This window comes from Novosphingobium marinum (genome assembly GCF_013408095.1).
In the GTDB taxonomy this organism is placed as follows: Bacteria; Pseudomonadota; Alphaproteobacteria; order Sphingomonadales; family Sphingomonadaceae; genus Novosphingobium; species Novosphingobium marinum.
This window is the reverse complement of the sequence record NZ_JACBZF010000001.1, coordinates 1-55,422: the sequence shown is the minus strand read 5'-3', so window position 1 is coordinate 55,422 and position 55,422 is coordinate 1. Positions and strand designations below refer to the sequence as shown.

General features: G+C 63.0%; 58 protein-coding genes. 36 read left to right on the top strand and 22 right to left on the bottom strand.

The annotated features are described in order from the left end of the window. Nucleotides 1–69: 69 nt before the first annotated feature. Together FHS75_RS00290 and FHS75_RS00285 are read left to right on the top strand one after the other, a co-directional pair. Nucleotides 70–864 carry an SDR family NAD(P)-dependent oxidoreductase gene (locus tag FHS75_RS00290; protein WP_179405728.1) on the top strand — a complete coding sequence of 265 codons (795 nt, stop codon included), beginning with the start codon at nt 70–72 and terminating at the stop codon, nt 862–864. 10 nt (nt 865–874) lie between these two features. Next, on the top strand, nt 875–1,906 hold the full coding sequence (locus tag FHS75_RS00285) for an MDR family NADP-dependent oxidoreductase (RefSeq protein WP_229735441.1): 1,032 nt from the start codon (nt 875–877) through the stop codon (nt 1,904–1,906). A 39-nt stretch (nt 1,907–1,945) separates the two neighbouring features. Here the strand turns inward: FHS75_RS00285 and FHS75_RS00280 are convergent, their stop codons facing one another. From FHS75_RS00280 to FHS75_RS00270, 3 genes are read right to left on the bottom strand one after another with little or no spacing between them, the layout of a single operon-like run. Continuing rightward, nucleotides 1,946–2,725, bottom strand: a complete 780-nt coding sequence (locus tag FHS75_RS00280) for an SDR family NAD(P)-dependent oxidoreductase (RefSeq protein ID WP_179405727.1) — start codon at nt 2,723–2,725, stop codon at nt 1,946–1,948. Between the two features lie 9 nt (nt 2,726–2,734). Further along, nucleotides 2,735–3,538 (bottom strand): SDR family NAD(P)-dependent oxidoreductase, encoded by an 804-nt coding sequence (locus tag FHS75_RS00275; RefSeq protein ID WP_179405726.1) that lies wholly within the window; start codon nt 3,536–3,538, stop codon nt 2,735–2,737. Next, complete coding sequence (locus FHS75_RS00270; RefSeq protein WP_179405725.1) at nt 3,535–4,320, bottom strand: SDR family NAD(P)-dependent oxidoreductase; 786 nt, start codon at nt 4,318–4,320, stop codon at nt 3,535–3,537. The genes FHS75_RS00275 and FHS75_RS00270 overlap by 4 nt, the downstream gene beginning before the upstream one ends. Nucleotides 4,321–4,458: 138 nt before the next feature. Between FHS75_RS00270 and FHS75_RS00265 the strand changes: the two genes are divergently transcribed. Together FHS75_RS00265 and FHS75_RS00260 are read left to right on the top strand one after the other, a co-directional pair. Beyond that, on the top strand, nt 4,459–5,880 hold the full coding sequence (locus FHS75_RS00265; RefSeq protein WP_179405724.1) for an aromatic ring-hydroxylating oxygenase subunit alpha: 1,422 nt from the start codon (nt 4,459–4,461) through the stop codon (nt 5,878–5,880). Then, entirely contained in the window at nt 5,877–6,680 is an 804-nt protein-coding gene (locus FHS75_RS00260) for a ThuA domain-containing protein (protein WP_179405723.1), read from the top strand. The genes FHS75_RS00265 and FHS75_RS00260 overlap by 4 nt, the downstream gene beginning before the upstream one ends. A gap of 54 nt (nt 6,681–6,734) precedes the next feature. Here FHS75_RS00260 and FHS75_RS00255 read toward each other — a convergent pair whose 3' ends face one another. Next, entirely contained in the window at nt 6,735–7,889 is a 1,155-nt protein-coding gene (locus FHS75_RS00255) for an acyl-CoA dehydrogenase family protein (RefSeq protein WP_179405722.1), read from the bottom strand. 115 nt (nt 7,890–8,004) lie between these two features. Between FHS75_RS00255 and FHS75_RS00250 the strand changes: the two genes are divergently transcribed. From FHS75_RS00250 to FHS75_RS00235, 4 genes are read left to right on the top strand one after another with little or no spacing between them, the layout of a single operon-like run. Then, complete coding sequence (locus tag FHS75_RS00250; RefSeq protein WP_179405721.1) at nt 8,005–8,775, top strand: helix-turn-helix transcriptional regulator; 771 nt, start codon at nt 8,005–8,007, stop codon at nt 8,773–8,775. 10 nt (nt 8,776–8,785) lie between these two features. Further along, nucleotides 8,786–9,148 (top strand): hypothetical protein, encoded by a 363-nt coding sequence (locus tag FHS75_RS00245; protein WP_179405720.1) that lies wholly within the window; start codon nt 8,786–8,788, stop codon nt 9,146–9,148. Continuing rightward, nucleotides 9,148–10,230 carry an alpha/beta fold hydrolase gene (locus FHS75_RS00240; RefSeq protein WP_179405719.1) on the top strand — a complete coding sequence of 361 codons (1,083 nt, stop codon included), beginning with the start codon at nt 9,148–9,150 and terminating at the stop codon, nt 10,228–10,230. Before FHS75_RS00245 ends, FHS75_RS00240 begins: the two co-directional genes overlap by 1 nt. Then, entirely contained in the window at nt 10,230–10,829 is a 600-nt protein-coding gene (locus FHS75_RS00235; protein WP_179405718.1) for a GNAT family N-acetyltransferase, read from the top strand. The genes FHS75_RS00240 and FHS75_RS00235 overlap by 1 nt, the downstream gene beginning before the upstream one ends. On the opposite strand, the gene FHS75_RS00230 is transcribed toward FHS75_RS00235, so the two are convergent. Both FHS75_RS00230 and FHS75_RS00225 read right to left on the bottom strand, forming a co-directional pair. Then, nucleotides 10,826–11,602 carry an esterase/lipase family protein gene (locus tag FHS75_RS00230; RefSeq protein ID WP_179405717.1) on the bottom strand — a complete coding sequence of 259 codons (777 nt, stop codon included), beginning with the start codon at nt 11,600–11,602 and terminating at the stop codon, nt 10,826–10,828. The two genes, FHS75_RS00235 and FHS75_RS00230, sit on opposite strands and share 4 nt — an antisense overlap. Before the next feature lie 50 nt (nt 11,603–11,652). Next, entirely contained in the window at nt 11,653–13,272 is a 1,620-nt protein-coding gene (locus tag FHS75_RS00225) for a GMC family oxidoreductase (RefSeq protein WP_179405716.1), read from the bottom strand. 138 nt (nt 13,273–13,410) lie between these two features. Between FHS75_RS00225 and FHS75_RS00220 the strand changes: the two genes are divergently transcribed. The 8 genes from FHS75_RS00220 to FHS75_RS00185 all read left to right on the top strand — a co-directional run bounded on the left by FHS75_RS00220 (nt 13,411) and on the right by FHS75_RS00185 (nt 23,468). Further along, entirely contained in the window at nt 13,411–13,806 is a 396-nt protein-coding gene (locus tag FHS75_RS00220; protein WP_179405715.1) for a Zn-ribbon domain-containing OB-fold protein, read from the top strand. Then, on the top strand, nt 13,803–14,948 hold the full coding sequence (locus FHS75_RS00215) for a thiolase family protein (protein ID WP_179405714.1): 1,146 nt from the start codon (nt 13,803–13,805) through the stop codon (nt 14,946–14,948). The genes FHS75_RS00220 and FHS75_RS00215 overlap by 4 nt, the downstream gene beginning before the upstream one ends. 4 nt (nt 14,949–14,952) lie before the next feature. After that, entirely contained in the window at nt 14,953–16,161 is a 1,209-nt protein-coding gene (locus FHS75_RS00210; protein ID WP_179405713.1) for an acyl-CoA dehydrogenase family protein, read from the top strand. A gap of 23 nt (nt 16,162–16,184) precedes the next feature. Next, complete coding sequence (locus tag FHS75_RS00205) at nt 16,185–17,156, top strand: thiamine pyrophosphate-dependent dehydrogenase E1 component subunit alpha (protein ID WP_179405712.1); 972 nt, start codon at nt 16,185–16,187, stop codon at nt 17,154–17,156. Between the two features lie 17 nt (nt 17,157–17,173). Further along, nucleotides 17,174–18,190, top strand: coding sequence for an alpha-ketoacid dehydrogenase subunit beta (locus FHS75_RS00200; RefSeq protein ID WP_179405711.1), 1,017 nt, complete (start codon nt 17,174–17,176; stop codon nt 18,188–18,190). A 14-nt stretch (nt 18,191–18,204) separates the two neighbouring features. Then, the gene (locus tag FHS75_RS00195; protein ID WP_179405710.1) at nt 18,205–19,674 is read left to right on the top strand and encodes a 2-oxo acid dehydrogenase subunit E2; all 1,470 of its coding nucleotides are present in this window, start codon (nt 18,205–18,207) and stop codon (nt 19,672–19,674) included. 27 nt (nt 19,675–19,701) lie between these two features. Further along, complete coding sequence (locus tag FHS75_RS00190; protein WP_179405709.1) at nt 19,702–20,238, top strand: VOC family protein; 537 nt, start codon at nt 19,702–19,704, stop codon at nt 20,236–20,238. A 194-nt stretch (nt 20,239–20,432) separates the two neighbouring features. Then, nucleotides 20,433–23,468, top strand: coding sequence for a TonB-dependent receptor plug domain-containing protein (locus FHS75_RS00185; protein ID WP_179405708.1), 3,036 nt, complete (start codon nt 20,433–20,435; stop codon nt 23,466–23,468). 54 nt (nt 23,469–23,522) lie between these two features. Here FHS75_RS00185 and FHS75_RS00180 read toward each other — a convergent pair whose 3' ends face one another. From FHS75_RS00180 to FHS75_RS00160, 5 genes are all read right to left on the bottom strand, one after another. Next, entirely contained in the window at nt 23,523–24,317 is a 795-nt protein-coding gene (locus FHS75_RS00180) for an enoyl-CoA hydratase/isomerase family protein (protein ID WP_179405707.1), read from the bottom strand. Continuing rightward, nucleotides 24,308–25,372, bottom strand: coding sequence for a phosphotransferase (locus FHS75_RS00175; RefSeq protein WP_179405706.1), 1,065 nt, complete (start codon nt 25,370–25,372; stop codon nt 24,308–24,310). The genes FHS75_RS00180 and FHS75_RS00175 overlap by 10 nt, the downstream gene beginning before the upstream one ends. Before the next feature lie 152 nt (nt 25,373–25,524). Continuing rightward, the gene (gene fghA / locus FHS75_RS00170) at nt 25,525–26,364 is read right to left on the bottom strand and encodes an S-formylglutathione hydrolase (RefSeq protein WP_179405705.1); all 840 of its coding nucleotides are present in this window, start codon (nt 26,362–26,364) and stop codon (nt 25,525–25,527) included. Between the two features lie 6 nt (nt 26,365–26,370). Beyond that, a complete protein-coding gene (locus FHS75_RS00165; RefSeq protein WP_179405704.1) occupies nt 26,371–26,757 on the bottom strand; it encodes a VOC family protein in 387 nt (128 codons plus the stop codon). A gap of 13 nt (nt 26,758–26,770) precedes the next feature. Next, nucleotides 26,771–27,877, bottom strand: coding sequence for an S-(hydroxymethyl)glutathione dehydrogenase/class III alcohol dehydrogenase (locus FHS75_RS00160; RefSeq protein WP_179405703.1), 1,107 nt, complete (start codon nt 27,875–27,877; stop codon nt 26,771–26,773). A gap of 173 nt (nt 27,878–28,050) precedes the next feature. Between FHS75_RS00160 and FHS75_RS00155 the strand changes: the two genes are divergently transcribed. Continuing rightward, complete coding sequence (locus tag FHS75_RS00155; RefSeq protein WP_179405702.1) at nt 28,051–29,034, top strand: DUF7064 domain-containing protein; 984 nt, start codon at nt 28,051–28,053, stop codon at nt 29,032–29,034. Next, a complete protein-coding gene (locus FHS75_RS00150; RefSeq protein WP_179405701.1) occupies nt 29,031–30,302 on the top strand; it encodes a phosphotransferase family protein in 1,272 nt (423 codons plus the stop codon). The genes FHS75_RS00155 and FHS75_RS00150 overlap by 4 nt, the downstream gene beginning before the upstream one ends. Here the strand turns inward: FHS75_RS00150 and FHS75_RS00145 are convergent. After that, complete coding sequence (locus tag FHS75_RS00145; protein WP_179405700.1) at nt 30,285–31,133, bottom strand: sugar phosphate isomerase/epimerase family protein; 849 nt, start codon at nt 31,131–31,133, stop codon at nt 30,285–30,287. The two genes, FHS75_RS00150 and FHS75_RS00145, sit on opposite strands and share 18 nt — an antisense overlap. A gap of 108 nt (nt 31,134–31,241) precedes the next feature. Between FHS75_RS00145 and FHS75_RS00140 the strand changes: the two genes are divergently transcribed. The 7 genes from FHS75_RS00140 (at nt 31,242) to FHS75_RS00110 (ending at nt 36,197) form a co-directional block, all read left to right on the top strand. Continuing rightward, on the top strand, nt 31,242–31,826 hold the full coding sequence (locus FHS75_RS00140) for a TetR/AcrR family transcriptional regulator (RefSeq protein WP_179405699.1): 585 nt from the start codon (nt 31,242–31,244) through the stop codon (nt 31,824–31,826). 105 nt (nt 31,827–31,931) lie between these two features. Then, nucleotides 31,932–32,570: a Dabb family protein gene (locus FHS75_RS00135; RefSeq protein ID WP_179405698.1), complete on the top strand. Its 639-nt coding sequence runs from the start codon at nt 31,932–31,934 to the stop codon at nt 32,568–32,570. Between the two features lie 34 nt (nt 32,571–32,604). Beyond that, complete coding sequence (locus tag FHS75_RS00130; RefSeq protein WP_179405697.1) at nt 32,605–33,786, top strand: aromatic ring-hydroxylating oxygenase subunit alpha; 1,182 nt, start codon at nt 32,605–32,607, stop codon at nt 33,784–33,786. Between the two features lie 20 nt (nt 33,787–33,806). Continuing rightward, on the top strand, nt 33,807–34,106 hold the full coding sequence (locus tag FHS75_RS00125; RefSeq protein ID WP_179405696.1) for a putative quinol monooxygenase: 300 nt from the start codon (nt 33,807–33,809) through the stop codon (nt 34,104–34,106). 50 nt (nt 34,107–34,156) lie between these two features. Beyond that, nucleotides 34,157–34,639, top strand: coding sequence for a nuclear transport factor 2 family protein (locus tag FHS75_RS00120; RefSeq protein WP_179405695.1), 483 nt, complete (start codon nt 34,157–34,159; stop codon nt 34,637–34,639). A gap of 35 nt (nt 34,640–34,674) precedes the next feature. Continuing rightward, the gene (locus FHS75_RS00115) at nt 34,675–35,703 is read left to right on the top strand and encodes an NADP-dependent oxidoreductase (RefSeq protein WP_179405694.1); all 1,029 of its coding nucleotides are present in this window, start codon (nt 34,675–34,677) and stop codon (nt 35,701–35,703) included. After that, nucleotides 35,700–36,197, top strand: coding sequence for a nuclear transport factor 2 family protein (locus tag FHS75_RS00110; RefSeq protein WP_179405693.1), 498 nt, complete (start codon nt 35,700–35,702; stop codon nt 36,195–36,197). The genes FHS75_RS00115 and FHS75_RS00110 overlap by 4 nt, the downstream gene beginning before the upstream one ends. Before the next feature lie 76 nt (nt 36,198–36,273). On the opposite strand, the gene FHS75_RS00105 is transcribed toward FHS75_RS00110, so the two are convergent. From FHS75_RS00105 to FHS75_RS00085, 5 genes are all read right to left on the bottom strand, one after another. Further along, complete coding sequence (locus FHS75_RS00105) at nt 36,274–38,481, bottom strand: TonB-dependent receptor (RefSeq protein WP_179405692.1); 2,208 nt, start codon at nt 38,479–38,481, stop codon at nt 36,274–36,276. A 129-nt stretch (nt 38,482–38,610) separates the two neighbouring features. After that, a complete protein-coding gene (locus tag FHS75_RS00100) occupies nt 38,611–39,438 on the bottom strand; it encodes an SDR family NAD(P)-dependent oxidoreductase (protein WP_179405691.1) in 828 nt (275 codons plus the stop codon). A gap of 25 nt (nt 39,439–39,463) precedes the next feature. Next, nucleotides 39,464–39,958, bottom strand: a complete 495-nt coding sequence (locus tag FHS75_RS00095) for a VOC family protein (RefSeq protein ID WP_179405690.1) — start codon at nt 39,956–39,958, stop codon at nt 39,464–39,466. Beyond that, a complete protein-coding gene (locus FHS75_RS00090; RefSeq protein WP_229735440.1) occupies nt 39,955–41,328 on the bottom strand; it encodes an aromatic ring-hydroxylating oxygenase subunit alpha in 1,374 nt (457 codons plus the stop codon). The genes FHS75_RS00095 and FHS75_RS00090 overlap by 4 nt, the downstream gene beginning before the upstream one ends. A gap of 95 nt (nt 41,329–41,423) precedes the next feature. Beyond that, nucleotides 41,424–42,065: a TetR/AcrR family transcriptional regulator gene (locus tag FHS75_RS00085; protein WP_229735439.1), complete on the bottom strand. Its 642-nt coding sequence runs from the start codon at nt 42,063–42,065 to the stop codon at nt 41,424–41,426. A gap of 103 nt (nt 42,066–42,168) precedes the next feature. On the opposite strand from FHS75_RS00085, the gene FHS75_RS00080 reads away from it, so the two are divergent. The 4 genes from FHS75_RS00080 (at nt 42,169) to ribB (ending at nt 45,946) form a co-directional block, all read left to right on the top strand. Continuing rightward, nucleotides 42,169–43,122, top strand: coding sequence for an SMP-30/gluconolactonase/LRE family protein (locus FHS75_RS00080; RefSeq protein WP_229735438.1), 954 nt, complete (start codon nt 42,169–42,171; stop codon nt 43,120–43,122). Then, nucleotides 43,119–43,910 carry an enoyl-CoA hydratase/isomerase family protein gene (locus tag FHS75_RS00075; protein ID WP_179405689.1) on the top strand — a complete coding sequence of 264 codons (792 nt, stop codon included), beginning with the start codon at nt 43,119–43,121 and terminating at the stop codon, nt 43,908–43,910. The genes FHS75_RS00080 and FHS75_RS00075 overlap by 4 nt, the downstream gene beginning before the upstream one ends. A 142-nt stretch (nt 43,911–44,052) precedes the next feature. Then, nucleotides 44,053–44,586 (top strand): flavin reductase family protein, encoded by a 534-nt coding sequence (locus FHS75_RS00070; protein ID WP_179405688.1) that lies wholly within the window; start codon nt 44,053–44,055, stop codon nt 44,584–44,586. A gap of 82 nt (nt 44,587–44,668) precedes the next feature. Continuing rightward, nucleotides 44,669–45,946: a 3,4-dihydroxy-2-butanone-4-phosphate synthase gene (gene ribB / locus FHS75_RS00065; protein ID WP_179405687.1), complete on the top strand. Its 1,278-nt coding sequence runs from the start codon at nt 44,669–44,671 to the stop codon at nt 45,944–45,946. A 31-nt stretch (nt 45,947–45,977) separates the two neighbouring features. On the opposite strand, the gene FHS75_RS00060 is transcribed toward ribB, so the two are convergent. Then, nucleotides 45,978–46,883, bottom strand: coding sequence for a hydrogen peroxide-inducible genes activator (locus FHS75_RS00060; RefSeq protein WP_179405686.1), 906 nt, complete (start codon nt 46,881–46,883; stop codon nt 45,978–45,980). 100 nt (nt 46,884–46,983) lie between these two features. Between FHS75_RS00060 and FHS75_RS00055 the strand changes: the two genes are divergently transcribed. The 7 genes from FHS75_RS00055 (at nt 46,984) to FHS75_RS00025 (ending at nt 52,457) form a co-directional block, all read left to right on the top strand. Next, nucleotides 46,984–47,190: an HP1242/YdcH family protein gene (locus tag FHS75_RS00055; protein WP_179405685.1), complete on the top strand. Its 207-nt coding sequence runs from the start codon at nt 46,984–46,986 to the stop codon at nt 47,188–47,190. Nucleotides 47,191–47,263: 73 nt separating this feature from the next. Continuing rightward, nucleotides 47,264–48,487, top strand: a complete 1,224-nt coding sequence (nhaA, locus tag FHS75_RS00050; protein WP_179405684.1) for a Na+/H+ antiporter NhaA — start codon at nt 47,264–47,266, stop codon at nt 48,485–48,487. 72 nt (nt 48,488–48,559) lie between these two features. After that, complete coding sequence (locus FHS75_RS00045) at nt 48,560–49,255, top strand: carbonic anhydrase (protein WP_179405683.1); 696 nt, start codon at nt 48,560–48,562, stop codon at nt 49,253–49,255. A gap of 14 nt (nt 49,256–49,269) precedes the next feature. Next, nucleotides 49,270–49,908 (top strand): DUF2490 domain-containing protein, encoded by a 639-nt coding sequence (locus tag FHS75_RS00040; protein ID WP_179405682.1) that lies wholly within the window; start codon nt 49,270–49,272, stop codon nt 49,906–49,908. Nucleotides 49,909–49,910: 2 nt separating this feature from the next. Further along, nucleotides 49,911–50,873 carry a sodium-dependent bicarbonate transport family permease gene (locus FHS75_RS00035; RefSeq protein WP_179405681.1) on the top strand — a complete coding sequence of 321 codons (963 nt, stop codon included), beginning with the start codon at nt 49,911–49,913 and terminating at the stop codon, nt 50,871–50,873. Further along, on the top strand, nt 50,870–51,181 hold the full coding sequence (locus FHS75_RS00030) for a P-II family nitrogen regulator (protein ID WP_179405680.1): 312 nt from the start codon (nt 50,870–50,872) through the stop codon (nt 51,179–51,181). Before FHS75_RS00035 ends, FHS75_RS00030 begins: the two co-directional genes overlap by 4 nt. Before the next feature lie 91 nt (nt 51,182–51,272). Continuing rightward, the gene (locus tag FHS75_RS00025) at nt 51,273–52,457 is read left to right on the top strand and encodes a BaiN/RdsA family NAD(P)/FAD-dependent oxidoreductase (RefSeq protein WP_179405679.1); all 1,185 of its coding nucleotides are present in this window, start codon (nt 51,273–51,275) and stop codon (nt 52,455–52,457) included. Nucleotides 52,458–52,476: 19 nt separating this feature from the next. On the opposite strand, the gene FHS75_RS00020 is transcribed toward FHS75_RS00025, so the two are convergent. The 4 genes from FHS75_RS00020 to FHS75_RS00005 form a co-directional block, all read right to left on the bottom strand. After that, entirely contained in the window at nt 52,477–53,253 is a 777-nt protein-coding gene (locus FHS75_RS00020; RefSeq protein ID WP_179405678.1) for a glucose 1-dehydrogenase, read from the bottom strand. A gap of 35 nt (nt 53,254–53,288) precedes the next feature. Continuing rightward, nucleotides 53,289–54,284, bottom strand: a complete 996-nt coding sequence (locus tag FHS75_RS00015; protein WP_179405677.1) for a HupE/UreJ family protein — start codon at nt 54,282–54,284, stop codon at nt 53,289–53,291. Beyond that, nucleotides 54,281–55,159: a peptidyl-prolyl cis-trans isomerase gene (locus FHS75_RS00010; RefSeq protein WP_179405676.1), complete on the bottom strand. Its 879-nt coding sequence runs from the start codon at nt 55,157–55,159 to the stop codon at nt 54,281–54,283. The genes FHS75_RS00015 and FHS75_RS00010 overlap by 4 nt, the downstream gene beginning before the upstream one ends. After that, a partial coding sequence (locus FHS75_RS00005; RefSeq protein ID WP_179405675.1) for a DUF3604 domain-containing protein occupies nt 55,156–55,422 on the bottom strand: 267 nt, incomplete at its 5' end. The genes FHS75_RS00010 and FHS75_RS00005, both read right to left, overlap by 4 nt.

Genomic DNA, 55,422 nt, shown 5'->3' with positions numbered 1-55,422 from the left:
CCCCGAGAGACTAGCACAATTGCATTCGGATAAAAGGCGCAGGCCTTGTCGACAACGCGGAGGATGCTCATGGAAAACCAGGTTCTGAAGGACAAGGTCGCAATCGTCACCGGGGCGGGCCGTGGCATCGGCCGCGCGATCGCCCATGCCTATGCAAAGGAAGGCGCGATGGTCGTGGTCGCCTCGCGTACGCCCTCGACCGTCGAGCGGGTCGCCAAGGAAATCACCGATGCGGGAGGGACCGCAATCGGCTTTGCCTGCGACGTCGGTCACAGGGACCAGGTGTTCGCCTGCGTCGAAAAGGCGGTCGAGGAATTCGGCGCCCTCCACATCGTGGTCAACAACGCCCAGGGCTTCGGAACCGAAGCCGACCCGCAGCCATCGACGGTGTTCGTCGCCTGCGAGGACACCGACGAGGACGAGTGGGAGTACACGTTCAGGACAGGCGCGACCGCGAGCCTGTGGTTCATGAAGGCGGCCTTTCCGCACCTGAAGAAGGCCGGGTTCGGACGGATCGTGAACTTCGCTTCCAGTTCCGGCCAGGTCGGCTTCGAGGGCAACACCTGCTACAATGCCACCAAGGAAGCCATTCGCGCGCTGACCCGCACGGCGGCGCGCGAATGGGGGCAGTACGGGATTACGGTGAATTGCATCAATCCGGCACTCGAGACACGGGCGTTCGACAAGTGGAAGACCGCGCGCCCCGAATTCGTGGAAGCGCTGAAGGAAAAGATTCCGGTCCGGCGTCTTGGAGATCCCGAAGTGGACGCCGGTCCGATCGCCGTATTCCTGGCGAGCGAGGGATCCGGCTACATGACCGGGGGCACCTTCATGCTCGAAGGCGGCATGCACACACTGCCCTGAGGAGCGGAACATGAGCGGCACCAAGAATCGCGTATGGCAGGTCGGACGTCCGAACGACGATACTGCGGGCGGCATGGCGCTCGTGCGCGGGCACTTTGAACGCGGTGAAACGCAGATGCCCGTGCCCGGCGAAGGGGAAGTCCTGGTTCGCGCCGAATACTTTTCGCCCGACTTCATGAACCACGCCTGGGTGCGGGGAATGCCGGGGAAGTTCGACGCGCTGCCACATGGTGCGGCGATGCGCGGCGGCGTGGCCGGCATCGTTGCCGAAAGCCGGAACGCGGCGTTCAAGGAAGGCGACCGGGTCACGGGCTTCCTGGACTGGGCCGACTACACGGTCTGCGACGGTACCGATCACATGGGGCTGGCACTCCAGCAAGTTCCCGAAGGCGTCGATACGGCCTCTGGCTTGGTGACCATCGGGATGAGCGGCGTTTGCGCCTGGCTCGGCCTTACCGAGTTCAGCCGCGTCAATCCGGGCGACACCGTGCTCGTATCCGGGGCGTCAGGCGGAATCGGATCGATCGTCGGACAACTCCTGCCGCTATTCGGCGCACGCGGTGTCGGATTGGCCGGAGGACCCGAAAAGTGCGCGGCGCTGCTGGACAACGGCTTCGATACTGCGGTCGACTACAAGTCGGACGACCTTATTGCCGAGATCGCCAAGGCATGCCCCGAAGGCGTCGACCTGTTCTTCGACAACGTCGGCGGAAACCTGCTGAGCGCGGCGCTGCCGAACATGCGCCGCGGCGGTCACATCCTGATCTGCGGCGGCACGGCCCACTACGGGGCCACGCCCGAACCGATCTACAATCACATCTACCTGGCGATGAGTTCGCTGACGATGCGCGGTTTCTTCTACTTCGACCATGTTGACCTGTTCGAACCGGCCCGCGAGCGACTGGCGCACTGGCTGCGAGAAGGCCGGATCAGCGAGTGGCTCGATATCGAGGAAGGGTTCGATCGCGTACCCGATGCGGCGCTCGCCGGATTCAGCGGCGGCGTGAAAGGGCGCAAGCTGGTGCGGGTCGACGACGCCTGACGCATCGTCGAAGCGGAAACTGCGGCTTTGCTCGCAAAGTCAGACTTGCGAGAAGCCCCCGTCCATCAGGAACTCGCTGCATGTCACGAAGCTTGCCGCCTCTGAGCACAAATAGACGACGCCGCCGGCCATTTCCTCCGGCTTGCCGAGCCGCCCGATCGGATGGCGCGCCGCCATCGCCTGCGTCGCTGCCTCGCGCGATTCCACAGCCCCCAGATCGACATAGCGATCCATGATCGAGCCGAGCATCGGCGTGTCTATCCCGCCCGGGTGAACGCTGTTGCAGCGGATGTTGTAGCCGAGAGCGGCGAATTCGGCTCCCATGCATTTGCTCAGCATCGTGGCGGCAGCCTTCGACGTGCAGTAGGCGGCATTGAAGGCCGCGCCGCGCAAGCCGCCCACGCTCGAGAAGTTGACGATCGAAGCCCCGCCCTTGCGGCGCTTCCCGCCTTCGCGAAGGAGCGGAAGCAGTTCCTGAACGCCTATCACGATGGAATCCACATTCACGGCGCTCACCCGCTGGAATTCCTCCAGCGGAGTGTCCTCGATCTTGCCGACGATAGAAACGGCGGCGACGTTCACGAGGGCATCGAGCCTGCCGTGGTCTTCCATGATATCGCCGGCAATCTCTTCCCAGTCGGAAGCCCTGCAGACATTGTGGCGATAGTAACGGTCGGCTCCGCCGTGATCGGCTTCCGGGCCTAGATCGCTGGCAATCACGGTCGCGCCTGCCGCCTTCATCGCCCTGACGACCTCGCGCCCGATACTTCCGTGCGCACCAGTGACCAGGGCGACGCAATCAGGCAGTGCAACCGTCATCGTCCAACCTCAACGCGTCAGGTAGCCGCCGTCGACGACGTACTCGGACCCTGTGACATAGCTTGCATCGTCGCAAGCAAGAAAGGCGATGACGGCGGCGACCTCTTCGGGACGGGCGAGCCGGTTCATCGGCGTCGAAGTCGCAACCAGGCCAACGAGATCCTCGGCCTTCTCCGCCACTCCGCGCTCGACCATGCGATCGAATCCTTCGGTGAGAAGCGGCGTTTCGACGAAGCCCGGATGGACCGAATTCACCCTGATCGGAACGTTTTCGGTCGCGAATTCGAGCGCCGCCGCCTTGGTGAAGAGCCGCACTCCGCCCTTGGACGTGCTGTAGGCGGAGCTTTCCGGGAACGAGACGAAGCCCATGACCGAGCTCACGTTGATGATCGAGGCACCGCCAGCGGTCTGCTCGCCTGCGCTTTTCAGCAGCGCGTAGGCGTATTTCGCCGACAGGAAGGCGGCATCGCAATTTACGGCCTGCACCTTGCGCCAGACGGCAAAATCCATCTCGTGAATCTTGCCCGTGCCGTCGATGCCCGCGTTGTTCACCAGCACGTCGAGGCGGCCGTAGCGTTCGGATATCGTGGCGACCGCGTCCTTCCAGCCCTGCTCCTCGGCGACGTTGAACGAGATGTAGCTGGCATTCTCGCCGAGCCTGCCGAGGACTTCGGCGACGGTCGGGTCGCTTTCCGGTGACAAGTCACTGACAACGACCTTCGCACCGTCCTGGGCCAGGCGCTCCGCAGTCGCGAGACCGATGCCCCTCAGGCCGCCCGTTACAAGAGCGACACGTCCTTCAAGCCTGCTCATACGCCCATCGTCCCCGCCGTTGCGGCGCCGTCGATCGAATAGTCGGCGCCGGAAATGAATGCTGCCTCATCCGAGGCGAGGAACGCGACGAGCGCGGCGACTTCCTCGACCTTCGCCATGCGCTTCATGGGATGCATGCCTTCGTACATGCCGCGCGCGGCCTCGGGATCGGGCTGGGCGTTCATGATGTTGAGGATCATGTCTGTTGCGACGACGCCGGGAAGGATCGAATTCACCCTGATCTTGTAGCCTGAAAGTCCGCAATGCATGGCGGAGGACTTCGCGAGCGCCAGCACCGCCGCCTTGGTCACCGAGTAGGCGACGAAATTGCCCATCGCGAGCTTGGCGTTCATCGAGCTGTTGACGATGATCGAGCCGGTCGCTCCCTCGGCATTGTCCTTCATGATCCTGATGGCGTTCTGGATGGTCAGCATGACGCCCGTCTGGTTTACCGAAATGATCCGGTTCCAGTTGTCGACGTCCACGTCCTCGACCGATCCGTCGCCTGCTTCCATGCCTGCGTTGGCGAAGGCGATGTCGAGCCGGCCGTATTCGCTGCGGATGCGGTCGGACAGTTTCTGCCAGCCTTCCACGTCCTGGACACGGTGCGATTCGAACGCAGCGCCGGTTTCGGCGCAAAGTGCCTCGGCGGGTTCCTTCTTGGACCCGGTGAAGATCACTTTCGCGCCATCCTCGGTCAGCCTGCGGACCGCCCCTGCACCAATTCCACTCGTCCCGCCGGTTACGAGCGCGACCTTGCCATCAAGCTTGCCTGCCACCATCTGCTCCCATGGTTATGGTTGCAGGAGGGATCGACCTATCGGGCCGATTGGGCAACCTATGATTTCGACAAGGTGACAGGTATGATGGTATACTCCAGTTTACCTGCAAACACCGTAATTGCGTGAGGATGCATCGACATGGCCGACAGGGATCCCGAAATCAAACTTGGCGAGGATCGCAGCGAGGGAATCAGCTGGAACGAGCTGATGGAGAAGGACTCCAAGACCGTTCCCGATATCCTCACCGAAGATGCCTACAACTATCGCGGTTCCGATCCGGTACCGGCGGAACGCTATACCAGCGAAGAATTCGCCAAGCTCGAGCGCGAGCGGATGTGGCCCTATGTGTGGCAGTTCGCCGCGCGTGAGGAAGACCTTCCCGAGGCCGGCGACTACATCGTTTACGAGAATGCCGGACGCAGCTTCATCATCAGCCGCCAGGAAGACGGATCGATCCGGGCATTTCACAACGTCTGCCTTCACCGCGGCCGCAAGCTTCGCACCGAAGACGGCAATGCCGACAAGTTCATCTGCCCCTTCCACGGCTTTGCGTGGAACAAGGATGCGAGCTTCAATTCGATGCCCTGTCGCTGGGACTTTCCGCATCTGGAAGAAGATAAGATGGACCTTCCCAAGGCCGAAGTCGGTCGCTGGGCGGGTTATGTATTCATTCGTGAAATCGGCGGCGGGCCGAGCCTCGAGGAATTCCTCGCTCCGCTTCCCGAGCACTTCAAGCGCTGGCGGCACGAGGAATGCGCGACGGTGCTACGCGTCGCCAAGGAAGTTCCGGCCAACTGGAAGGTGACGATGGAGGCCTTCATGGAGGCCTGGCACACGGTCGTCACTCACCCGCAGCTCCTCCCCTTCACCGGGGACTGCAACGCCGCCTACCGGAACTGGGGCGACAACGTGAACGCCAACTTCACTCCGTTCGGCGTGATGTCCCCGCACATCACCGAGGGCAAGGGCGAGCAGTGGATCGTCGACGAATTCATCAAGTACAACGGACGCTCCTCGGACAACTACGAGGCCGGTGCCGACCCGATGGCGATCACGGTTCCCGAGGACCGCACCGCGCGCGAGGCGCTCGCCGACAAGATGCGCGCGACCTACACCGAGCAGACCGGTTACGATCACTCGGACGCCACCGATTCCGAAGTGCTCGACGCGCTCGTCTACAACGTGTTCCCGAACTTCGGCCCGTGGGGCGGCTTCATGCCCAACATCGTCTATCGCTGGTTCCCCGGCGAGACGCCCGATACCTGCGTGATGGAAGTGCGCATTCTCGCCCGCGTGAAGAAGGGCGATCCGATGCCGCACGGCGCGCCGCTGAAGTTCCTCACCATCGACCAGAAGTGGACCGAGGCACCCGAACTCGGCGTGCTCGCGGACGTGTTCGAGCAGGACATGGACAACCTGCCCTTCGTCCAGGAAGGTCTCCATTGCTCGAAGAACGGCCTTGTGAATTACGGGAATTATCAGGAAATCCGCATTCGCCAGTTCCAGGACACCATGATGAAGTACATCGACGGTGAACTCGGGGGCTGGAAGGACAAATGAGCGAAACCGATCACGGGCCCGACCCGCTCGCCGAAGCTACCGCCGAAAATCACCCGCCCCGGATCGACTGCGTATTGATTGCGGGCGGCGTGTGGCACGACATCGACTTCGCACGCCTCGAACTGCTGAAGCTTCTCGGCGAGGATCATTCGGTGCGTACGCGCGTGTTCGAGGACTATGAAAACCTCGAGGCCATCAAGTCTGCCGACATCCTGATCACCTATACCTGCGACGTAACACCTTCGCTCAACGCGCAGGAAACGTTGAAGAAGTGGCTCGAGAAGGGCGGTCGCTGGTATGCGCTGCACGGGACGAATTCGATCCTGCGCATGCTCGACGACGGCCTGTGGCACGCACCGCGCCACGCGCCCCTGATGATGGACCTGCTCGGCAGCCAGTTCATCTCGCACCCGCCGATTGCACCCTACACCGTCACGGTCGCGGACAAGGAGCATGAGCTTACGCGCGGGGTGGAAGCATTCGAGACGACGGACGAGCTCTATCACCTCGAGCTTCATGGCGATCTGCACGTCCTGCTCGAGACCGAGTGCACCGAGGAAGGGACAGGCTTCGCCGAGGCGGCAGATGCACCCGGCAAGCATCCGGTGTTCTACATCAAGCAACACGGCAAGGGCGCCGTCCTCTACAACACCCTCGGGCACTGTCGCGGGCACTACGACCTGCAGCCGATGCTCGACTGGTGGCCCCAGCTCGATCGCTGCGCATGGGACCTGCCTGTCTTCTACGACCTGCTGCGGCGCGGCATTTCCTGGATCAAGGATCGCGAACCGAAAGCCTGAGCACGGCCAGGTAATGCAACAGGAAGGGGCGGGAAAACCCGCCCCTTTTTCGTGTCATCGAGTGCCGTTGGCCTTGGCTGCATGCCTTGGCGCCGGGTCGATCCCGGCATACCGGTCAAGCGAAGTCGCCGCATCGTCGGGATAGCGCGACAGCACGAGCAGGCGCTTGTGGCCATGCCCGATCGACAATTCGTCGGTGACGCCCATCCCGCCGTGGAACTGGATCATCTCGTGGCCGAGTTCCATCGATGCTTCCGAAATGAACGCGCGCGCGCCCTCGACGGTGCGGGCGAAGCTTTCGTCTCCCTCGCGAACGATGGCGAGTTCGAGCAGGGCGCGCGACTGTTCCAGCCGGGCGAACTGCGCCGCCATGCGGTGCTGGATCGCCTGGAATTTACCGAGCGGACTGCCGAACTGCTCGCGCGTGTTGAGGTATTCGATGGTGTCGGCGAAGAGCCGGTCCATGATGCCGACCGCTTCCGCACAACGGGCAAGAGTGGCAAGCTGGGCCGCCTTCGTCAGTTCGGCAGTGCCGCCGCCCAGCCAGGAGCCGACGCTTACCTTCACGTCGTCCAGCAACAGCGCCCCGCATACCGAGCCATCGGCCAGGCGCCAGGGCGTGACGTCAAGGCCCGATGCACCCGCTTCGACAAGCGCAAAGCCCCAGCCCTGCTCGTCTCCCGGTTCGCCGTCCAGTCGCGCGCTCACGATGTAGGCATCGGCAGACGCGCCCGCGATCGCGTAGGGTTTCCTGCCCGAAAGGACATAGTCGTCACCCTCTCGGCGCGCCCTCGTCTCGATCCAGGTCGAACCGTTGCGCACCCCTTGCTCTCCGTGAGCGAGCGCGACGCGCCGCTCGCCAGCAAGGATCGGGGGCATCCATTCCTCTGCGATCTCGCCAGACGCCAGTTCGTTCAGAAGGCGCGCCGCTAGCAGGGCATTCTCAGCCAGCGGTTCGACGACCAGACCCTTGCCGAGTGCCTCGTAGATCACGGCGATGCCGGTGCCGCCAAGGCCCAGACCGCCATCTTGCTCGTCGAACGGCGCGGCGATCACGCCCAGCTCGCCCAGAAGCTTCCAGTTTTCCTCGCTGAACCCGCCGGGTTCCTTCAGGTACTCCCGGCGACGCTCGATATCGTAGCGGTCCGATACGAAGCGCTCCGCCACCGCCTTCAGCATTTCCTGGTCTTCGGTAAGATCAAAATTCATGTTGCCACTCCCCGAGGCGGCCTAGCACTCTTTTCGCGCCTGAAAGGCTGCGCAAAATGTTAGGCCGTTGTGCAGATGCTGCCGCTCGGGTATGCCGTTCGACGGGAGGACACCAATGTCGAAAATCGTCGTCGACGATCTTGAAAAGGTTCGAGTTTCCGGGCCTGACAAAATTCGTGCGGCGGCCAGCGCGCTGAGTGCAATTGCACTCGATCGCGAGATGAGGGCAGCCCCTGCGCACGATATCGCGGACAAGCGAACGCCCGTCGACATCGATGGCGAAGTGCTCGCGCGCGAGGTGTTCGGTTGGGGCGACGACGAGAAGGTCTGGTGGCGCAATTCGCGGATCGCGCTGGAGTCGCCGATTACCTCTGCCTGCCGCTTCGAGGCCGAACCATTCTGGGTTAACGCGGACGGTTTCCGCACCATTACGCCCAATTCCTATCTCGATTCGATCGACATTAACAATTTCGAATCCCGCGCAATGACGCGGTCGGCCATCGTCGTCCCGGTGCACATGGCTTTCGGGCAGATCGGCGCAGTCAGCTTCAATCCGCTCGACGGAAAGAAGACCGACCTTTCCGAGGACTTCGCGCGCCATGGAGACTTGCTGGGCATCTATGCCCGCACCTTTATCACCAGCTACGTGAAGGTGATGGGCGCGACGCAGGCGCTTCCCCCCGGTTCGCGACTTTCGAAGCGTGAAGTCGAGTGCCTGCGCTGGGCCGCCATCGGCAAGACCGACATGGAGATCAGCATGATCATGTCGCGCAGCCGGGCAACCGTACGCTTCCATATTCACAACGCTTCGACCAAGCTGAACGCCGTGAATCGCAGCCAGACCGTTTTCAAGGCTGCGCAGCTTGGATACATTTCCCTGAACTGACGAGGTCCGGATGGCTGACAAGAGCAAGAAACCCGTAACGGATCCTGTCGCCGCCTGGCAGGGCCTCGTCCAGCAATGGGAGCAAGAGATCAACGCCTGGTCGGGAAAGATAACCGAGACGGAACAGTTCAGCGCGATGATGGGTCAGGCGACGAAGTACAGCCTCGTCGCGCAACAGGCCTTTGCTGAGCACATGGAAAAGGTCCTGACTTCGCTCAACGTCCCTACGAAGACGCAGATGGAGGAAATGAGTGAACGCCTGAGCGCGATCGAGGAGGCGCTCGAGCGACTGCGCCTGTCGATGGCGGACGGCCCGGAAGCAAAGTCCGCGCCTGAGCCGCGCCGTACGCGCAAACCGAAAAACCCGTCCTGATGGCGGACGCACCGCAGAACGATGGCCCCGACATCGGTGAACAGGTGCGTCGCGAAGTCGATCGCGCCCTTCAACGCAACATCAAGGGCCTCGATTTTCTGCTTGCGGGCCGGCAGCACGTCGGCACGATGGAGAAGGAAATCATCCATCGCGACGGGACGGCGATCCTCTACAGGTACAAGCCGGTCGAAGATGAGATTTTCCGGGTCCCGCTCCTGATAGTCTCTCCGCCCAGCAACCGCGGTTACATTTTCGATCTGGCACCCGATCAAAGTTTCGTGGAATACCTGCTGAAGCGCGGGTACGACGTCTACAATCTCGACTGGAATCCGCCACGCCGCGACGAAGCGAAACTTGCGATCGAAGACTACGTCGACAGGTTCATTCCGGACAGCATAGAGCGAATAAGCAAGATTTCCGGCGAGCAGGACGTTTCGCTGGCGGGCTATTGCGCCGGCGGCACGCTCGCCGTGATACACTCGGCCCTCTATGCCGGCGGGCCGGTCAAGAACATCCTTACGTTCGCTGCGCCGCTGGATTTCGATCACATGCCGCTGTTCAAGGCGTGGGGAGACCGCGAGCACTTCGACGTTGATTATCTCGTCGACGCCGTCGGGATCGTCCCTCCCGAAATCATGCTCGGCGCGTTCGACCTTGCACGCCCTGCCAACCGGCCGGCGGGCCGTGTCCACCTGTGGACGAACATGTGGAACGACGAATTCGTGAAGTCCTATCGCATGTTCGAACGCTGGGCCGCCGAAACCCTCTCGGTCCCCGGAGAATATTTCCGGCAGCTGATCAAGGACCTGCTCTGGGAAAACAGGCTGGCCCGGAACACGCTCGAAATCGGCGGACGTCCGGTCGACCTCACCAAGATCGACGTGCCGATCCTGAACGTCGTCGCCCAGCACGATCACGTTGTGGCGCATGCCGCCACTCAGCCGCTGATGACCCTCACCGCGTCGACGGATCGCGAGGAAATCGTGGCGAAAGGCGGCCACGTCAGCCTCGTCGCCGGACCGGCGGCACTCAAACGACTGTGGCCGCTCATCGATGAATGGCTCGAAAGGAGATCGACCTGATGAACGACAGCACTGGTTCGGACCGTCGCCTGACGATTGCCGGTTCCCCGGTCGAATTCCGCTCCATGCGACGGGGGGACGAAGACGCAATCCGCAGGTTCGCCGAGACCGTACCCTCCCACGATCTGCTGTTCCTGCAGCGCGACATTCGCAGCGCCAAGGTCGTCGACGCGTGGCTGGAACAGATCGAGCGCGGCTATATCCGCAGCACCATTGCCATCGGGGATGACGGGATCATCGGCTGCAATGCGCTGGTGCGAGACGATCTGAGCTGGTCTCCCCACGTGGCCGATATCAGGATCATTTCCGCGCCGGGCGCGCGTGGGGAGGGACTTGGTCGAGCCCTTGCCCAGGACTGCCTGCTCGGTGCGGCGGAAATGGACCTCGCCAAGCTCACCGTCCGCATGACGCCCGATCAGGACGCGGCCCTCAAGCTTTTCGAGGACATGGGCTTCGTACCCGAAGCTCTGCTTCGCGAACACGTGAAGGACGCCGACGGGCAAAGCCGCGACATCCTGATCCTGGCGCTGGACCTGGGCAAACAGGCGGCGCAGCAGCGGCTCTACGGGCTGGCCGAGAACCTCTCGCCTGCGGACTAGTTCCCGGTGAAGTAGAAGGACCGGAAGGGCCCGCCGTATTCGAACGGCGACCACTCCCCACGCGGAAGGGCGAGCCGGTCTGCAACGGCATAGAAGACCGCCGGGTTGGCGACGAAGCCGAAATGGCTCGACCAGACCTCGATGTTCTCGGTGATGTCGTCTGTCTCGCTGATGCAGTTTTCCCAGGCGGTGATGCCGTCTGTCTTGCTGTAGATCGCGGTCGAGGGAACCTTCAGCGGGTGGTGGCCCTTGGCATAACGCGTGTGCCCCTTCATCTCCGACACGACGTTGCCCGTCAGCAGCTCGTAAAGGTTGTTGAGGTTGGTCGCCTCGGGATTGCCGGTGAACGGGCTGCCCAGCGCAATGACCTGGCGGACATCGTTGGGATCCTGCCGGGCTGCCGCACGCGCGATGACGCCGCCGAGGCTCCAGCCGACCAGGCTGACCTTGCGCCCCCGGTCCGCCCGAATCTGGGCGATACGGTCGGCGAGATGCTCCCCGTTCTCGCCGATCGTGTGCTGGTCGAGGTTCCAGCCTAGGTCCCAGCCGTGAACCGAGTAGCCGAGATGGGTCAGGTACGTCCTCAGCAGGACAGTCATCTGGTCGTTGGTGGCAAAGCCCGGAAGGACGAGCACCGGATGACCGTCGCCGCGCGGAACGGTGCCCAGCATCGGATAGAGGGCGGCAAGGGCGCTCATCTCGAATGCCAGCCGTGCCGGTTCGAGAATTGTCCAGCCGAGAAACGGCCGGACGATGTCGGTACTGGAAGTCATCCGCACTCCTGTATCCGGCTCAAACGCTGTTGCATCCATGAATGTTCCTTTCATGGCCTGTCCTCCAGTATCAGTTTGGACGCCACCAGTCCCAGCGCCATGGCGGGCGCGTTGGTATTGCCCGTCACGTGGCCCGGCATGACCGAGCAGTCGACCACACGCACGCCCTCGACGCCGTTCACCTTCAGCTTCGGATCGGTGACGGCGCGGTTGTCGCTGCCCATCCGGCAGGTACCGATGGCATGCAGACCGCACGTCGCCAGCCGGCGGAAGCTGGCAAGAATCTCCTCGTCGGAATCCACATCCCGTCCGGGCAGGACTTCCTCGCCGAGCATCGAGCCGAGCGGTTCGGAATCCATGAATTCCCGCATCCTGCGCACCAGGGCGATCGCGCTCCTGCGATCATGCTCGGTGGTGAGGAAGTTCGGCGTGATGACGGGAGCATCGTCGAGCGAAGGCCCGGCAATCTGCAGGCTGCCCTCGCTCGTCAGGCGCAGGAGCTGGCCATATATCGTGACGCCGGGACGCCGGTCGATCTTGTCGAGCGGAACCGGATCGTTGTCGTCGCCGATCTCGAAGGTGTACGCTCCGAGGTAGAATTGGGCGTCCGTCCGGCCGTCCGGGTTGAAGACATTCAGGAACGCTCCGACCTCGAAAGGTCCCGTCGCCATGATCCCGCCGCCGGTGACGAGGTAGCGGGCCATCGCGCGCGCCAGTCCCAGTCCGTAGAAGTTCCTGTGCGTGCCCTTCCCCTTTTCGAGACGATAGGGAAACGACACGGCAAGGTGCTCGATCATCCGCTCGCCGACGTCGGGGGATTCGGCCACCAGTTCGACCCCTGCGGCCTTGAGCCGCTCGCCCGACCCGATGCCGGAACGCTGGAGAAGCAACGGACTTTCCATCGCGCCGGCGCAGACGATGACTTCGCCCCGACATTCGAAGGTCCTTTTCTGGCCGCGAACGCGCGCCTCGACGCCGATGGCCCGCTTGCCATCGAACACGATGCGTTCCGCCAGCGCATGGGTCACGACATCCAGATTCTCTCGCGAACGCGCCGGTTCGAGGAAAGTCACTGCCGCGCTCTGGCGTTTGCCGCGCTTGACGTTGTGGCTGTACAAGCCGACGCGCGGCCCGGTCGTGCCGTTGAGATCGTCGACGCGCCTGAGACCCATGGTCTCGCCGGCATCGATGATCCGTTCGGCGAGCGGGTAGCTGTAGATTGCCGGGTCGACGTAGACCGGCCCCCCGCTCCCGCGCATGTCCGACGCACCGGCTGCATGATCCTCGAGCTGTTTGAACGCCTCGGTCATCGTCGCGCCGTTCCAGCCGGTCGCGCCCTTGTCGCGCTCCCACGCGTCGTAATCCTCAGGCTCCCCGCGGCTCCAGATCATGCCGTTGACCGACGACGAACCGCCTAGTCCCTTGCCCCTGATCCAGAATTCGTTGGCCTCTGCGCCCTCTTCGCGCGGCTGCGTAACCTTGTAGAGCCACACCTTCTCGGGATTGCCGACGAGTTTCGCGACCCCCTTGGGCAACTGGTTCCAGAACCCGTTCTCGCCGCCGGCTTCCAGCAGCAGCACGCGCGAGCGACCATCGGCGCTGAGCCGTTCGGCGAGCACGCATCCAGAGGATCCTGCCCCGACGACTATATAGTCCCAATCCTGCGACATGCCCAATTCCCTCCACGATCACCTTGGCATGCCCCGCCGACTCTAACCCCTATCGTTTTGGGCAGCCTGCATCTGCTCGCCCTTTAGGCTTAAAGCGACGCGGAATTAGCACCGGCACAGCCCGGGGAGAGGAGAACAATGCGCCCGATCGCTGAAGGACTTTTCACGCAGGAAAACCCGCCCCGGCTTATCGGCGGACGCGATCGCGAAACCGGCCGGATTGTCTTTCCATGCCCCGAAAACGACAGGTTCGAGCCCGTCCCGCTCAAGCGAGACGGCACTCTGTGGAGCTACACGATCCAGCGGTTCAGGCCGAAGTCGCCTCCCTATGCCGGGCCCGAGGCTTTCAAGCCCTTCCCGGTAGCCTATGTCGAGCTTCCGGGCGAAACGATCGTCGAAGCGCGGCTCGCGAACGTCGATTTCGATTCGATCGAGATCGGAATGCCGCTCGAATTCGTGCCCGTCCCCCTCGACCCCGACGAGCCCAACGGCATCGTCATTCCCGGATTTCAGCCCACGGAGAAAATGGCATGAGCGACGTCTATATTGTCGGGATCGGAATCCATCCCTTCGGTCGGACCGATGGCGTGTCCGGCATCGACCAAGGCGTTTTCGCAGTGCGCCAGGCCCTTTCCGACGCCGGGATCGAGTGGCCCGACGTGCAATTCGCCTACGGCGCATCGGACGCCGCAGGCAATCCCGATACGATGGTCGATCGCCTCGGCCTTACGGGCGTACAGTTCATCAACGTGCGCAACGGCTGCGCTGCGGGCGGCTCGGCGCTTTTCTCCGCTCAGACGGCGATCAAGTCGGGCGAATGCGACATCGGCCTTGCCGTCGGTTTCGACAAGCACCCGCGCGGCGCGTTCAACGCCAAGCCTTCGGAATACAACCTCCCCGAGTGGTATGGCGATGCCGGCTACATGGTCACCACCCAGTTCTTCGCCAACAAAATCATGCGGTACATGCAAATGCACGATATCAGCCGCGAAACGCTGGGGCGCGTGGCGGAGAAGGCGTTTCGCAACGGCTCGAAGGCGCCGCATGCATGGCGCCGCCAGCCGGTACCGATCGACGAGATCATGGAAGCCCCTATGGTTTCCGATCCCTACTCCAAGTACATGTTCTGCTCGCCCGCCGAAGGCGGTGTCGCGCTCGTCCTCGCTTCCGAAAAGAAGGCCCGGGAGCTGGGCAAGCCGATGGTGCGCCTGAAGGCCGCCACCATGCGCACGCGCCCGCCGGGCAGCTTCGAGGTCTTCGCACCGTCGGTAGATGTCGAGCGCGGCGGTTCGGCCACGAACATCGCCAGTCGCGACGCCTTCGAAATTGCCGGGATCGGTCCCGGAGACATCGATGTAGCCCAGCTTCAGGACACCGAGGCCGGTGCCGAACTGATGCACATGGCCGAGAACGGTTTCTGCGCCGACGGCGATCAGGAGGAATGGCTCGCCGAGGGCTGGAGCGAGATCGGCGGCAAGCTTCCGGTCAACACCGATGGCGGATGCCTTGCCTGCGGCGAACCGATCGGCGCGTCCGGGCTGCGCCAGGTCTACGAAAACGTCGTGCAGTTGCGTGGCGAAGGCGGCGAACGCCAGGTCCCCGACAATCCCAGGACCGCCTACAGCCATGTCTACGGCGCACCCGGCGTCTCCGCCGTCACGATCCTGGAGCGCTGAGAAGATGGATATCGACCTTTCGGATGAGGAGATTGCGTTCCGCGGCGAGGTGCGCGCGTTTCTCGCCGAAAACCTGACAGATCGGATTCGAGATGGTGCTGCCAGCTCGCCGACTGTGTTCGTCGAGCCGGACATCGGGCAGGACTGGAATGCCGTTCTCAACGAGCGGGGTTGGCTCGCGTACCAGTGGCCGAAGGAAGCGGGCGGACCGGGCTGGACCCCGACGCAGCGCTATATCTTCGAGAAGGAATGCGCGCTCGCCGGGGCACCGAACCTGACCGTGCTGGGGCTCAAACTCGTTGCGCCGGTCATCTACACCTTCGGCAATGCCGACCAGAAGGCAGAGTACCTTCCCCGTATCCTTTCGGGCGAGGACTACTGGTGCCAGGGCTTTTCCGAGCCGAATGCGGGCTCGGACCTTGCCTCGCTGCAGACGCGCGCAGTCAAGGAAGGCGACAGGTACGTCCTCAACGGCTCCAAGATCTGGACTACGCACGCGCACTGGGCGAACAAGATGTTCGTCCTCGCCCGCACCGACGCAACCGGCAAGAAGCAGGCGGGCATCAGCTTTTTCCTGCTCGACATGGATCAGCCGGGCATTTCTGTCCGGCCGATCCTGACAATGGCCGGCGACCACGAGGTCAACCAGGTTTTCCTCGAAGATGCCGTGGCGGATGCGGACGGTCTCGTGGGCGAGGAGGGCCAGGGCTGGGCCATCGCGAAGTTCCTTCTCGAGAACGAGCGCGGCGGCTCCTGCCTTGCGCCGAAGCTCGCGTACGATCTCGACCAGATCGAGAAGGCGGCTCGGCAGGAAAGCGACGGGTACGGCGGCGCGCTTGCCGACGGTATCGAGTGGAAGCGTCGGGTCGCCAGGCTGCGCCTCGAAGTCGAATCGCTCGAGATGATCGAACTGAAGATCCTCTCGAACATCGCCAAGGGTCGCCCGCCGGGGCCGCAGACCTCGCTGGTCAAGCTCCTGGCCTCAAACATCAGGCAGGACGTGGACCTGCTTGCCGTTGACCTGTACGGTACGGGTGGCCTGCAACTGCCCACGGCGCGGCCGCTCTATGGAGAGAACGCGCCGGCACCGCTTCATTCGCCGGGTGCGCAAGTCGCCTCAGCACGGTACCTCAACAGCCGTGCATGGACCATTTTCGGTGGCACGAACGAGGTTCAGTCTACTATCATCGCCAAGACCGTCCTTGGTCTCTGAACAGATAATACCAGGAGAGACAGATGCAGCTTAGCCGCGACGACCTCCTGCAGGCCTATCGCCGGATGAAGATCATCCGCGAATTCGAAGAGCGCCTGCACGAGGAAATCCAGACCGGTGAGATCGCCGGCTTCACCCACCTCTATTGCGGTCAGGAGGCCGTCGCCGTCGGCGTCTGCGAGAATCTCACCGACGATGACAAGCTGGTCTCGACTCACCGCGGTCACGGCCATTGCCTTGCCAAGGGGTGCGACGTTTCCGGAATGATGAAGGAAATCTGGGGCAGCCGCGAAGGTCTGTGCAAGGGCAAGGGCGGCTCGATGCACATCGCAGATGTCGACAAGGGCATGCTTGGCGCGAACGGCATCGTCGGCGCCGGCGCTCCGATCATGGTCGGCGCTGCACTCGCTGCCAAGCTCAACGGCAAGGGCAACGTCGCCGTAAGCTTCTCCGGCGACGGTGCGTGCAACCAGGGCACGACGTTCGAGGCGATGAACATGGCGGTCGTGACGAAAGCGCCCGCGATCTTCGTGTTCGAGAACAACCACTACTCGGAACACACCGGCGTCGAATATGCAGTCGGCACCGAGAAGGACATCGCGAGCCGCGCGGAAGCATTCGGCATGAAGGTCGCGCGTGCGGACGGCACGGACTTTTTCGCGGTGCACGATACGATGCGCGAAATTCTGGAGTACGTGCGCGCGGGCAACGGCCCCGCCGCCATCGAATTCGACACCGAGCGGTTCTTCGGCCACTTCGAGGGCGATCCGCAGCGCTACCGCGGCAAGGGTGAGCTCGACCGCATCCGCGAAGAGCGCGACTGCCTGAAGAAGTTCCGCGAATCCGTCACGGGTGCGAAGCTGCTCGAAGGCGCCGACCTCGACAAGGTCGACGAGGAAGTCCTCGCCCAGATCGAACAGGCCGTCCAGGATGCGCGAAGCGCCGCGCGTCCGACTGCCGAAGACGTCCTCGAAGACGTCTACATCAGCTACTGAGGGGCGGGGAAGCAACAATGGCACGAGTAATGTACCGCGACGCCGTTCGCGACACGATTTTCAAGGAAATGCAGCGCGACGAGAACGTCGTGGTCCTCGGCGAAGACGTCGTCGGCGGCATGGGGACCGCAGGCGGTCCCGAAGCCATCGGCGGCATCTGGTCGACGAGCGGCGGTTTCTACGAGGCTTTCGGACCCGACCGCGTGATCGACACGCCGATCTCCGAGAGCGCCATCGTCGGCGCGGCGGGCGGCCTTGCGCTTTCGGGCAAGCGTCCGATCGCCGAGCTGATGTTCGCCGACTTCATCGGCGTCTGCCTCGACCAGATCTGGAACCAGATCGCCAAGTTCCGCTACATGTTCGGCGGCAAGACCAAGTGCCCGGCGATCATCCGCTGCATCTACGGCGCCGGCTACAACGCCGCCGCGCAGCACAGCCAGGCACCCACGGGCATCCTGACCAGCATGCCGGGCCTCAAGGTCGTCGTTCCCTCGACGCCCGCCGACGTCGCCGGCCTGCTGCGCCAGGCGATCCGCGACGACGATCCGGTCATCTTCATGGAGCACAAGGCGCTTTACGGCCTGAAGGGCGAAGTGCCCGACGATGACGATTACACGATCCCGTTCGGCCATGCGCGCCTGTGCCGTGCCGGCGAGGACGTGACGATCCTGGCGTCGGGCATGATGGTCGGCATGGCGGAAAAGGCCGCCGACAAGCTCGCCGAAGACGGTGTCGGAGCCGACGTCATCGACCTTCGCACAACCAGCCCGCTCGACGAGGAAGCGATCCTCGATTCGGTCGAGGTCACCGGACGCGTCGTCGTCGTGGACGAAGCGCCGCCGCGCTGCTCGCTGGCGACCGATCTTTGCGCGCTCGTCGCCGAGAAGGCATTCGCCAGCCTCAAGGCTCCGCCGGTGGCGGTGACGCCGCCGCACACGCCGGTGCCGTTCGCGCGCGAGCTGGAAGGGGCCTACCTCCCCAACCCGGACAAGATCGAGGCCGCCGTTCGCAAGGTTCTGGCCTACAACAGCTGAGGAGGCGCAGACACATGGGTAAGATACGCGCCTTCACGATGCCGAAGTGGGGCATCGAAATGACCGAGGGCACCATCGCGGAATGGAAGATCAAGGAGGGCGACAGCTTCTCCCGCGGCGATCTTCTGTGCCTGATCGAAACCGACAAGATCACCAACGAGGTCGAGGCCGAGTACGAGGCCAAGGTTCGCAAGATCGTCATTCCCGGTAGCGGGGAACCCGAACCCGTCGGCGCACTCCTTGCGGTCTTTGACGACGGCAGTGCGAGCGACGACGAGATCGAGAGCTTCGTTTCGAACTTCAAGCCTGCCGAGGGCGGTGTCGCCGAGGGCAAGCAGAAGAAGAAGGAAGCCAAGCCGGCCGAAAAGGGGATCGAGGGCGAGGACGACAAGCCCGCGCCCCGCAAGATCGAGACGAACCGCCCGATCAGTCCCGAAGCCCTGAAGCTGGCCGAGGCCGAGGGCGTCGACATTTCCGACATCAAGGGTTCGGGTCGCAACGGGCGGATCACGTACCAGGACATCGACCAGGCCCTGAAAGGTCCGGCCAGTCCTTCGCTGAAGGGGAAGGCGGAGTTGCAGGAGGAAGACAACATCTTCGCCTCGCCGCTCGCTCGCCGCATCGCTGCGCTGCACGGCGTCGATCTGTCGGGTCTCAAGGGCTCCGGACCTCGCGGACGCATCTCCAAGAAGGACGTGCTGGCCAAGGTTCCGGACAAGGGCGCCGATGCGGGCAAGGCTGCCCCGAAGGCGGCTCCTGCTCCCGCTCCCTCGTTCGGCGAGCCCTTCGAGCTGGTTGGCAACGAGCCCGAGACGATCAAGTTCGATCGTATCCGCAAGGTCGTCGCGCGTCGCCTTACCGAAGCGAAGCAGCAACTTCCGCATTTCTATCTGCGCACGTCGGCGCGGGTCGATGCGCTTCTCGCGCTGCGCAAGACGGTGAACCTCGTTCTCGGATGCAAGGCATCGGTCAACGATTTCGTCGTCATGGCCGCCGCCAAGGCGCTTGCCCAGCATCCGGACGTCAATGTCCAGGTGCACGGCGAGGAGATCCACCGCTTCAGGCATGCCGACGTTTCGATCGCGGTGGCCAGTCCGAAGGGCCTCGTCACGCCGATCGTGCGCCAGGCCGATCGCATGCGCATCGACCAGCTGGCCGGAGCTACCAAGGGGCTCATCGGCAAGGCGAACGATGGCAAGCTGGGCTACGAGGAAATGGATGGCGGCACCTTCACTGTCTCCAACCTCGGCATGTTCGGGATCGAGAACTTCGATGCGATCATAAACCCGCCGCAGGCAGCGATCCTTGCGGTGGGCGCATCGGAGAAACGCGCCATCGAGACCGACGACGGCGACATCGCGTTCGCCTCGATGATCTCGTTCACGCTTTCGGTCGATCACCGCGCCATCGACGGCGCTGCGGGCGCGCAGTTCCTGCAGACCTTCAAGGCGTTGATCGAGGACCCGGAACAGCTTTTCGCCTGACCGGGCGAGCACGAGAGGAGACAAGACATGCCCAAGGCAGGCTCGCTCGCCGATGTCGGCGAAATCATGCAGCTCGCGTTCCTTCCGAAGGATTTCGATGCCGCCGTGAAGTACTGGACCGAGACGATGGGGGTCGGCCCGTTCTACCTCCTCGAGAACATCCGGCTCGGCGACATGAAGTACAAGGGTGAGCCGACCGAGGCCGTATTCTCGGTGGCAATCGCCTACTGGAACGACATCCAGATCGAACTCGTCCGCCCGGAGAACGATGCCCTCGCCCACTACTCGGGCGAACACGCGGTGCATGACCGGGTGCAGCACGTCTGCATCACCGTCGACGATATCGCCGACGCCTACAAGGCATGCGAAGCCGCAGGCGCCGAGATTCTCGTCGAGGGCAAGGTCGGCAAGGCCGGCGCGGTCATCTATGCGGATCCGGGCTACGGGCCCGGCGGCGTGGTCGAGTTCGTGCAGCTCGACAAGGGCGGACCGGAATGGTTCGCGATGATCAAGGCCGAAGCGCTCGATTGGGATGGGACCGATCCGCTCCGAAAGGTCGGCTGACTACTGGCGCACGTCGCGCCTCATCCTGTTGTGACATATTTGCCACCCGTGATCTCAAAAGGTCACGGGTGGCTCTTTGCATGGAACGAAACCTTCACCGCGCTGCTATTATCGCATGACCGAGGCCGGACATGCGATCCGGCCCGCAGACAACAATGAATTCCGGGTCTTCGAACCGACAAGGGTAGAAGACTGTGAAGATTGAATTTTCGAAAGCCGCCGCTCGCGGCATTTCGTATGGTGCCCTCGCCGTCGCGACGGCATCGGGTGGCAGCGCGTACGCCCAGGCACCCGGTGTGCAGGATGCGCCCCCTCCCCCGACCGAGACCGCGCCGATCATCGTGACCGGATCGCGCATCGTCACGCCGGACCTCGATACGCCGAACCCGGTTGTCAGTATCTCTGAGGAAGCGATCGAACAGTCGGGCCTGACCAACGTCGCCTCGCTGCTCGCGCAGACCCCGGCGCTGTTCAACTCAGAAACCAATTACGACGCTGCGGGATCGCAGGCGCGTTTCGGCGGCGCGGGCGTGAATCTTCTCGACCTGCGCAATCTCGGCCCTCAGCGAACGCTCGTGCTCGTCAACAGCCGCCGCCACGTGGCCGGCGTGCCCGGCGAAGCGGCCGTCGATGTGAACACCATCCCGCTCGCCCTTGTCGAGCGCGTGGAGGTCCTGACCGGCGGCGTCTCGGCCATCTACGGCGCCGACGGCGTTTCGGGCGTGGTGAATTTCGTCATGAAGCGCGATTTCGAGGGGATCGATGCGCGTGCGCAATACGGCCTTTCGGACTTTGGCGATGCTCCAAGCACATACCTGAGCGCGACTGCCGGCAAGAACTTCAGCGACGGGCGCGGCAACATCGCCCTGTCCTACGAATATCGCCGCGATGGCCGCGTGAATTTTGCCGACCGTCCCTTCGGGCGGCCCGATGCGCCGTTCTTCGTGCGCAACCCGGACGACATTCCCGACGACCCGGCGGTGTTCGACGAGATCCTGCTAACCAACCTTGGCTATTCGGACAGTTCGCGCGACGGCGCGGTGATCGTCGATTCGAGCTTTGTCCCGACGTTCCGCGGCGGCGGCCAGCCTTACGACGGCGGCAGATTCCTCCCTGAATCCGGCTTCCTTGCACAGGGCGGGGACAATACGCCGATCTCGTACTACCAGGGTGACCTTCAGGCCGAGGTGGCATCGCATAACGTGAACCTGCTTCTCGGCTACGAGATCACGCCGTCGATCCGCGTCTACGCCGAAGGAAAGTACGTCGCTTCGAAGGCGTTCACGATTTCCCAGCCCTCCTTCGACTTCTACAATTTCGTGTCGGCGGACAATCCGTTCATCCCGCAAGCGATCCGCGGCGCGATCCAGCCGGGCAATCTTAGCGACTTCGGCCTGCCCGACGGTGTGCTATACAGTCGCGACAACTTCGATTTCGGAACGCGCAACGAACGGATCAACCGCGATCTCTATCGCGGCGTGATCGGCGTCGAGGGTGACATTTCGAGCAACGCCCGGTTCGATGTCAGCTACGTCTACGGCGAGAACAGCTTCACTTTCGTCAGCGAGAACTACCGCCTTGCCGACAGGTTCTTCGCCGCGCTCGACGCCGTCGACGAAGGCGAATTCCTGACCGGCACACCCAATGGCAACATCCGCTGCCGCGTAGACCTGACCGGCGGCGTCATCGACCCGACGTTCTGGAACTATGGCAATACCGCGCAGACGTTCACTCCCGGAGCAAACAGCGGCTGCGTTCCGCTAAACATCTTCGGTGAAGGGGTCGCGAGCCAGGAAGCACTCGACTTCATTAACGTCGATCTGAGGAACCGCGTGAAGCTGAAGCAGCATGTCGCGACAGCGTTTGTATCGGGCGATTTCGGCCAGTATTTCGAACTGCCGGGCGGCCCGGTCAGCTTCGCGCTGGGTGGCGAATACCGGAAGGAGCAGAGCGACTACCGGCCCGACCCTATCTCGACGCAGGCGACCGACTTCGACCCGGAAGGCAGCGTCCTTCAGGACCTGGCGCTGCTCGCGCCAGAACAGGGCAGTTTCGACGTCTGGGAAGCCTTCGCCGAATTGCGGGTGCCGATCCTTGGCGACATGCCGTTCGCGCACCGGCTCGAGTTCGGGGCGGCCATACGCTTCTCCGACTATTCGACGATTGGCAGCACCACGACGTGGAAGGTCGACGGGACATGGTCCCCGGTGCCCGATATAACGTTCCGGGGCAGCTATTCGGAAGCCGTCCGCGCGCCGAACATCACCGAACTGTTCGCGCCGAGATCGGGGACATTCGCCTTCCTGACCGACCCGTGCAGCCCGGTGAACGTCAACAACGGCACGGAATTCCGCGCGGCTAACTGCGAAGCACTCATCTCGGGCCTCGGCGTAGACTTCGACAGCTTCGACTTCGATTCCGACGTCGCGTCGAGCGCGAGCCTGCTTGGCCGCACCGCCGGCAATACCTCGTTGCAGGAAGAGAAGGCCAAGACCTGGACCGCAGGCGTCGTCCTGCGTCCGCTGTTCGCCCCTCGCCTCGCCATCACGTTCGACTGGTACGACATCCGGCTCGAGAACGCGATCAACACCGCGACGCTACAGGAAACGACCGAGTTCTGCGTCGATGCGCCGACGCTCGACAACGTCTTTTGCGACAGCATAACGCGCTCGACCGATACCGGGTTCGTCACCAACTACCTGCTGCAACCGCAGAACGTTGCGTTTTTCGAAACGGCGGGCGCGGACATGACGATCGGATACAGCTTCGATGCGGGCAGCGCCGGCGAATTCCGGCTGCAAGGCACGGTCGGCTATCTCGACAAGCTGAAGTTCCTGCCGGCGAACGGCGGCACGGTCGATATCGATCGCGGAGAAGCCGGGGCTCCCAAATGGGTCGGCACCGGTGACATCACCTGGAAACTCGACAACTTCGAGCTCAACTACGGGCTGAACTTCATCGGCAAGCAGCGCCGGTACGAATTCGACGAGACCGCGGCCGATCCCGACCTCGTCGATCCGCAGTACCTGTACATCGGATCGGTCATCACGCACGACGCGCGCCTTGCATGGACGACCGAGTACGACAAGGCGACATTCTACCTCGGCGTGAACAACTTCACGAACGAGTTGCCGTCGATCGGATCCTCGAACACGCCGGTGAGCTTCCTCGGCAGGTTCTTCTATGCCGGGTTCACGATCAACACGGACGACCTGAACCCGTTCAGGTAACCGGGAGGGGAGCGTCCGACCAAGGCGCTCCCCGACCGCTCAGGCCCCGGTTGATCAAACCTTCGTGAAGTCGGGCTTGCGCTTCTCGAGGAAGGCGCCCACGCCTTCCCGGCATTCCGCCGTCCCGCCGGCAGCGGCGATACTGCGTACTTCGCGCTCGAGCTGGCCTTCGAGCGAGTTCTCATAGCTTGCCAGGAGCAGCGCCCGAGCGCCGCCGATGGCGCTGGTGGCGGACGACGCGAGCAGGCGGGCCTGCCGCATGCCCTCCTCCATCAGGTCCTCGTCATCGATGACGCGCGATACGAGACCGATTTCCTCGGCCTCCTTTGCCCCGACCTTGCGGTTGGCGATGATCATCTCCTGCGCGCGGCGCATTCCGACGAGGCGCGGCAGCAGCCAGCTCATGCCGCCATCGGGCGTAAGTCCGACGCCGCCGTAGGCCGCAAGGAAGCTCGCGGAGCGACCGGCGAGCACGATGTCGCCGCCGATCGCCATGCCAAGGCCCGCGCCGGCAGCCGGACCGTTGACCAGGGTCACCAGCGGCTTTGCCATGCGCATGAAGCGAGTCACGCCCATGTGAAGCGTTCCTGCAAGTTCGCTCAGGTAGGCGGACACGCCCTCGCCCGCTTCGGCGAAGGCAGCGATGTCGCCGCCGCCGCAGAACAGCTTGCCCGCGCCGGTCAGGACCACGCAGCGTATCTCGTCATCGTGGTCGCAGCGGATCGCCAGGTCCATGTAGGCGCGCGCCATCGCCATGTTGATGCCGTTCCCTGCTTTGGGCCGGTTGAGCGTCAGGGTGGCGATACCGTCCGACTTCTCGAACAGGATGGGATCTTCGCTCACGTGCATTTCTCCATGGCTTGTACGGCTAGTTCGGCGAGGCGCGGGAAAGCCTTGGCCCGGTCCTGTGCCTGGGCATTGGCGGCAGTGCCGCGGATCACCCGGCCCTTGATTCCGTGAAAGATCGCGGCGAGCCGGAAGAACTGGAACGCGACGTAGAAGTCCCAGTTGGCAATGCTCTTGCGCCCCATCCGCTCGCAATAGGCTGCGACGTAGGCCTCTTCCGACGGGATGTTGAGCGCGGCAAGGTCTGCCCCCTCGAGCCCGGCCACGATGTCCGGCGGCATGCGGTACATCATCGCGTGATAGGCGAAGTCCGCCAGCGGATGGCCGAGCGTGGACAGCTCCCAGTCGAGCACCGCCAGCACGCTCGGCTCGGTGGGATGGAAGATCATGTTGTCGCAGCGGAAGTCGCCGTGGACGACGCTCGTCTCGTCGCCTGGCGGGATGTTGTCCGGCAGCCATTCGACGAGCCGGTCCATGTTCGGATCGCGCCCTGCCTCCTCGTCGGCAAGATACTGCTTGGACCAGCGGCCGATCTGGCGGGCGAAGTAGTTGCCCGGCTTGCCGTAATCGCCAAGACCCACCGCCTCGTGGTCGACCTTGTGCAGCGCGGCCATCGTTTCGTTCATCGCATCGAAGTAGGCGGGGCGATCCTCGCGCGCGACATCGGGGAAAGTGGCATCCCAGAAGATGCGGCCCTCGACCATGTCCATGACGAAGAACCACGTGCCTATCACGTCCTCGTCGGTGCAGATGCCGTAGACCCTCGGCACCGGAAAGCCGGTCGTGCCCAGGGCCTGCATGACGCGCGCCTCGCGCTCGACGGCATGCGCGCCCTTGAGGAGCTGGCCTGGCGGCTTTCTGCGCAGGACATACTTTTTCGACGGCGTGACAAGCTTGTAGGTGGGGTTGGACTGCCCGCCCCGGAACTGCTCGACCGTCAGGGGACCGGCGAACCCCTCGACATGGCTTTCCATCCAGCGCGTCAGCGCCGCCTCGTCGAAGCCGTAGCCCTCCCGAACGGCGGTCGTGCCGGTGTTGGCTTCGGTGATGTCGGTCATTTCGATCCCCTGGCTGCGTGCCGAACGTCGTGGGTCAATGTACAGGCAGGATGCCCTGCACAATCCGCCCTTGTGTCAGGTCGGGGCCGCTCGCGCCCCGAGGGTGAGCGCCACAAGCATGGCCAGTGGCACGTGTAAAGCCCCGAAGCGCTTCAGACTTTCAGCGCTTTCGCATGCCACGCGACGTGCCCGGCCATGAAGGTCGAGATGAAATAGTACGAATGATCGTACCCTTCCTGCATGCGGATCGTCGCGGACTGCCCTGCCCGTTCGCAAGCTTCGCGCAGCAGATGCGTCTTCAGCTGCTCCTCCAGAAAGCCGTCGCAGGTGCCCTGATCAACTAGCAGGTCTGGAACTTTCGCGCCGTCTTCGATCAATGCAACGGCGTCGTACTCGCGCCACGCCGCCCGGTCCTGACCGATGTAGCCGCCGAGCGCCTTTTCTCCCCACGGACAGGCGAGCGGACTTACGATCGGCGAGAAGGCGCTGACTGAGCGGAACCGCTCCGGGTTTCGCAGGCCGATGGTGAGTGCTCCGTGACCGCCCATCGAATGGCCGGTGATGCCCTGGCGAGCCATGTCGACGGGAAAGTGCGCCCCTACGATGTCGGGCAGTTCGCTCTCGATGTAGGAGCGCATGCGGTAATGCTTCGACCACGGCTCCTGCGTCGCGTCGACATAGAACCCGGCACCTTTGCCGAAGTCGTAGCCCTCGTCATCGGGAACCTCGTCCCCGCGCGGGCTGGTATCCGGAGCGATGAACACGATGCCTTGCTCGGCGCAGGCAGCGCGGTACTCGCCCTTTTCGGTGACATTGGCATGCGTGCAGGTCAGTCCCGAAAGGTACCACAGGACCGGCAGTCTCGCGCCTGCGTCATGCTCGGGCACGAACACGGAGAAGGTCATGTCCGTCCCGGTCTCCCGGCTTCGATGGCGGTAGACGCCCTGCGTGCCACCGTGGCTCTTGTTCTCCGAGACTGTCTCGATCGGCATCCTCGCCTATCCCTCCATCCGCTTCATGGCGCACAGCTTGTTGCCGTCCGGATCGCGCATGTAGGCGAGATAGAGCATGCCGACCGTCTTCTTGCGGATACCCGGAGCTTCCTCGATTCCGGTACCGCCGTTATCCACACCGGCCTTGTACCAGGCGTCGCCCTGCTCGGGGCTTGCAACCTTGAATCCGATGGTCATGCCGTTGCCCGGCGTCGCCGCCTCGCCGTCGATCGGTTCGCCCACGATCAGCATCGCGCCGTCGTGCTGGTAGAAATAGCGATTGCGCTCGGGGTCCTTCACACCCGCAGGCCCGCCGATTGCCGCGAAGATCGCGTCGTAGAACCGCCTCGAACGTTCGGTGTCGTTACTGCCCAGATGGACGTGCGTGAACATAGCCTCTGCCTCCTCAGTACACCACGACGCTGCGGATCGATTCCCCCGCGTGCATCAGGTCGAAAGCCTTGTTGATGTCCTCGAGCGAGAGGACGTGGGTTATCATCGGATCGATCTCGATCTTTCCGTTCATGTACCAGTCCACGATCTTCGGCACGTCGGTCCGGCCCTTGGCGCCCCCGAACGCGGTGCCGCGCCAGTTGCGGCCGGTAACGAGCTGGAACGGTCGCGTCGCGATCTCCTTCCCCGCTTCGGCGACGCCGATGATGATGCTGGTCCCCCACCCCTTGTGGCAGCATTCGAGCGCCTGTCGCATGACTTCGACGTTGCCGGTGCAGTCGAACGAATAGTCCGCTCCGCCGTCGAGCATGTTGACCAGCGTCTCGACCACGTTTCCGACACTGCGGGGATTCACGAAGTCGGTCATTCCGAACTTGCGGCCCCACTCCTCCTTGTCCGCATTGATGTCGACGCCGACGATGCGGTCCGCACCCGCCATCCGCGCGCCCTGAATGACGTTGAGGCCGATCCCGCCGAGGCCGAATACGACGACATTGTCGCCGGGCTTGACCTTGGCCGTGTTCACCACCGCTCCCACGCCGGTCGTCACCCCGCATCCGACATAGCAACTGGTCTTGAAAGGCGCGTCGTCGCGGATCTTCGCCACCGCGATTTCAGGCAGGACCGTGAAATTCGAAAAGGTCGAGCAGCCCATGTAGTGGAAGATCGCCTCGCCCTTGTAGCTGAAGCGCGACGTGCCGTCGGGCATCAGCCCCTTGCCTTGCGTCTCACGGATCGCCGAGCACAGGTTGGTCTTTCCCGACAGGCACATTTTGCACTGGCGGCACTCGGGCGTATAAAGCGGGATGACGTGATCGTCGGCCCTCACGCTCGTCACGCCCTCGCCCACCTCGCGCACGATGCCTGCGCCCTCGTGGCCCAGGATAGAGGGGAAGATGCCTTCTGAATCGAAACCGTCGAGCGTGTAGGCATCTGTATGGCAGATGCCCGTCGCCATTATCTCGACGAGGACCTCGCCCGCTTTCGGACCCTCCAGATCGACTTCGACGATTTCAAGTGGCTTCCTGGCCTCGAAGGCTACTGCGGCCCGTGTCTTCATGTTCGTGCATCCCGATGTTTGAGTCGCGCCGGTCGGTAACACTGCCCGAGCCAAATGATAAGGCGTCAGCCGGCTCGGCACACGGTGCGGTTGGACCGTTAAAGTAGCCTTGCGAACTTCTTTCGGTGCGTGCAGTCTTCCGGCAAAGAACAGCAAATCGGGAGAATGCCGAGATGACGTCCGCCGAGAACCAGGAATTTCCCTACGCGCCCGGTCTTTCGGCATCCGACGACGGCAACCACGCGCCGGGCGAGGGTGACAAGTGGCAGGAAAGTTCGCTGGTCGCCTACTGCGATCCGTCGCGCGGGCTTGCCGGATTTCACCGCATCGGGATTCACCCCAATCTCGGCGAGGCAAGCGTCTACAGCTGGCTTCAGATCGACGGCAGGATGGTCTCGCAGGCCAAGCGAACCAACCTGCCGATCCCGGCCGGCCCCGTCACGGGCACGACACTCGAAGGAGTGACCTTCCGGACGCCCGATCCCTTGCGCACTTGCGAAATCGAGGTGGAGAGGGACGGGGTCCACGCCGAAGTCCTGTTTGAATCCTTCACCGGCCCCGTCCAGATGAACATGGACGTGGGTGGAGCGACAGTCGGCAAGGGGCACTACGATTCGATCGGGAGGGTGACCGGGAAATTCTCGGCCGGTAGCGAGCAATTCGCGTTCGACGGCGTCGGTTTCCTCGATCACAGCTGGGGCCCGCGCGATGCCGGCGGAATCCTCGCGCACCGCTGGATGATGGCGGCGCTCGATGCCGGAAACCACATCAACACCTTCCCGACGATCGGGCCGCGCGGGCGCGCGATGCTGGGATACGTGATGCTCGACGGCGAATTATCCTTCACCGCGGACGTTAGCTCGGAACTGTCGATCGGGGACGACCACCTCGACGTCCGGGCAGCGCGCGCCCGCATCACAGACGAGTTTGGCAGGACCGTAGAAATCAACGGTGTCTCTGCGGGAGAATACAGCATCCAGCCCTACGGGCAGGGATACTTCTGCGCGCACAAGCCGATGGTCTGGAACTGCAGGGGACGCACCTGGCCGGGAATGCTCGAATGGAGCGCCATCCGGTTCGTGCCGCCCTGGCACCGCGAGAGGCTCGGGATCGAGAAGGACAATTCCTGGCTGAAATGGGACGGGGACCAGCCGTGAGCCTGCCTGCTGCCAATCGCGAGACGCTGGCGGCCTATCTGCGCAGCGCTGCCCGCACGATCGAGGGGGAACTCGGAGGTGGGCTGGAAGAGGCAAACGCGTCCCGGCTTTCCGAGGCATCGGCTATAATCGCGCGTGTCGCGCAGCAAGTCGTGGACAGCGAGCAGGAATCTTCGGCCGAAGCCGAATACCGCGCGCTTGTGGCGGCCGAGCGGGAGTTCGGGGCGATGCTTGCACCTCGCACCGAAACGCCGGGTGCCCGGCATATCGATGCCGCTGACGTGGAAACCTATCTCAAGGGCCATGCGCGCGGCGGCCCCGGCACCGAAGTGACGGGCGCGAAATTGCTGGCAGGGGGGCGCTGCAAGGTAACCGCGCTGATCGAACAGGAGGGAGCGGCCGACCTGCCCTCCTCGCTCGTCCTGCGGCAGGACTGGGAAGGCGGCGCGACGGAAACGTCGGTCGTCGGAGAGTTCGCCTTGCTCGAACTCCTCCACGAAGAAGGCGTGCGCGTGCCGCGTCCTCTCGTTCTCGAGAGGTCGGATGCGCTGGGCCTGCCATTCATCCTGGTCGAACGGATCGAGGGAGCAGTGAACGGCGGCCTCTACGAGCCCCCCTCCTCGCCCGCCCTCATGCGGCAGCTTGCCGAGCAACTCGGCAAGATCCATGCCGTGCCGCTCGAACGCGCGAAGAGATTGTTTACGGAGCAGTCCGCATCGGCAGCAGGCGACCCTGCGGCTGTCGACGCGTTCGAACACAATCATCGGACCATCGGGCTGCGCTCGAAGATCGTGGATGCGGCGATAGCCTGGTTGCGCGCCAATTCCCATCTGACCGGCGATCAGGAAACCCTCGTCCACAACGACTTCGGTTTCCACAACGTCCTGACGCAGGGAGACCGCCTGACAGCCGTGCTCGACTGGGAGCTGGCCAAGATCGGCCACCCCGCCAGCGACCTCGGCTACGTCATGCATTTCGTGACCAAGGTCGTGGGCTGGGACGAATTTCTCGCCTGGTATCGCGAAGCTGGAGGATCGCTGATCGCTCCCGACGTCGTTCACTACCATGCGGTGTGGAACGCGGTGCGGCTTTACGGCCTGATCATGCAGGCCCGCCACAACCTCGAGATCGGTCGGGTCGACGACATCGAGATTTCCTACGCCTGCGCGGACAATGTCATGCGGCTGATCGCCTTTCTCGGCGAACTGGTACTCGACGCAGATCGCGTAGCGGCAGGCAGCAGCGCGTCTTCAGTCGGCTTCCGATGAAGCAAGGACTGCGCGCATAGCATCTGCGCTGCGCTGCACGGCCTCATGGACGGGAAGGGCCCGATGCGCGGCAGCGACGATCTCGATGCCCCAGGGCCCGTCGAAGCCTGCGCTCCTGGCTCCGCGGACGAACGCGGCATTGTCAAAGTCGCCGGTGTCGGGCTGCATGCGGTGGTCCACCATTTCGTCGAACCTGTCAGGCACGACCATCTCTCTGGGAACGCCGCATAGTTCGGTCGCGCGGAAGACGCCTTCCGGCAATGCGGCAATCTCGTCCACGTCGATGCCGCAGCGCGTGACATGCCAGCTATCGAAGAGCAGGCCGCCGTTGGCCCGTCCCGCCCCCTCCACGACAGTTCGACCCTTGGCCAGCGTGTCGAGGTTCGAAATCTGCATGAGTTCGATGACCACTTTGGCGCCGAGGTCGGCGAAGCGATCGCACACGCGACCGAACGCCGGCGCCATCGGCTCTGCCGGTGCCTCGACATCGCCCTCGCCGACAGCCTTGATCTGGTGGGCACCGATCGTCTCGGCCAGGCGCAGGGCGTCGTCGACCACCTTGTCGTCACCTGCCGACCAGCCCATCAGGGCTTCCAGTTCGAGGTATTCGATGCCGCCGTCCGCGAACATCGCGTTCAGGTCACTTGCTGCATATTTCGCCAGCGCGTTCTCGATATCGACGAAGACGAAACCCATTCCGCGAAAGCCCGCCTTTGAGCACGCATCGATCCGTTCGCGAATATCCACGCGACTGGCAAGGTCGGCGAAATCCGGCCGGATGTCTCCGGCGTGCGTCCAGTTGGCGGCGTGCAGAAGCGGCTCTTTTATCATCCGCCCTAATAGGCCCGAATTTGCGATTTCCGCCAGCCCCTACTCGACATTCTCGCATGACAAATGTCATAAACGCTCCGGAGGCACTTTCAACTGCGTGGACGTTACATGAGCAACGCGGCGGATCGCAGATCGAGAAGGACGCAAGTCGCGCGCGTCGCATTCGATCTCATCGCGGAAAGGGGGATCGAAGCCGTCACGTTTCGCCAGATCGCTGCGGAAACGGGATTCAGCACGGCCATTGTCTCGCACTACTTCCAGAACAAGAACGAGCTGCTCTTCACGATCTACTGCATCGCCAACGAGATGGCCCGCGAAAGGCTCCTCGGCGCGTTCGACGATGGACTGCCGCTCGTCGACTGCTTCGAAACCCTGCTCCCCATCAGCGAGGAATCGCGCAAGAACTGGCGCGTCTGGCTGGCATTCTGGGGACGTGCCCATGTCGATCCGCTCTATCTGGAGGAGCGTCGCAGGGCTGCTAACGACAGCCTGGCGCTCTATCGCCGGATGCTCGGCGTGCGTTCGGGCGATGCGCTCAGCGGACGAGCGCAGAATCTGGAAAAGGCGGCTCGGAGGCTGATCTCCCTGATCGCGGGATTGTCGCTCGAGGCTTGCTTTGCGCCGGAGGAATGGCCCCCGGACCGCCTGCGGGAATTGCTCGCCGACGAACTGCGGGACTACGACGCGACCTGACCAATATGACAGTCGTCATGTGCCCGCCGGCATCTATTCTCGCGCAAGATCCGGAGTCGGACGGCGGCCGCCATCTGGCGTGCGCCACAAATCGGGAGAGTGAGAATGATCCGCCACGTCGTGATGATCAAGTTCAAGAAGGATGCCCCGCAGGACAAGATCGACACGTTCCTGACCGAGGTGAAGAAGCTCTCTCACCTCAACAAGGAAGTTCGCGATTACAGTCACGGCATGTGCGTGCGCGAGCCGCGCTATCACTCGGGCGACTTCGATTTCGCCAATTGCTGCGACATCGACAACTACGAGGCGATGGAACGGTACATGTCGCACTGGGCGCACCTGCGCATGACGCCGTTTCTTCCCGATATCCTGGAGAACATGATCTCCTTCGACTGGGAAATCGACTACTACGGCCCCGAATTCGACGAGGAAGCTGCGAAGGAAGAGGCCGAGAAGGAAAAGCGCCGCGTCCTTCCCATTCATGACGATCCCGCCAAGGCCTGGGTTCCAGAAATCCGCGGCCAGACGCGCGAGCGCGCCAAGGAAATGCTCGATGCGGTCGGCCTGAAGCTGGCAAGCGACGAGGACGAGATCATGGGCTCGGTCTGGGCTCCCAACCGGATCATGTTCACCGAACCCGAAGTCGGCACCGAGGTCGACAGGGGCGCCGAAGTCAAAATCGGCATCACCGGCAACTGGCTGACCGGCCCAGCGACACCGGAAGGCGACGGCCCGGCCTGGTAAGCGGGGCGTCGCTGGGGCCGCGAAAGGACATGGCATGAGCGGGATGAGCGAAGCCTACGGCAAGGTGGCCGAGCAGCTTCTGCATTTCGTGGAAGCGAAGACGACCGACCAGACCGACCGCACGCTGAAGGTCCCCGTCGCGGACTACCTCGACCCGAAGCGCTGGGAACGCGAGGTCGAGCTGATCTTCAAGCGCCTGCCGCTCATGCTGGCGCTGTCCATCGAGCTTCCCGAAAACGGCGACTACAAGGCGATGGAGCCGATGGGGATCCCTGTCCTCATCACGCGCGGAAAGGACGGCGCGGCGCGGGCCTTTCTGAACGTCTGCAAGCACCGCGCAATGAAGATCATGGAGGAAGGCACCGGCAACTGCACCCGGATCGCATGCCCCTACCACGGTTGGACATACGCGAACGACGGTCGCCTTGTCGGCATTACCGAAGCAAGCACGTTCGGCGATGTCGACAAGTCCGGACTCGGGTTGACCGGGCTGCCCTGCCAGGAGGTCGCGGGGATGATCTTCGTGATCCTGACCCCCGGCCTGGAGATAGATGTTCCGGCCTTCCTGGGCGGGATGCTCGACGATCTGGCCGCCCTGCGACTCGATACCTGGTACTACCTGAAGTCCCGCAAGATGGAGGGAGCTAACTGGAAAGTCGCTTATGACGGCTATCTGGAAGGCTATCACTTCCAGGCGGCGCACCCCGAAACCGTGCTGCCGAGGACACCGTCCAACCGCGCGCTCTATGAAGCCTTCGGGCCGCATATCCGCCTGTCCTACCCGCAGCACCGGATCGTCGACCTGAAGGATATCCCGCGCAAGGAATGGGGCGAGCGGGAGAACCTGAACTACGATTTCATCCGGCTCGTCTTCCCGAACTTCGCCCTCTTCCTTGCGCCCGAGATGTGCCAGATCGCGCAACTGTTTCCCGGCGACAGGCCGGGCGAGAACGTGACGATCATGAATTACGTCTATCCGCGCGCTCCGAAGGACGATGCCGAGCGCGAGGACCTCGACAAGATGAGCGACTTCTTTTTCGACGTGGTAGAGAAGGAGGACTACCAGATGGGCCTTCGCGTGCAGCAGGGCCTGGAAGCCGGCGCGACCAACCACGTGGTTTTCGGCCGAAACGAACTTGGCAACCAGTATTTCCACAAGTGGATCGAGCACTGCTTATCAGGCAGCAAAGGGCCGGAGCCCCGGCTTCGACCGTAATCGCAAGGAGAAGAAGCAAGATGATCATTCTGGCGGGCTACATGCACACCAAGCCCGAACTGGCGGAAGATCTGCTGGGGGCGCTGAACTCGCTGGTGGAACCGACGCTCAAGGAGGAAGGCTGCCTCGACTACGCGTTTGCGTTGCAGGAAGGCGGCAACGGTTCGATCCTCGTCTACGAGCGCTGGACCTCGCAGGAAACGCTCAACAAGCATCTGGCGCAGCCCTCGATCGGCGCGGTGCTCGGCGACTGGGCGGAGAAAATCGAGATCGACGTCAAGAAGTTCGACGCATCGAACGAGCGCGGCTTCATGGATTAATCCAACGTCTTTTCGAGAGTATCAGACAACAAAAGGAGTGGAGAGGCATCATGAGCGGGACTCGCATAGCGGAACCGGTTTTCGACGAGGCCGGGCTCGCCCTGCCCGTGCTTCCGATCGACGACTACCAGCTCATCATGGGCACGGTGGCCTGTTACGGCCGGATGTATGACGACGACCGGATAGACGACTTCATGTCGCTCATCGCTCCGGACGCGCTGTTCAGGCCGAACTGGCCGGGGGTTGCGCCCGACACGGTCGAAGGAGCAGACAACCTGCGGCCCTTCTTCACCGAAGCGCGAGCGGCCTGTCATTCCCAGAACATGCAGCCACGCCACTACACCACCAACGTTGTGATCACCTCTTACGATGGCGAAACGGCGGGCGTCAGCGCGAACATGCTTTATACCGAATTCACCGAAGAGGGTGGCGCACAGCTCAAGATGGTCGGACAGTACGACTTCCGGCTGCGCAAGGACGAAGGCCGCTGGCGCATTGCCGAATGGTCGATGCGCTACGACAAGGCCGCCTGATTCCAAGACGAACATTTCCCCAAGGAGACACGAGGATGCTGAACCGGCAAGTTACCCTGAAATCGCACGTTTCGGGCGTTCCTAAGGAAGAGAACTTCGAGATGATCGAAACGCCGATCCCCGAACCGGGAGAAGGCGAATTCGTCATCCGCAACCTCTACTTCTCGCTCGAACCCGCCATCCGCGGTTGGCTCGACGGGAAGGAGAACTATTTCCCGCCGATCCCGCTGGGCGGCGTCGTGCGCGGACCGAGCGTGGGCCGCGTCGTCAAGTCGAACAATCCCGACTATCAGCCGGGCGAGGTCGTCTTCGCGCTCAACCACTGGGAGGACTACTCGGTCCTCGACAGCGAGGCGATCCTTCTCCAGAAGCTTCATCCGAAGGGCGACACGCCGCTGTCCTACTACATCGGTCCTCTCGGAGGCTCGGGCACGACCGCCTATGTGGGCCTTCACGACATCGGACACGTCAAGGAAGGCCAGACCGTCGTCGTCAGCGCCGGAGCGGGCGCCACGGGCAGCATGGTCGGACAGATCGCGAAGCAGCGCGGGTGCACCGTAATCGGCATCGTGGGCAGCGACGACAAGGTCAAGCTGATCACCGAGGAGCTCGGCTTCGACCACGGGATCAACTACAAGACGACCGACAAGCTGTCCGATGCGGTCATGAAGCTCGCTCCCGAAGGCGTCGACATTTATTATGACAATGTCGGCGGACCGACCCTGAACGAGATGCTGCTGACCATGAAGGTCCAGAGCCGCATCGTTTGCTGCGGCATGATCGCCGACTACAACGATACCGATAATCCCAATCCCATCACCAACCTCTGGGAAGTCGTCGCGCGGCAGCTAACGATGCAGGGCTTCCTCCTGCATTTCTATAGCGAAAAGGTGCCCGCCGCGCTCGACCAGCTCGAGAAGTGGATCGCCGAAGGCAAGATCAAGGTGATGGAACACATCACCCACGGCATCGCGAACACGCCAAAGGCCTATGGCGAGCTCATGAGCGGCAAGACCACCGGCAAGGCACTCGTCCAGCTCGACCTTCCGGAGGAAAACGGATGAGCAGCGATATCGAGACGCTCAAGGCCGAGTCGGAAATGAACCGGCTCGTCAGCCGCTACTCCACGATCGTGGACTGGATGGATTGGGACCGTCTCCCGGACATCTTCGCCACCGATGCCGACATCGATTTCGGCCAGATGTTCACCGGAGACCTCGCCGGGTTCACGCCGTTCGTCTCGGCGCTCGAAGCCGGCTACGACCGCCGCATGCACATGTTCGGCCTTCCACGCCTCGACGTGACGGCGCAGAGCGGCCGGGCGGAATGCACGAACATCAGCTTCACGCGCACCAAGGGCTCGGAGAACAACGACGATTCGATCATCTTCGGGCGCTATATTTTCGAAGGAAAGCCCATCGACGGTGCCTGGAAGCTTACGCGCCTGAAGTTCATGCTGAACGCGATGCACGCATCGCAGCAGCCGGTCGCCGACGAGAGCATGCTCAACACATGCGACGGCATGCAGCCCGGCCACCCGGACAAGCCTTCGGCCTGAGCCGCGGCTTGCAATTTGTACCAAGAGAAGCCGGCCATCGCCTATTTCGGAGCGATGGCCGGCTTTCTCGTTTGTCCTAGAAGCGGAAACGGAAGACCGCGCCGTACTGCCGGGGCGCGCCGACCGACGCGAGCGTTCCGATCCCGGCAAGGCTCAGCTTCTGGTTGAAGTACTCTTCATCGAAGAGGTTGCGTACATAAGCTCCGATCTCCCAGCTATCGTCATCGGGGCCCCACGACATGCTGGCATTGACCAGCTCGACCGCTCCGACCCTCTCGATCGGCAGGTTGGTGTAGCTGGTGAACTTGGCGCTCGTGTAGCTGTACTGTCCGGTCGTGGTCAGCGTGCCGCCGCCGACCGGGGCCTGCCAATTAAAGCCGAACGAAGCGCTCCATTTTGGCGAGTTCATCAGACTGTTCCCGGCGTAGGACACTGGAACGAGACCACCTGTCGCGGGATCGAGGATCAGTGTGTCGTACTCGTCGTATTTGGCGTCGAGATAGGCGACGGATCCGGTGAGCGTCAGGCCCTGCGTCGGAGCCGCCGTCGCCTCGACCTCGAAGCCTTTCGTCTCGGCCTTGCCGGCGTTGGCAATCGATGCCGAGTTCGCACCCGAGGGATAGGTGATGTTCTGGACGACCTGCATGTCCTTGTACTTGTTCAGGAACGCGGAAACGTTCAGGCGCAGAAGGCGGTCGAACAGGTCAGACTTGATGCCCACCTCGAAAGTATCGAGTTTTTCGGGATCGAACGGACCGATATCCTGCGCGATCGCGATACGACCCGTGAAGCCGCCCGACTTGAAGCCACGCGCGTAGTAGCCATAGATCATGAACTGCTCGGTGGGCTGCCAGTCGAGGCCGATCTTGTAGCCGACGTTGTTCCAGCTTTCCTCACCGCTGGCGGTAATCAGCGATCCGGGGATGAGCGGATCGTCGAAGGTCGCCTGTCCATCCGGGTTGATCGTATTGGCGGTCGTGGATGTGGCCGTGGTCTTCTCGTAGCTGTAGCGAATTCCTGCTTGCAGGGTCAGTTCCGGAGTGAGGTCCTGGTATCCCTGGAAAAACACCGAGAACGAGCGGTTGTCCTGGTCCTGCGACTGCGGCTGCCCGAGGCCGGGAAGGAAACCGTCGAGCTTGCCGTCCTGGTCGAGGAAGTAACTTTGCTCGAAATAGAACAGACCGACGATGAAGCGGGTGTAGTCGCTCAGCGTCACGAGGTCGCGCAGTTCCTGCGAGAACTGATGATGCTTGGTACGGCGATTCGTTTGCAGGAGGACGCGCGTGGTCGCATCGTCGTCCGAGAAGAGGTCGTTGTTGTATTCACGATAGTTGGTGATCGAGGTGAAGTCGCCGAGCCCCGTCTCGAGGTTCTGGGTAAGCGTGATCGAGTAGGTATCGCGGTCGTTGGCGTCTGGCTGGTCGTAGCTGAGCCCGCGCTTGAAATCGAACGGATCCTCGGTTTCGTTGGGAGTGTAGAACAGTTCGCCTGGCCCCGCGATCAGGACGCCCGTCTGCGACCCGTTGCGGCTACGCACGTATTCGCCAATAAGCGTGGCGTCGTAATTCCCGCTGTCGTATTTCAGGTATCCGCGAAGCGAGGTGATGTTCCGTTCCCCGATCCGCCTGTTGTCGGCGTAATTACGGAAATATCCGTCCATAGAATTGTGGAGGACGCTAACCTTGCCCGCGAGATTTTCGGTGATCGGGAAGTTGACCGACGCATTGGCTTCGAGCTGGTTGTAATTGCCATAGACGATTTCGCCTTCGACACCGAATTCGCCCGTCGGCTGCTTGGTAACCACGTTGATCACGCCGCCGGTCGTGTTCGCGCCGAACAGCGTACCCTGCGGCCCGCGCAGAACCTCTACCCGGTCGATGTCGAACAGCGACAGCAGTGCTGCGGTGTTCACCCCGACCACGACGCCATCGACGACAACCGAAACCGTCGTTCCGACGTAAGGATCGGCATCGTTCACGCCGATGCCGCGAATGGTGAAGACCGCGGAATCGGGCGCGTTCGAGAACGTGTTGATCTGCACGTTGGGCAGCGTGTTCGAAAGGTCGGCAATGTTGGTGACCTGCTGCTCCTGCAGTATCTCACCGGTTACGGCAGACACGGAAATTGGCACGTCCTGCAGGTTTTCCGACTGTTTCTGAGCGGTAACGACGATATCGCGAACGCCGTATTGCGCCGGCTCTGCCTGAGTGTCCTGGGCCGAAGCCTGCGCCTGACAGATTGCAACGAGCGACAGCCCGGCAATAAGGTGATGGCTCTTCCTCATGATGCGTATTCCCCTCCTGATGGCCCGCATTGATGTGGACCCCGTATTTATCAGTCCCGCATAGATCCAATCCTGTGCGGTTGGCTACTCACCATTTGTACTGTTTTTCTGAACATTCCTCATGAAGCCTCAATATTTGACGTTGCGGGTGAACCCTCCGTCGACCGTCAGGTTCACGCCGTTGATCCATGACGCGCGGGCGGAGGCGAGGAACAGGACCGCGTCGGCGATCTCCTCGGGCTTGCCGAAGCGCCCGGCAGGGTGCCTGTCGCGGTTCTCCCTGAAGTAGTCGGGCATTTCCTTCTCGAGAAAACCCCAGCTGCCGTCTTCGATGTAGGCAGGGCCCGGGCACACGCAGTTGCTGCGGATGCCGTCCTTCATGTAGTCGATGGAAAGCTGGTGCGTGTAGTTGATGAGCGCCGCCTTGATCGCGCCGTAGCTGAGGCCGGATTCGCCGAATGCGTGGTTCTCGATGGCGGTGATCGTCGACATCTGGACGAATGCACCCCCGCCCGCCTTCTTCATGTAGGGCAAGGCGGTGTCGAACATGGCGACGGCCGACATCAGGTCGACGTTGTAGTTGATGTCCCACCCCTTGCGGTTGCGCGGTATGCCGCCCAGCGCGCTGGCATTGGAGACCACGATGTCGATCCCGCCCATGTCGGACGCGGCCTTCTCCACCCAGGCGGTGACCTGGTCGAAATAGCCGCAATCGACCACCGACCCGTATACCGTTCCACGATCCTTCAGCGCTTCGACGGCGTCTTCCACCCCGTCGCCCTGCAGCGGGTTGGCGAACACGCTCTTGTCGCTGGGGTTCGCTTCGCCCGAACGCGCGCGGCGTCCGCAGAACGAAACGATCGCGCCCTCTTTCAGAAAGCCTTCGACGATCCGCCTGCCGACACCGCGCGTGGCGGCGCTGACCACGACTTTCTTACCCTTGAGTTCAAGGTCCATTTCACTCCCCTCCCTGCGTTCCGGATCAGACCGGCTTGATGTGATCGTTCGGGTGGATTTCGAGGATCTCGAAAACATTGCCGAAGAAATCGCGTCCGTACGTAGCCGCGAAGCCGCTCTTGTTTCCCTGCTCGTCGGTTTCGATCGTGCTGAGGTCCGGAGCCGTGTGGAAGGTCAGACCCGCCTCCACCATCCGCTCGTAGCAGGCCTGGATGTCGTCCACCTGGAACCCGAGATGGGTGTAGCCGTGCAGGTTCACCGGGCGATCCGGGTCCTGCGGCGGCGCAGCCGGCGAGGTATATTCGAAGACTTCCACCTGAACGTTCTTGAGACGGGCGATGAAGCTCTTCGCGGCAGAATCCTTCAGTCCGACGATCGCGTCGATCCATGGATTGCCTGCCTCCCAGTCGGCCGTGGAGATTTCCTCGGCGCCGAGCAATTCGAGGTAGAACCTGCGAGCAACGTCGATGTCCGGAACGGAGAGGGCGAAATGGTGCACGCCCTGGATGTGATGTTTCACTTACGCCCCTCCATGTACTTGTCGAGCGTGTCGTGGAGGTGGCGTATTCGCGCTTCCTGGTAGATCGAAAGCGTTTCTGCGCCCTTCCCGCTCGTGTACATGCCTTCGCGCTGCCATCGCATGATATCGGTATCCTGATCGAGAACGCTGGCGAGGAAGGGGTCCATGCTCTCGACGCTGGTGAAACTATCGTCCTCTCCGATCTCGTGCATTTCCGCCACCTCGAAGTCGCCGTCCTTCGGCTTGGGGTGAAGCACGTACTGGTCGAAGATCGCCCGGTCGCGGTCATAGCCGTCCGGCCGGAACTGCTGGACGAGGCAAAGGCCGGGCGCGGGATACACAAGTATGTTGGGAAACACGTGGTACTTCAGCGAGTCGATCATCTCGGGCACCGAATGGCGCGAGTAGTCGAGCCCGTAGGTTTCGCTCATCTGCTTGCGCAGCTGCTCAGCCATCACCCAGCGCGCAGTTTTGCCCTCGGGCACTTTCGAGCGTTCGCCCACCATCTTGCCATCGCCCACCAGCATGGTGTCCAGGAGTTCCTGCTCGGTCAGCGACTTCTTCGAGGTCGGGCTGGGAGAAGCCATGGCGCACAGGTCGCGGCTGACATGATCCGAGAATATGTCGTGCTGCATGTTCTGGTCGCTCACGACGTTCGTCATCTCGGGATGGACGTAAGGTGTGTGATAGGCCTCCATGAACGCCTCGATCGCGACCTTCCAGTTGCCCGGGACATGCTTCCGCACATGCGAGGCGACGTACCAGCCGGTAAGATCCCAGTTTGCAAAGTGTTCGGGCAATACTTCGAGATAGTCGATCAGCGGTCCCGCCTCGCCGTCGAAGTTTACGAAGACCATGCCGTTCCACGTCTCTACCCTGACCTCAACGAGGTGCGCCTTGTCACGTTCGAGCTGCGGAAACTCGAAATCGCACGGGATGTTCTTGAGCGAACCGTCGAGGTTCCATTCCCAGTTGTGGAAGGGACAGACGATGCTGGCCGACCAGCCGCACGAGCCGGAGCCCTTCAGCTTGGTCCCGCGATGCAGACACGAATTGTAGAATGCCTTCAGGCCGGAATCCTGTCGCACGATCAGGACGGATAGCCGGCCGATGTCGTAGACGAAGAAGTCGCCCTTCTCCGCGACATACTCCTCGCGACAGGCGAATTGCCAGACGCGCTTCCAGACCTGCTCCATCTCCCGGTCGAAGAAGGCCTGGTCGGTGTACCGGTCGAACGGAATGTCGCGCAGGTCCTGCTCGGGATTGGATTGCAGCGCCAGAACGTCGGGCAGCTCGCCATCCCGTCGCGCGACGTCGGCCCACGTGTTGCCGGGGTAACGCTCGCGCATGACCTTCTGGATATCGTTCATTATATTAACCTCTCCGCAGAAGTTCTCGCGACTTTTATAAACATGAATTCACGTTCACGAATTATCTCGTAATGAGGATTTCCCGTCAAGACATTTCACGCTTCTTCGGCGATCCGCAGGTATCGCAACGCCATCAGAAGAGCCTCGCGCGCGAAATCAACGTCGGTCACTTTCAGCCCGCGGCCAAGCTCGCCCCCGACCGGCAAGGTCGACCAGACCACCGCGCCTCTTACAATGGAATGGAGGTACAGCACCTGCCGGCGAAGTTCGCCTTCGTCCCGCCCCGGCAATTTCTCGGCAAGACGGTCGGCAACCAGTGATGCAACGACCTCGTTCGCATCGCTCTGGTCCTTGTGGACAGTCGGATCCTCAAGCCTTCTGCGCTCCAGCATCCGGAGTAACCCGGCATCGCAGGTAAAGGCACTGAACACGATATCGAGATGCAATTCGACGAGCTGGCGCGGTGAAGCGGCGTGCGCTTCGCGCGACGTGCAAAGTTCGCCGATTTCGCGCATCCGGCAAGCCCGATACGCAGTCACGATACTGGTGAGCAGTGCCTCCTTGTCCTGAAAGCGCTGGTACACGGTGCCGACGGGCACTCCCGCCCTCTTCGCGATGTCCGAAACGCGCGTCGCCTCGAAGCCCTGCGCAGAGAAGAGGTCCACCGCAGCCACGACAATGCGGCGCATCGCATCCCGGCTCCGGTCCTGTTGCGGCTGTGCGAATGCGTCGCTCATTTCCATCCAGCGTTCTGGATTCTTCTCGAAGGGGATTGCCCCGAAGGGAGCATCAAGTGTCCGATGGATTGTCACCCGATTCCCCTAGACGGCGAAGCGATCATTGGCCAGATCAGCCCACTGGCGCATCGAGCCGGACACAAAGCGGATGGCGCGCAACGAGGGAGAGGTGGCAATGCAGGAACTGGAAGCCGGGGATTTCGAGACGATCGCTGAAGGCTTTTCCTTCGTCGAGGGGCCGCGCGTCTCTCCCGAGGGGGACCTTTGGTTTGCCGACCTGTCGGGAACCGGCGTATTCCGCAAACGCAGCGGCAGCGCCCCCGAGGAAATGGTGCCTGCCCGGCAATGGGTCGGGGGCATCGTGTTCGACGAAAGCGGCATGGTGCTGTGCAGCGGCCGCGACGGCATTATCGCGGTCGATCCCGCGACCAGGGCCACTATCGATGTCCTTCGCGAAATCGACGGCGAACCGGTCATCGCAGTCAACGACATGGAAGCCGACGGCCGGGGAGGTTTCTTCGCAGGCACGATCGACTTTGTGTCGATCTTCGAGACGGGCGAAACTCCCAGGCCCGGGAAGTTCTTCCACATGTCTGCCGCAGGCGAGGTCACCGTCCTGCGCAGCGACGTCTTCGCATCGAACGGCATGGCCCGCAGCCCGTGCGGGAAGTGGCTGCTCCACTCCGAGACCTCCCGGGGCATCATGCGATACCCCCTGGATGACACAGGCATGCCGGGCGAAGGCGAAATGATCGTCGACCTGCCCGATTGCGATGGCCTCGTTGCGGACAGTGCGGGCGGATTCTGGGTCGCCTGCTGGGAAACCGGTCGGCTTCTCCATTACGATGCGGACGCGCAATGCACCACGGGTTTCACTTTCCCGCAGCCGCACGTCGTCAGCCTCGATTTCAGCGCTATCGATCCCTCCTGGCTCTATGTCTCGACCGGCGGCAACCAGGATGCTCCCGATCTCGGCGCGGTGCTGCGGATGCGCGTGGACGTGCCGGGTGTCCCCGGCGGGCTAACGAAACTCAGGATGCTGGAGAGCCGGCGATGATCGATCTCGATGTCCGCGACGACGGCATTGCAATTCTGACGCTCGACCGGCCGGAAGCTTCCAACGCACTCGACTTCCCGCTGGTCGACGCGCTGCGGGAGAGCCTGGCCAGGCTCGAGAGCGACGAGGCAGTCAGGGTGCTGGTACTTGCCGCGACCGGAAAGACATTCTGCGCCGGGCTCGACTTGAAGGAAGTCATTCTTTCGGATGACGCTCCCGACGGTCCGATCGAATTCATGTCGCTCCAGGAGCGCTATGCGGGGCTGATGACCGCAGTCGCACAGGCGCGCTTTCCCGTCATCGCGGCTGTCGAAGGCGCCGCCGTGGGCGCGGGAATGGCGCTCGCACTCGCTGCGGACATCCGGGTCGCAGGCCCGAAAGCGAAATTCCTCGTCGGGGCGGTCAAGGTTGCGCTGAGCGCGGGCGAGTGCGGCATCAGCTATCATTTGCCGCGCCTTGTCGGGGCCGGGCGGGCGTTCGAACTGATGCTGACCGGGCGCGCGGTGGACGCCGAAGAGGCGCTGGCGCTGGGCCTCGTGACCTCGCTGGCACCTGCGGACGACGTCGTGAGCGAAGCCCTGCGGGTTGCGTCGCAAATCACCGGGAACAGCCCGTATGCCGTCAAGCATACCAAGCAGGTAATGCGCGCCAACCTCGATGCAGGTAGCCTCGCCTCGGCGGTCGAACTCGAAAACCACGTGCAGTGCCTCGCGCTGGTGACGGAGGACTTCCGCGAAGCGTGCAAGGCATTCGCCGAGAAGCGCAAACCGCACTATTCTGGACGCTGAGGCCGGAATGTTTCGCGGGACTGACGCCGACCGTGGGCCAGCGGTCGCCCGGCAAGGCTGTCCAATTCGGGGTGTTGGCCTCGGTCGGGCTTTTCGTTTAAGGGCTGCCATCGAGTGCGGCCAGAATGGCCGGAAAGACCTGATGCCAGCGAGGAACCCGATGGACGACTGCTCAGCAAACGGAGAGGGGTTCCAAGACAGGCTAAAGAACGTCCTTCGTTACCTGCCTGCGCCGGTCGCGATCGTCACGTCTATCGATCCGCAAACGGGCGATCCCGTGGGACTTGCGATGTCGGCGATCATGCCGGTTTCGCTCGAGCCTTGTGCCATGGCGGTGGCCGTCAATCGATCGGCGTCCAGCTATCGATCCATGGTCGAGAGCAGAAGGTTCTGCATAAATCTGCTAACCAGTGACAAGGTTTCCCATCTGAATCCCTTCGCGCACCCCGAAGCGAAAGACGACCGGTTCACGCACGAGGACTGGGAGCGCAACGGGTCGGTCTGGTACATCCGGGATGCGCCCGCGAACATCTTCTGCGACGTGGTAGAGACCGTGTCCTTCGGTACGCACGACATCCTCGTCGGCGAAGTCTACGACCTGTACTCGTCCGGGGCGACCGACATACTGGGATGGGCAAATGGAACACTGGGAAGCTTGATACCGATCGAAAGGTAGTCGTGTTCGAATCTGTTGCAGTGTGACTTTTGATGTGAATGGCTTCTTCACTTTCCACATCACAGTGTGGTAGCGCGCAGTCATGGACAACACGATCGAATCGGTTCGCAGGCTCGTCACCGAGGGGTTGATGACCAAGAGCGGCCTCGCCCGGGCAGCAGGCCTGCACCCCAACACACTGCGCGATTGCGCGCAGGATTCATGGAACCCCACCGCCGAGACTCTCGCGAAGCTTGAGCGGTTCCTGTCCGAAAACAGCGAGGAAAATGTCCTCGTCCCGATCGAGGAGATCATCGAGGAAGCGCGCAACGGCCGAATGTTCGTGCTCGTCGACGACGAGGACCGCGAAAACGAGGGCGACCTTGTCATTCCTGCGCAGATGGCGACTCCTGCGGCAGTCAATTTCATGGCCACGCACGGTCGCGGGCTTGTCTGCCTGACCCTCACGGCGGAACGTTGCGACCAGCTCGGCCTTGCGCCGATGAGCCGCGCCAACCGATCGGGCTTCGAAACCGCGTTCACTTGCTCGATCGAAGCGGCCGAGGGCGTGACCACCGGCATCTCCGCAGCCGACCGTGCGCGGACGATCAGCGTCGCCATCGACGGGACCAAGGGGAAGGACGATCTCGTCACTCCCGGCCACGTATTCCCGCTGCGCGCGCGGCGGGGGGGAGTGCTCGTGCGCGCAGGCCACACCGAAGCGGCAGTCGACATTTCCCGGTTGGCCGGATTGAACGCGTCGGGCGTCATTTGCGAAATCATGCGCGACGACGGCGAAATGGCGCGGCTCGACGACCTGATAACGTTCGCCCGGAAACATGGCCTCAAGATCGGCACGATCCGCGATCTGATCGAATACCGCCTGAAGAACGACCATCTGGTCGAATGCGTCTCGGAAGGCGAATTCGAATCCGAGCACGGCGGTAGATGGGCGGTGAAGACCTATCGCAACAAGGTCAACGGCTCGGTCACCCCTGTCCTCCAGAAGGGCCGCGTCGTTCCGGGCGAACCGACGCTCGTCCGGATGCACGGCATCTCCCTGTTCAACGACGTCTTCGGGAAGATCGGATCGCGCCGGCGCATGCTCAATCGGGCGATGGAGGCGATAGGCAACGAAGGGGCCGGGATCATCGTCGCGCTGATGTCGGAAGACTACGACACGCTGGCCCGGGAAGTCGGAAGCCAGGAGAGGTCGGGCCAATTACGAGATTACGGGATCGGCGCGCAGATTCTTGCCGACATGGGGGTCCACGACATGATCCTGCTGACCAATTCGCCGCAGCACGTCGTGGCGATCAGCGGTTACGGACTGAACATCGTCGGCGACCGGGCCATCCCCGATGACGACGGCGTGGGTTGAACCGGACTTGCCCGGAAGGGATTGAGCTGCTTCAGGCCGCTAGCCTCTCCGCAGCCTCGTCGGCGATGATTCCGGCAATCGCCCTGAAAGTGTCCGCATACGCGGCCTTTTCGCGCCATGCCGCAGCGACGCTCCGGAATTCGCTCCACCCCCGTGGCTCGGCGATTTCGACGGCGGAGAGCCCGCCCGCGCCGGAACGGACGTAGAGTTCCGGCAGGAGCGCAAGACCGACGCCCGATCCCGACATCTGCCGCAATGCATCCAGGCTCGTACCCTGATAATCGCCGATAATTGAAGCATTCAGCTTCTTGCAGATCGCCATCAGTTGCCGATGGTAATGATGCCTGTGGTCGAGCGTGAGAAACGTTCGTCCGCCAAAATCCGCGATGGTTCGGTTTTCCAGCCGCAACAGGGGATCGTCTGGCGGCGCGACAATCCGAAGCGGCTCGCGAAAAATCGGTTCGATGGCGAGCCCTGTCCCCGCAATCGGCATCGGCGACAGGATCATGTCCAGTTCGCCAGCAGCAAGTTCGCTATGTTGCAGCGACGGGATGCCCTCGCGAATGTAGACCTTCAGTTCGGGGAATCGCATGTGAAGGCGCTTGATGGCGCCGGGCATGAGATACGGGCCGATGGTTGGCGTCACACCGAAGCGAATGACCCCGGCAGGTCGGTCCGCAGCCCTGTCGGCTGCATCCAGCAAGTCGCGGTAGGCAGACAGGGTGCTGCGCATCGGAACGAGCAATTCCCGACCGGCAGGCGTTAGCTGCATTCCGCGCGGGATACGTTCGAACAGCACCACGCCGGTTCGCTGTTCGAGCATTTTCAGCTGCTGGCTGAGCGCCGGTTGCGTCAGTCCTAGCGCGTCGGCCGCCTCGCCCATGTGGCCAGTCTCGACAAGCTTGGTGAAGATCTGAAGCTGACGGATCGTTATCACCCAATATCATTAGCATATCTTATCGGAAAGTCATCATACTTTGTATTGGATTATCGGTTTCCTCCGACCCATTTCGTGTGGGCAAGAAATGGAGATCACGATGCAAGACGATCGCAACTCAGGAACCTTGAAGGGTTATCTGCAAAGGCTGGAGCGAGAGCATCGCAGGCTCGATCGCCTTATCGGGACCAGCAAGAGCCGTTCGAAGGCTGAGCACGTGAGCGCTCTCAAGCGCATGCGCCTGCGCATCAAGGACCGCATCGTCGCGCTGCGGCGGCAATTCGACGGGCGCGGTCTGACAGGCTGATGCCTGCATTCCTGCGGCGGTCCCATCGCTGGTCCCCTGGTGGCCGCCGCCTTTCGATCAAACCGGAGTCTTCATGACCGAAACCAGTGCCATCAAGAGCCTGCGCGACTTCATCGCCAGCGAAAGCGCGGGCGGCATCGTTCTGATGGTCGCTGCCGCTGCCGCTCTGGTAGTGGCGAATTCCGGGTTTTTCGGCGCCTACTCCGGTCTCCTCGACACGCCCGTATCCTTTGCCGCTGGATCGCTCGTCTCGATCGACAAGCCGCTGCTGCTGTGGATCAACGATGGCCTGATGGCGCTTTTCTTCTTCCTCATCGGTCTGGAAGTGAAGCGCGAAATCCTGACCGGCCAGTTGCGCAGCTGGCAGCAGGCGTCGCTGCCCGTCTTCGCGGCGATCGGAGGAATGGCGGTCCCTGCCCTGGTCTTCGTCGCGATCAACGCCGGCGAACCGGCGAACATTCGCGGATGTGCGATACCTGCGGCAACCGACATCGCCTTTGCACTCGGCCTGCTGGCTCTGCTCGGATCGCGGGTCCCCGTCGCCCTGAAGGCGCTCCTGCTGGCCATCGCCATCATCGACGACATCGGAGCAATCGCGATCATCGCCTTGTTCTACACAGAAAACATGAACCTGATGGCGCTCGCCCTCGCACTGGTTCCCGCCCTCGCGATGCTTGCGCTCAACAAGCTCGGTGTCGCGAGGTCGATTCCCTACTTCATCTTCGGCGCGATCCTCTGGGTCCTGGTGCTCAAGTCCGGGGTTCACGCCACCCTTGCAGGCGTGCTGACGGCGCTGTTCGTTCCGATCGCAGCCGGAGACGAGCGCCCGCTCGAGCGTCTCGAGCACGCTCTGCACCCCTGGGTCGCATTCCTCGTCCTGCCGATCTTCGCCTTCGCCAATGCCGGCGTCTCGTTCGCAGGAGCCGGGGCCGAAGCGTTGTTCGCTCCGCTGTCTCTGGGGATCGCGGCGGGTCTCGTACTGGGCAAGCAACTAGGCATCTTCGGATCCTGCTGGCTCGCCGTCCGGTTCGGGATCGCCAGCCTGCCGCCGCAGGTAGGCTGGCGCCACGTCTACGGCCTGTCATGCCTTGCCGGCATCGGTTTCACGATGAGCCTGTTCATCGGCGGCCTCGCCTTCGTCGACCCGGCGCAGATCGACGCGGTCAAGATGGGTGTGCTGACCGGATCGATCATTTCGGCCCTCGTCGGACTGACCGTCCTGGCAGGCGCGAGCCGGACGCCAGCCCCCGACAGCGCCTCTCGCGGCGAAGAGGGCGTTACAGTTCCAATCAGGTGATGCGAAATCTTGGGAATAGTAAATAAGATGATGATCCATAAAGGTTTGTGTCTGGGAATCGCGACTGTCTTGATGGCTGCACCTGCCCTCGCAGCAGAAAAGGACTGGAATTTCGGCGACGGTGAGACGCCGGAAAGGTGGGCGCTGAAGAACAGCGACTATGCGCTGTGCGATGCCGGGCTTTCCCAGTCGCCCATCGACCTCGGAAGCGCGAATGCGCGCGGAGATATCGAAGTGACCACGAACTTCGGCGTCGCTTCGGGCAGCCTTGCCCTCGCCGATGAGCTGGTCCAGGTTAATTTCGCGCCCGGGCAGGGCAAGGGCATGAATTCGGGCGGCACCGCCTTCAACCTGCTCCAGGTCCATTTCCACACGCCCTCGGAACACGCCGTCGACGGAAGACGCTTTCCGCTGACCGCCCATTTCGTCCACGCCACCGACGGCGGTCGTCTCGGCGTGCTTGGCGTAATGTTCGAGGAAGGAGAGGCCAACGAAGGTCTCGCGCGCATACTCGCAGCTCACGGCAACGGCAACGGCGCGCCCGTCACTTTCGACCTCGATACGATGATCCCCGACGATCTCTCGGTTTACCGCTACATGGGCTCGCTTACCACGCCGCCTTGCAGCGAAGGCGTGAACTGGCACGTCGCCGACGAACCGGTCGAGGCGAGCGCGCAGCAAATCGCAACGCTGCGCGAAGCGCTGGGCCCAACCGCCCGATCGTTGCAGCCCCTGGGTAAACGGCTTCTGGTCGCGCCCGCGGAATGAGACGGATTGCAGGAATGGCGGCGGCGACCGCGTGCGCGCTCGTCGCCAGTCCCGCCACTGCCGCCAACGAGGCCTTTGAGCTTTGGCTCAACCCTTCCACAGCCATCGGGATCGACGATGATACGGCAGTCGAGATCGAAACCGCGCAACGGTTCCGCAGCTCATCCGACGGGCGGGTGGACACCTATTTCGCCCGGTTATGGCTGAGCCAGACGGTCACGCCGAGTGCAACGCTCGCCGTTGCCATCGAGCGGCGCGAGAACGATGGCGGGAACGACGAAACCCGCGCGATGCAGCAAATGTCGACCAGGCATGGCATATTACGGACCCGACTTCGCCTGGAGCAACGGTTCGTCGACAATGCAGGTCGCGTGGGTCTTCGCCTGAGGCCGCGCCTCGGGATCGGAGTGCCGCTTGACGAGGCCGGTCGTTGGTCCGGCAAGGCCGACGCGGAACTGTTTCTGACCCTGGCGAGCACGCGACCGGGCGGCAGCGACGGGCTCACCGGGTTGCGCACGCAGATCGGGGTGTCGCATGCGATCTCGGACCGCTTCCAGTTGGGTCTTGCATATCTTAGGCAGCAGGATTTCGAGGACGGCGGGCCTGACGAGATCGCCCACGCTCCGCTTCTGATCATCGAGGCTGCGTTCTGAGCATGGACCAGCTTACCACCACGCTCCTGTCCGCGCCGGTGCTGTTCTTCGTACTTGGAGCGCTGGCCGCAGCGGCCCGTTCGGATCTGTCCGTACCGGAAACAATTGCCAAGGGACTGTCGCTATACTTGATGGCGGCCATAGGCCTGAAGGGCGGCGTCGAGGTGGCCAGGGCTGGGGTCGGGCCCGAACTTCTCTCCGCATTGGCGGCGGGACTGGTACTCAGCGCTGCGATCCCTTTCCTCGTCGCTCCCGCGCTGGCGCGGTTCGGCGGGCTCGATCGCACCAATACCGGGGCCGTCGCCGCGCACTACGGATCGGTCAGTGTTGTGACGTTCGTGACCGCCAGCCAGGTCTATTCGGACACCGGCTTCATCATAGCAGGCTTCATGGTAGCCGTGCTGGCAATGATGGAGACGCCCGCGATCCTTTCGGGGCTGCTCATCGCACGACGCGAGGGCGGCTCGCTGTTCTCGCGAGACCTGCTCCGGGAAGTCCTGTTCAACGGCTCCGTCGTCCTGCTGCTGGGCAGCTTCGCGATAGGGATGGTCATCGGTGAAGACGGGTTCGAACCCATATCGCCACTTTTCAAGGCCGGGTTCACCGGCGTGCTCTGCCTTTTCCTTCTCGACATGGGCCTGATCGCGATGCGGCGAATACTCAAGACGAGGTCGCTCACGCTTCGCCTCGCCGCCCTCGCTGTCCTTTTTCCGATCGTGAACGGTACGATAGGGGTACTGGCGGGAACCGCGATCGGTCTCGATACGCCGTCGAGCGCGGCATTGGGCATACTCGCCGCGAGCGCCTCCTACATCGCGGTTCCGGCCGCCATGCGACTATCGTTACCGCAGGCCGATGCCGGGCTGTATCTTGCGATGTCGCTCGGGGTGACATTTCCCTTCAACATCGTGGTCGGCATACCCCTCTTCCGGGCATTGGCCGAACTGCTGGGAGCACAACCATGATCGAAATGACCCGGCGCGAGCGGATCGAGGTGCTGGTCGATGCGCCACTCGCACCGAAACTGGCGGAGATAGCGCTCGCATCGGGCATCACCGGGCACACGCTCATCCGCACCGAAAGCGGCAGGGGTCGCGACGGCGAATGGTCCGAAGACTTGCTCAGCGGCGCCACCGCGAAGTACATCTTCCTGACCATCGCCAACAGCGAGAGCGCATCGCGATTCGTCCAGGCCATCGAACCTTTGCTGGAAAGCCACGGACTGATCGTCCTGCGCTCGCCGGTGGACGTCGTGCGGCCCGAACGTTTCTGATGGACCCCACCCGGGGCCAGCCCGCAGCGCGTGCCTGAGCCGGGTAAACCTGCTACCCGCCGCCGCTCGAACGGCGGTTGCGAGATATTGCATGCGGGAACGAATCGAGAGCCTTGATGCAGTTGTCCTCGGTGGAGGTGCCGCAGGCCTGATGTGCGCGGCGGTGGCCGGCAAGCGCGGTCAGCGCGTCCTCGTCATCGAACGGGCCGAGAAACCGGGCAGGAAGATCCTGATTTCGGGCGGCGGGCGCTGCAATTTCACCAATATCCATGCCACCGCGGCAAACTACATCTCGGCAAACCCTCACTTCGCAAAGTCGGCGCTGAACCGCTACCGGCCAGAGAATTTCATGGCTCTCGTCGATGCATACGGCATCGCCTGGCACGAAAAGACGCTGGGCCAGCTGTTCTGCGACGGGTCTGCGCGGCAGATCGTCGACATGCTTCTCGACGTGGTCGCCGGGTCGGGAGGCTCCATCGTCACCGGCCAGGACGTTACTGGAGTTTCGCACGCCGATGGCCGCTTCCGGGTGAGCACGCAGGACCGTGTCGTCGAGGCACCCGCTCTCGTTATCGCGACAGGCGGTCCCTCGATCCCCAGGATGGGCGCAACCGGGCAGGCGTACGACCTGGCGCGGCAATTCGGGCTGAAGGTTGTCGAGCCTCGCCCCGCCCTCGTACCGCTCACTCTCGGCGGCGAGGAAGCGCTGTTTCGCGATCTCTCGGGAGTGGCGACCGATGTCGTCGCCAGTGTCGGCAAGGTGGCCTTCCGCGAAGCTGCGCTGTTCACGCATCGCGGTCTTTCGGGTCCCGCGATCCTACAGGTCTCGTCCTACTGGCGGCACGGCCAGCGGGTCGCGGTCGATTTCCTGCCCGGATCGGATGCCGACTGGCTCGTCGAGGCGAAGCGATCCGCGCCGAAACGGACACCCAACGCCCTCCTCAGGGAACGGCTCCCCGATCGCCTCGCTACCGCGCTCGCCGATCGCATCGGCTTGTCCGGGACGCTTGCAGACATTCCCGACCGGCATTTGCGCGAGGCCGGGCAGCGTCTCGGCAACTGGCAGTTCGCTCCGAACGGAACCGAGGGCTTTGCCAAGGCCGAAGTCACGGTCGGCGGCATCAGCACCGCCGAGCTTTCTTCGAAGACGATGGAAGCAAGGCGGGTGCCGGGCCTGTACGCCATCGGCGAAGCGGTGGACGTAACGGGCTGGCTCGGCGGCTACAATTTCCAGTGGGCCTGGGCGAGTGGATGGGCCGCCGGAATGGCGCTCTGAGAGCCGGGTTGCGCCTTGTTCAGTACTTGTAGGATTGCCCGCCATCGATGGGGATGGTCGCCCCATTGATGAACGGTGCTTCTCCCGACAGCAGGAATGCCGCGAGCGCGGCGACTTCCTCGGGCCGTCCGAACCGCTTCATCGGGTTTGGCTGCACGAAGTCCTGCCCGACCTTCTCCCAGTCTTCGCCGCCGATCTGCCTGAGTGAGCCTTCGACCATCGCCGTCATGATCGCGCCGGGCGCAATGGCATTGATCTGCACCCCGTACTGGCCGTATTCGACCGCGCTGTTGCGGGTCAGGCCGACGACGCCGTGCTTGCTCGCCGCGTATCCGGACTGGTTACCGACCCCGCGAATGCCGCCGACCGAGGCGGTATTCAGGATAGCGCCGCCGCCTTGCTCTCGCATGATTTTCAGTACGGCGGCCATGCCGAAGAACACGCCGTCGAGGTTGATCGAGACAACGCGATGAAATTCTTCGCTGCCGAAATCCTCGGTCAGGTTCTGGCGTCCCTCGACCCCGGCATTGTTGAAGAACCCGTCGATCCGGCCGAATTCGTCCATGCAGGCCTTCACATATTTCGCGACGCCCTCCTCGAGCGCGACGTTCGCGACCACCGCGATGGCCGGCGCGTTATTCGCCAGCCTCTCGGCCAGAGCATTCACCCCGGCTTCCTGCATGTCGACGAGAACGAGGCTTGCGCCCTCGTAAGAGAGGCGCTCCGCCGTGGCGAGGCCGAGCCCCGACGCGGCACCCGTGACGATCACCACCTTGCCGTCAAAGCGCTTGCTCATTGCGATATTCTCCAAGTGAAAGGGTTTGCGAATGTTCAGGCCATCAGGCCCAGGCCCCGTTCCCACACCCAGTAGCCCGACAGGATTCCGACGCCGTAGGCCGCGACCAGCTGAACCGGTCGACCCGCAGGCGCTCCGCCGGTGCTATCGGTCGCACGCCTGCGCCACAGCGCCACGGCAGCGAAGATCGCGCAGACGAAGACCATCTGCCCCGCCTCGACACCCAGGTTGAACCCGACGAGCGAAAGCGCGATGGCGGTCTGCGCCAGCCCGATCTCGGCCAGCGCGCCCGCAAAGCCCATGCCGTGCAGCAGCCCGAATATCGTGGCGACGACAGCAGGATGGCGCCAGGCGAGCGTGTCGCGGCGGCCGCGCACGATCTCGGCGGCAAGGAAGACGATGCTGAGCGCGATCAACACCTCGGTCGCGCCGCTGTTCATGTGGACAAGGCCGAGCGATGCCAGCGTGATGGTGAGCGCATGGCCGAGCGTAAACCCGGTCACCGTCACCACGGTGCGGCGCGCGGTACCAGAGATGATGACGAGGCAGGCAAGGAACAGCAGGTGATCGAGGCCGAACAGGATATGTTCGAGGCCGATGACGAAATAGTCCGAGAGCACCTTTCCGGCGGACTCGGTCTCGGGCAGCGGCAGCGGGCCTTCTGGCAAGGGACCCACCTGGCTGTGCTCCTGTCCGTTGAGGTAAGCAGTGCGCACCAGCAGCGAGGACGACGGCATGCCGCCGGGCCAGGCGAACTCGATGGCTTCGGGCCGGTATTCCGGTGGACAGGCATAAAGCGTGCTCGTCGCGCTTTGCGCCTGCTTGCGACAGGGCGCGGCCAGGGTCGTTTCGGGCCCTTTGCCGGGATCGATGTTGCCCGGAAGCCTATGACCGAGCGTGAACTGGCCCGGCGCCCTCTCCTGCAGGGAAACGACGATCGGAAGGTTCTCGTGCGCCGTCGCCGGCACGGCGAACGTCGCGCCAAAGATGGCCGCGACCGCCGCGAGGAAAAGGCAGAGCCGGCAGGTCATCGGCCTCCTTCGAGGATGCCGGTTTCTATCTCGGCATCGTAGTTCGACACGATTTCGCCCACCGCCTGTTCGAGGGCTGCATCGCGATCGGCGCGCAGCCAGTCGTCGAGGACGACGGCGCGGATTTCGTCGAAAGGCGGCAGCGTCTCTTTTGACCGGCGCATGACGCGCACGAGGTGGTATCCGTCGTTCGACGCAATCGGACCCTGCCAGCCGTCCGGCATTACAGGCAGCTTTCCGAGCGCGCGTCCGAAGTCTTCTCCGAGCTGCGAACTCACTTCCGCCGCGCCGGCATTCACGTAAGTGCGCTGGTAGGCGAAGCGGTCGCCCGCTGCCCGCCAGTCACCGATGCCGCGCACGCCAGCGGCTCGCGCCGCCGCAAGCGCGCCTTCCTGGCCACGTTTTTCCGAACTGAAGAAGACGTGCTCGAAGCTGACAGCGGGGACTTCGCGATAATTGTCGAGATTGTCGCGATAGAAGGCATGAAGTACCTTGTCGCCCGGATCCTGCGCTGCCTCTGGCCGCAGCGCAAATCGCAGGGTCTGGCCGAGCCGCCGCCTGATCGCGATGTCGTTCTCGTCCAGGCCCCAGTCACGAGCCTCGCGGTACAACGCCTGCTCCTCGACGTAGCGATCGACAAGCAACTGCCGCTGCTCGGCGGTCAGGCTGTCGAGCGAGACCTTGCCGCCTGCCTTCGCGACAGTCGACAGTGCCTCGCCGCCGCCGGCCGCGAGATAGGCCTCCAGCGTTTCGCGGTCGACGCGGATCGTGCGTTCGTCGTCGCCGAACGGCCCGGTCAGTCCCAGCGCGAGCAGCAGCACGGCTCCCGCTCCCAGGAACTGGAACAGGGGATCGATCCGGCGAAGCAGGTTCACGGCCTGTACCAGATGGGCGAGCTGTAGGCGCGATCCTGCACGGTGCGGGGGACGCGGTCGGGCAGCGTGATGCCGAAGAACTTCATGTCGTGGGTCGTCCAGCGCGGCCGCGGGATCTCGAGCACGCGCACGTAGTAGAATGCCGGCTGCGAGGGATCGAAGTCGGGGTCGGTCCACCAGGTTGCGAGCTCGGGATCGCCGATCGAGTTGCGGTAGCTGGCATCGGCGATGTCGACGGTGTTGCCGACAGGCGGCGCCTTGCC

Bases quoted from the DNA above. Each gene is read 5' to 3' on its own strand.
- FHS75_RS00290 (WP_179405728.1), top strand. From the start codon at position 70: ATGGAAAACCAGGTTCTGAAGGACAAGGTCGCAATCGTCACCGGGGCG.
- FHS75_RS00285 (WP_229735441.1), top strand. From the start codon at position 875: ATGAGCGGCACCAAGAATCGCGTATGGCAGGTCGGACGTCCGAACGAC.
- FHS75_RS00280 (WP_179405727.1), bottom strand. From the start codon at position 2,725: ATGACGGTTGCACTGCCTGATTGCGTCGCCCTGGTCACTGGTGCGCAC.
- FHS75_RS00275 (WP_179405726.1), bottom strand. From the start codon at position 3,538: ATGAGCAGGCTTGAAGGACGTGTCGCTCTTGTAACGGGCGGCCTGAGG.
- FHS75_RS00270 (WP_179405725.1), bottom strand. From the start codon at position 4,320: ATGGTGGCAGGCAAGCTTGATGGCAAGGTCGCGCTCGTAACCGGCGGG.
- FHS75_RS00265 (WP_179405724.1), top strand. From the start codon at position 4,459: ATGGCCGACAGGGATCCCGAAATCAAACTTGGCGAGGATCGCAGCGAG.
- FHS75_RS00260 (WP_179405723.1), top strand. From the start codon at position 5,877: ATGAGCGAAACCGATCACGGGCCCGACCCGCTCGCCGAAGCTACCGCC.
- FHS75_RS00255 (WP_179405722.1), bottom strand. From the start codon at position 7,889: ATGAATTTTGATCTTACCGAAGACCAGGAAATGCTGAAGGCGGTGGCG.
- FHS75_RS00250 (WP_179405721.1), top strand. From the start codon at position 8,005: ATGTCGAAAATCGTCGTCGACGATCTTGAAAAGGTTCGAGTTTCCGGG.
- FHS75_RS00245 (WP_179405720.1), top strand. From the start codon at position 8,786: ATGGCTGACAAGAGCAAGAAACCCGTAACGGATCCTGTCGCCGCCTGG.
- FHS75_RS00240 (WP_179405719.1), top strand. From the start codon at position 9,148: ATGGCGGACGCACCGCAGAACGATGGCCCCGACATCGGTGAACAGGTG.
- FHS75_RS00235 (WP_179405718.1), top strand. From the start codon at position 10,230: ATGAACGACAGCACTGGTTCGGACCGTCGCCTGACGATTGCCGGTTCC.
- FHS75_RS00230 (WP_179405717.1), bottom strand. From the start codon at position 11,602: ATGACTTCCAGTACCGACATCGTCCGGCCGTTTCTCGGCTGGACAATT.
- FHS75_RS00225 (WP_179405716.1), bottom strand. From the start codon at position 13,272: ATGTCGCAGGATTGGGACTATATAGTCGTCGGGGCAGGATCCTCTGGA.
- FHS75_RS00220 (WP_179405715.1), top strand. From the start codon at position 13,411: ATGCGCCCGATCGCTGAAGGACTTTTCACGCAGGAAAACCCGCCCCGG.
- FHS75_RS00215 (WP_179405714.1), top strand. From the start codon at position 13,803: ATGAGCGACGTCTATATTGTCGGGATCGGAATCCATCCCTTCGGTCGG.
- FHS75_RS00210 (WP_179405713.1), top strand. From the start codon at position 14,953: ATGGATATCGACCTTTCGGATGAGGAGATTGCGTTCCGCGGCGAGGTG.
- FHS75_RS00205 (WP_179405712.1), top strand. From the start codon at position 16,185: ATGCAGCTTAGCCGCGACGACCTCCTGCAGGCCTATCGCCGGATGAAG.
- FHS75_RS00200 (WP_179405711.1), top strand. From the start codon at position 17,174: ATGGCACGAGTAATGTACCGCGACGCCGTTCGCGACACGATTTTCAAG.
- FHS75_RS00195 (WP_179405710.1), top strand. From the start codon at position 18,205: ATGGGTAAGATACGCGCCTTCACGATGCCGAAGTGGGGCATCGAAATG.
- FHS75_RS00190 (WP_179405709.1), top strand. From the start codon at position 19,702: ATGCCCAAGGCAGGCTCGCTCGCCGATGTCGGCGAAATCATGCAGCTC.
- FHS75_RS00180 (WP_179405707.1), bottom strand. From the start codon at position 24,317: ATGCACGTGAGCGAAGATCCCATCCTGTTCGAGAAGTCGGACGGTATC.
- FHS75_RS00175 (WP_179405706.1), bottom strand. From the start codon at position 25,372: ATGACCGACATCACCGAAGCCAACACCGGCACGACCGCCGTTCGGGAG.
- fghA (WP_179405705.1), bottom strand. From the start codon at position 26,364: ATGCCGATCGAGACAGTCTCGGAGAACAAGAGCCACGGTGGCACGCAG.
- FHS75_RS00165 (WP_179405704.1), bottom strand. From the start codon at position 26,757: ATGTTCACGCACGTCCATCTGGGCAGTAACGACACCGAACGTTCGAGG.
- FHS75_RS00160 (WP_179405703.1), bottom strand. From the start codon at position 27,877: ATGAAGACACGGGCCGCAGTAGCCTTCGAGGCCAGGAAGCCACTTGAA.
- FHS75_RS00155 (WP_179405702.1), top strand. From the start codon at position 28,051: ATGACGTCCGCCGAGAACCAGGAATTTCCCTACGCGCCCGGTCTTTCG.
- FHS75_RS00145 (WP_179405700.1), bottom strand. From the start codon at position 31,133: ATGATAAAAGAGCCGCTTCTGCACGCCGCCAACTGGACGCACGCCGGA.
- FHS75_RS00140 (WP_179405699.1), top strand. From the start codon at position 31,242: ATGAGCAACGCGGCGGATCGCAGATCGAGAAGGACGCAAGTCGCGCGC.
- FHS75_RS00135 (WP_179405698.1), top strand. From the start codon at position 31,932: ATGATCCGCCACGTCGTGATGATCAAGTTCAAGAAGGATGCCCCGCAG.
- FHS75_RS00130 (WP_179405697.1), top strand. From the start codon at position 32,605: ATGAGCGGGATGAGCGAAGCCTACGGCAAGGTGGCCGAGCAGCTTCTG.
- FHS75_RS00125 (WP_179405696.1), top strand. From the start codon at position 33,807: ATGATCATTCTGGCGGGCTACATGCACACCAAGCCCGAACTGGCGGAA.
- FHS75_RS00120 (WP_179405695.1), top strand. From the start codon at position 34,157: ATGAGCGGGACTCGCATAGCGGAACCGGTTTTCGACGAGGCCGGGCTC.
- FHS75_RS00115 (WP_179405694.1), top strand. From the start codon at position 34,675: ATGCTGAACCGGCAAGTTACCCTGAAATCGCACGTTTCGGGCGTTCCT.
- FHS75_RS00110 (WP_179405693.1), top strand. From the start codon at position 35,700: ATGAGCAGCGATATCGAGACGCTCAAGGCCGAGTCGGAAATGAACCGG.
- FHS75_RS00105 (WP_179405692.1), bottom strand. From the start codon at position 38,481: ATGAGGAAGAGCCATCACCTTATTGCCGGGCTGTCGCTCGTTGCAATC.
- FHS75_RS00100 (WP_179405691.1), bottom strand. From the start codon at position 39,438: ATGGACCTTGAACTCAAGGGTAAGAAAGTCGTGGTCAGCGCCGCCACG.
- FHS75_RS00090 (WP_229735440.1), bottom strand. From the start codon at position 41,328: ATGAACGATATCCAGAAGGTCATGCGCGAGCGTTACCCCGGCAACACG.
- FHS75_RS00085 (WP_229735439.1), bottom strand. From the start codon at position 42,065: ATGAGCGACGCATTCGCACAGCCGCAACAGGACCGGAGCCGGGATGCG.
- FHS75_RS00075 (WP_179405689.1), top strand. From the start codon at position 43,119: ATGATCGATCTCGATGTCCGCGACGACGGCATTGCAATTCTGACGCTC.
- FHS75_RS00070 (WP_179405688.1), top strand. From the start codon at position 44,053: ATGCCAGCGAGGAACCCGATGGACGACTGCTCAGCAAACGGAGAGGGG.
- ribB (WP_179405687.1), top strand. From the start codon at position 44,669: ATGGACAACACGATCGAATCGGTTCGCAGGCTCGTCACCGAGGGGTTG.
- FHS75_RS00055 (WP_179405685.1), top strand. From the start codon at position 46,984: ATGCAAGACGATCGCAACTCAGGAACCTTGAAGGGTTATCTGCAAAGG.
- nhaA (WP_179405684.1), top strand. From the start codon at position 47,264: ATGACCGAAACCAGTGCCATCAAGAGCCTGCGCGACTTCATCGCCAGC.
- FHS75_RS00045 (WP_179405683.1), top strand. From the start codon at position 48,560: ATGGCTGCACCTGCCCTCGCAGCAGAAAAGGACTGGAATTTCGGCGAC.
- FHS75_RS00040 (WP_179405682.1), top strand. From the start codon at position 49,270: ATGGCGGCGGCGACCGCGTGCGCGCTCGTCGCCAGTCCCGCCACTGCC.
- FHS75_RS00035 (WP_179405681.1), top strand. From the start codon at position 49,911: ATGGACCAGCTTACCACCACGCTCCTGTCCGCGCCGGTGCTGTTCTTC.
- FHS75_RS00030 (WP_179405680.1), top strand. From the start codon at position 50,870: ATGATCGAAATGACCCGGCGCGAGCGGATCGAGGTGCTGGTCGATGCG.
- FHS75_RS00025 (WP_179405679.1), top strand. From the start codon at position 51,273: ATGCGGGAACGAATCGAGAGCCTTGATGCAGTTGTCCTCGGTGGAGGT.
- FHS75_RS00020 (WP_179405678.1), bottom strand. From the start codon at position 53,253: ATGAGCAAGCGCTTTGACGGCAAGGTGGTGATCGTCACGGGTGCCGCG.
- FHS75_RS00015 (WP_179405677.1), bottom strand. From the start codon at position 54,284: ATGACCTGCCGGCTCTGCCTTTTCCTCGCGGCGGTCGCGGCCATCTTT.